This is a genomic window from Streptomyces sp. NBC_01551, from assembly GCF_026339935.1.
Lineage (GTDB): Bacteria > Actinomycetota > Actinomycetes > Streptomycetales > Streptomycetaceae > Streptomyces.
On record NZ_JAPEPX010000001.1, the window covers coordinates 4562501 to 4618484 of the forward strand.

Genomic DNA, 55984 nt, shown 5'->3' on the forward strand with positions numbered 1-55984 from the left:
CGAGTAGAGCGGGCGGTAGAGCTTCATGACCTCGCGAACCTTGTAGGCGACGCCTTCCCCGATCTCCTCCTCCTGGCCGCGGCGCTGGATCTCAGGGCTCTCGGGATCGCCCAGCAGGATGCGTGCGCGGACACCAGAGGCCGCTTTCAGTCGGAGTAGCTGGGGCCACCGCGGATTCTCGGCGAGGAACACGCCGGCGTGGACGAGTACGCCGATCTCTCGCTCTGCCCGGCCGAAGAGCTGCAACCACAGTTCCGGCGGGACGTACGAGCGGTGCGGATAGACCTTGAGGACCTCGGCGTCAGCCGCGTCTTTGCGCTGGCCGTCAGGTAGTCCGTTCGGCCAGAGGTACGCCTCGTCCTCACGCAGGTGAGCGGCTATTGCGAGGCGGTGGCGCCGGTATGGGGCGCGCCCCTGGGAGATCCACCGCTCCACCGTCTTGGGGTCCACGCCGACATGTTCGGCCATGGCTTCGACCGTGACGCCGTGCGTGAGCATCGCCGACCGTAACCGCTCGTTCGCCATCCCAGCTCCTAGGGACGTCCAGGGACGTACTCAACTCCCCGAACGCTATCCAGGACGTCCCAAGTCGTCCAGGGACGTGGTCACTTCGTCCCGGGCCTCGGCGGCAATCTGATGTCACGCCGAAGGGCGGCCCGAAACAGCGAAGGCCTTGACAGCCGTAGCTGGACGCATCATCGTGAGATACATGTTCAAGCATGTATCTCATGCTTGAACAGGGCGCTTCATGTGCCCTGACCTGCACTGCCTGCGTCGCGCGGCGGGACTCCCCAGCAAGGTCGCCCGCCGTCGTGGCCCTCCCTGCCCCTCCGATTTGTGGAGAGCACCTATGCGTACGTTCATCGGCGGCCAAGAGGCCGTCAGCGCGAACGACTTCGTGGAACTCGCCCTTGGCACCCCGGTTGAGCTGTGGCTCGGGGTGGAGGGCGAGAGCGAGGAGGAGCGTGCGGCCCGACTCGACGCGGCCCGCGACATCCTCGCCGAGAACTCCACCCTGCCGGACGACGTCAGCCGGGTCGCCGCCGAGGTGATCGAGGCTTACGCGCCGGAGCTGTTCAACGTCATCCCGATCGGCCGGCCCCCGGTTGGCGCGCGTCGCCGCGCCCGCTCCCGCAAGGGGGCAGCGGCATGAGCCATCTGACCCCCGAGCCGGAGGACCTCCTCGACCACACCGGCCAGCAGCGCCCGACTCAGGGCATGAACCTGGCCGAGGGCGAGATTCGGTCCGCCATGGCTTTCCACGAGGCCGGACACGCCGTCCTCGGCATCGCGTACGGGATGCACGCCGAGCGGGTCACCCTCTTCACCTGGCAGGACCCGCACCAGGGCAGGCTGGTGACCGGCTCGACGAGCTGGAACGCGAGCGGCATCCGCCCGTGGCGCTTCGCCGCCCAGTGCGCCGCCGGCGAGGCCGCACAGGTTCACTTCCTGCGCGAGCAGGGGCTGTGGACGCCGAAGCGCGCTGCCGCGTTAGAGGCAGTGCACGACCGCGAGCTCGCCATCGACGTTCTCGCTCAGTGGGGCTTCCTCCTCGGTCGTGACCACACCCCGGCCGGCGGGAAGTCCTGGGCCGCGGTGCAGGCCATCGCCGCCCGGTCCGTTGCCCTGCTCTGGCCGGGCATCACCGCGGTGGCTCACGCCCTGGAAGCGCACGACGAGCTGATCGGCGACGACGCCGCCCGCCTGGCGGGGCTGGCGAACCCTCCGGCCGCCGGGGGTGCGCGATGACCACCCTGACCATGGCGGAACGGTCGGCGGTACCGCCGCTGACCCGTCCGGAGCTGGGCCTTGCCGGTACCGGAGCTCTGGCCGCGGCCGGTGTCGGGGCATTGGGGCTGATCTCCTCGTTCGACGCGGTCTCGGCCGCAGCCGGGCGGTGGGGGTTCGGTGAGCCGTGGATGCTCCCGGTCGGCATCGACACCGCCATCCCGGTGTTCACGGTGGCCAACTTGCTGTTGATCCGGATGGACATGGCGTTGGTGTGGGTCCGGTTCGTGCCGTGGGCGCTCACGCTGATCACGTGTGGGCTGAACATCGCGGCCGGACAAGGGCTGTGGGCCAAGGTCGCGCACGGCACGATGCCTCTGCTGTGGGTGGTCTTCTCCGAGATCGGCGCCCACATCTACGCCGTCCGCATCGGCGCCGTCACCGGCCGCCGGATGGACAAGATCCGTGCCTCCCGCTGGCTGCTTGCCTTCCCTTCCACCTTCTCCCTGTGGCGCCGAATGACCCTGTGGGAGATCACCTCATACACCGATGCGCTCGGGCGGGAGAAGGAGCGCCAGCTCGCCCGCGCCGACCTGCGCGAGGAGTACGGGTGGCGGTGGCGATCGAAGACCCCGCGCCGCGAACGCGTCCTGCTCCGCCTGGGGGAGCTCGCCCCCGAGAGCGACGAGGCGGCGCCCGAGCCGCCCGCGTCACCCGTGCCGTCACCCGAGCCGGAGGAGCAGAGGGCGCCCCAAGCGCCGCGTAAGCGGACCGCCCGCCCTCGGGCCAAGGCCAGGAAGCCGCTTAGGACCGCTGAGGAGCTGTTGGCCGAGGCGCGCGAGATCACGGTGGCGTGGCCTGACAGCGCGATCAATGCCGAGGCGATCCGGACGCATCTTCACTGCTCGGCCGCCAGCTCCCGGGCTCTGCGGGACCAGCTCCTCACCGACCGCACCGCGGCCGATGCCCTGCCCCTGCCCGAGAACGAGACGACCGCCGAGGTGGCCGAGGAGGTCGCAGCATGAACACCCTGCTCACCACCCTGGCGGGAGCCTTACCCGTCGCCGCCGGCTGGTCCGGACACGTTCTCTGGCTGCGTCGGCGCCTGCACACCGCCCGCCGCGACCCACTCACCGGGCTGCTGACCCGGGACGGCTTCACCCGCCGCGCTTCCACCCTGCTCCGCGACGAGCGGGCGGTCGTGCTCCTGGCGGACGTGGACGACTTCAAGCGGATCAACGACCGGCACGGCCACGCCGCCGGTGACGCGCTGCTGAAGGCGACCGCGGACCGGCTGGCCCACTACGTCGGTGCGGCCGGGGTCGCCGGCCGCCTCGGTGGTGATGAGTTCGCTGCCGTCGTCCTCGACCCGCACGGCACCGCCGAAGACCTCTTCGCCGCCCTCCACGCCGTCCTTGCCCGCCCCGCGGATCCCCACCGTGCGGACGTCCGTACGACGGTCTCGCTCGGGTGGGTACGGGTAGCGGACTTCCCTGCCGATGGGCTCGCCGAACTCCTCGGCCGGGCTGATGAGGCGATGTACGCGGCCAAGCAGGCCCGCGCCGGCATCAAGCGCGCCGGCCTGGGGCGGCTGTTCGCCACGGTCGCCGGGCGCCGCTCCGGCCGACGCGGCGCCCGCACCGACACGACCGCGGCGGCGGCCTGATGGGCGCGCTCACGCTCTCCGAGTGCTTCGACCCGACCGGGGCGACGTACGGGATACCGACCTACCCATGGCGCTACGCCCCGGAGGGTCTGGCAACCCGGCGGCAACTGCGCGCCGAGGGGCTACGGCCGGGCGGCCAACCGGTCGCCGCACAGCTCCTGCGCCCGCGGTTCCGACGAGAGCCGCTGGTGGCCTACCTCTACCGGGTCGACCGGGCCAAGCCCGTCCGACCGATGACGTCCCGCAAGTGGGGCGCCCTCGCCCTGGCGATGCTGGCCCGCCGCACCTGCCCGACATGCCGCACCGACGCCGGATACGTCATCCCGCCCTCGCTCGGGGCGTGCGTGACGTGCGCCTACCCCGACGAACCGCGCGCCGCATAACTCGCCACAGCGGGACCCGGTCTCAACCGACCAAAGAAGCGGCCGGGTCCCGCAATCCCTCCCGAGAGAAGGACCCTCAGTGAAACACCCCGACGACGAGAACGAACTCTTCTCCCAACTCGAAGCCGACATGGCGGCCGACTTCGGCGCCGACGTGGTCGACCTCGACAAGGCGCGCTCCGCCCGCGCCGAGTCGCCCTACTCCGCCACCGGACCGGCCGCCGACTCGACCCCCTTGGGGTCGGGCGACCCGTCGGCCCGACGGTTGGTCGACGGCCCGGACGTCGCTGCGCCCGGCTACCTCGGCCGACTGGCCGGGGCCAAGCGGCGGGCGATCGTTCCCGCATGGCTGCGGTCGACGGCAGAGCTGAAGACGGCGGCCAGCTGGGTTGCCCGGCACTACGCCCACCTCGTCGGCTACCACGCATTGCGCGCCCCGGTCTACGCCGGGCGCTTCACGCTCCAAGCGCCGCGCGGGGCCGCTCGGTTCGCCAGCGGAACGCTGCGGTGGGTGGCCGACCGCGAGGGCGAGCCGGTCCGACTGGCCGCCGTCCGGCGCGAGGACGTCGGCGAGTACCTCAAGCTCTCCCGCCAGCGCGACGGCCGCGTACGCCTGCGCACCCTGGTCGCCGCCCTCGCCAGCCTGGTCGGGTTAGGGGCCGCGCTCGCCCTGTACGTGCTGGCTCCCGGCTGGCTCCAGGCTGTCTCCCTGGGCGCGCTGTTGCTCGCCCTCGGCGCGGCCGGCGGACAGGCCGACGCCCCGGTCGTCCACAGGGCTGTGGAGATGACCAAGGCACCCAAGCTCACCTCCGACATCGTCCTGCGCGCCCTCGGCGCCCTGGGCATCGCGCCGATCAGTCAGGCGCAGGCGAAGGGCCGGGACGGCTTCACCTTCACCGCTCCCATCACCCGCGACGGCCCCGGCTGGCGGGCCGAGGGGGACCTTCCGTACGGCGTGACCGTGACGGACGTGATCGAGCGCCGCGACAAGCTCGCCTCCGGCCTGCGCCGGCCGCTCGGGTGCGTCTGGCCCGAGGCCGTCCCCGACGAGCACACCGGCCACCTCGTTCTCTGGGTGGGCGACCAGGACATGACCAAGGCCACCAAGCCCAAGTGGCCCTTGCTCACCTCGGGCGTGGTGGACCTCTTCAAGCCCGTGGCCTACGGCACCGACCAGCGCGGTCGCTGGGTGGAAGTCACCTTGATGTTCATCGCCGGTGTGATCGGCGCGATCCCCCGCATGGGCAAGACCTTCCTCCTCCGTCTGCTCCTGCTGATCGCCGCGCTGGACCCGCGGGCGGAGCTGCACACCTACGACATGAAGGGCACTGGCGACCTTGACCCGGTCGGCAACGCCGTCTCCCACCGCCACGCCGCGGGCGACGACGACGAGTCCATCGCCTACACGCTCACCGACTTCCGCGCGCTGCGGGAGGAGCTGCGGCGGCGGGTGAAGGTGATCCGCTCCCTGCCGCGGGACATCTGCCCGGAGAACAAGGTCACCAGCGGTCTCGCCGACAAGCGGTCGCTGGGGCTGCACCCGATCGTGGTCGGGGTGGACGAGTGCCAGGTGCTGTTCGAGCACGCCGAGCACGGCAAGGAGTTCGAGGAGATCGCCACCGACCTGGTCAAGCGCGGACCGGCCACGGGGATCGTGCTGCTGCTGGCCACACAGCGGCCGGACGCGAAGTCCCTGCCCACCGGCATCTCGGCAAACGCCTCGGCCCGCTGGTGCCTGAAGGTCATGGGCCAGACCGAGAACGACATGGTCCTGGGCACCTCCTCCTACAAGCGCGGAGTGCGGGCCACGATGTTCGCCTGGGGCGACAAGGGCATCCACTACTTCATGGGCGAGGGTGCCGACGCCCGGATCGTGGCCTCCACCTACATCGACGCCCCCGGCGCCGAAGTGATCGCGGCCCGCGCCCGAACCGTCCGCGACAAGGCGGGACTCCTCACCGGCCACGCGCTCGGCGAGGCCCCCGAGACAGTGACGGGCCCCTCGTACGACCTCCTCGCCGACATCCTCGCCGTCGTCCCGGCGGCGGAGAAGCGGGTCTGGAACGAGCGGATCGCCTCCCGCCTCGCCGACCTGCGGCCCGAGGTCTACGGCGGTTGGAAGGGTGAGAACGTCACCAGCGCCCTCAAGCCCCACGGCATCAAGACCGTCGACGTCGCCGGTACCACCGACGAAGGACAGCGCACCACCCGCCGCGGCATCGTCCGCGCCGACCTCGCGAAGGCGATTGCGGAGCGTAGCGAAAATCCCGGTGCCGCGTAGCTCCGAACCCCTGCTACCAGTAGCAGGCCAACCTGCTACCGGTAGCACCCCCGCTAGCACCTCAAACCGCACCTGATCTGGTCGCTAGCGCATAGCAGTCCACCTGCGAAATCCCCTGAAACCAGCCTGGGAGGGCCCTTCATGACCCCTGCCCTGCTCGCTATCGCCTGCCTGCTCACCATCACTCTCGGTTATGGAAGCTTGTGCGCGGTCTCGCCACTCGGGACCTGCCGCAAGTGCCGCGGCTTCGGCTTCGCCATGACCACCGACCGCAAGGGCCGCCTCAAGCGGGGCAAGCACTGCCGCCGCTGCGACGGCCACGGCAAGCGCATCCGACTCGGCCGCTGGCTCTACAACCGCGCCGTCCGCATCCACCACGCCGGCACCCGTTGACCCACCCACGGAGGTACTCGAATGATCTTCACCATCTCCGCCGTCCTGCTGTTTGGCGCCGGGTCCTACTTCGCCGTCCGCACCAAGGCCGCCGGCGCCGGTGCCGCAATCGTCCTGTTCCTCTTCGGCTTCTTCGCCGCCGGCACCGGCGCGTACGAGCCCATCACGAACGTCGTGAAGTCCACCGCCCAGGCCCTCACCGACCTCGCCAACTAGGAAGGAGAACCCCGATGTACGAGCCGATCACCTACCAGCACTGGGCCATCAAACTCACCCCCAAGGCTGTCCCGGCGCTGGCCACCAGCACGGTCCTGATCCTGGGCCGGATCTGGAACGCCAACGGCGCCGAGCACAGCACCGGGAACGCCGCGCTCATGACCGTGCTCGCCCTCGGGGCGGCAGCGGCCGGCGGGCTCGCATCCGCGGGCCGTAGCGGTGACGCGGCGCTCGCGGGAACCGCGTTCGCACTCTCCGGTGGCCTCGCCCTCGCCGGGGTCGCGGGGTACGCGGACGGTCTGTCCCTGCCGCTGCTGCTGTGGGCCCTGGCCACCACCGTCGCCTACAGCCTGGCCAACCGGTACTGGCGCACCGACCGCCGCGAATCCCTCGCCCACGACCGGCACACCGCCGCACGTCGTGAGGAGCACGCCCACATCGAACGCGTCGAGATCCTGCGTGCCCACACGCAGATCGAGGTGGCCCGCGAGGCCTCCACGTACGCCACGGCCCTCGCCGAGGCCATGACTACCCGCGCGATGTTGCCCGGCTTCGACCCCGAGGCCCTCACCCGCGCCGGACTCCCGTCCGGCCCCACCAAGTAGTTACGCCGCGGCGGCGGGACTCCCCAGCAAGGTCGCCCGCCGCCGCGGCCCTCCCCGCCTATCCGAAGACAGACAGGAGACCCCAAGCATGACCTACCTCAAGCCCGTTGCGCACCTGGGCGATGACCGTCCCTTGCTGCTCGATCTGTTCTGCTGCGCCGGCGGCGCGGCCATGGGCTACCACCGAGCCGGCTTCACCGTCCACGGCGTTGACATCGCCAACCGTTCCCCGCGGTACCCGTTTGCGTTCCGGCAGGGTGACGCTCTCGCCGTCCTCGCCGAACTCATCGAGACCGGCGAAATCGCGGCGTACTCCCTCGTGCACGCCTCACCGCCCTGTCAGGGCAAGTGCACCCTGACCGTAGGCACCAACCAGGCCATGGGATGGGGCGGCGAGCACATCGACCTTGTCGCGCCGACCCGGGCGCTTCTGGACGCGGCTGGGGTGCCCTATGTGATCGAACAGCCCAACGGCAAGGCGGCCGTCCGCAAGGACATCAGCCTGTGCGGCGAAATGTTCGGCCTCGGCGTACTGCGGCACAGGAACTTCGAGCTCGGCGGTTGGAGCACCCTGCGGCCCGCACACCAGCCGCATCGGGGCCGGGTGAGGGGGTGGCGGCACGGGGAGTTCCACGACGGCCCGTACGTGGCCGCGTACGGTTCCGGTGGCGGCAAGGCCACCGTGCCGGAAATGCAGGCGGCCATGGGCATCGACTGGACCGATGTCCGCAAGGAACTGACCGAGGCCATTCCCCCGGCGTTCAGTGAGTGGCTCGGCCACGCCTTCCACACCCGCATCCTGACCGGGCAGGTGGCCGCATGACTGCATACGCCGCATGCCTGCACATCGCCCTCGACCTCGCCGAGCGCGGGGTGCCGGTGCTGCCGTTGAGTCGCGACAAGCGGCCCGTGGCCAACTGCCGCGCCTGCCGCGAGAACGCGTGCGGCGGCCGACCCGTCATGAAGACGCCCGGCCCCTGCCGGTGCGTGCGGCCCTGCCATGGGTGGGCCGCCGCCACCACCGACCCCGAGACCCTCACCTCCGGGGCGTGGGCTTCGGCGTGGCGGCAGGCGGGATCGATCGGCTACCACCCGGGCGCCGCCGGCCTGACCGTGGTGGACCTGGACAGCTCTGAGGCGGTCGCCTGGGCCCACAGCGCGCTCCCCGCCACGCGCGCAGTGTCCAGCACTCGCGGACAGCACTGGATCTACCTCGGTGCCATGGCCTCACACAACGCCGTGCGCCCCGGGGTGGACCTGAAGTCCTCCATGGCCTACGCCCGCTGGCTCGGGCCCGGCACCGGCACCATGGTCCGCCTGCCCGATGCCGTCCGCGCCTTGCTCGCGAGGGAAGAGACCACCCCCGCCCGGGGGCGGGTGGCCTCTTCCACCCCCGGCCCGACAACCTTCAGCCGGGACGTCGCCGGTGGCTGCTGGCACAACGAGACCTTCATCGGCGAGGGCTTGGCCCGAGGGCTCGCCCTGATCGCTGCCAAGCGCGAGTCCGGGGCCGGAGGTCAGACGTTCGGAGTCGCTCGATTCCTGGCAGCCCAGCACGCCAACTGCCCGGGCCCGTGCGCTCTTGGTTCGGTTCGGGAGCAGCTCGTGGCGGCCGCCGTCGCCGTGGGCGTACCCGAGCGCTACGCCGAGCGTGCCGTCGCCCGTGGCTTCGCCAACGTGGGGGCTGCTGCATGACCGCCAATCCGATCCCGCCGCTGCACCTCTACTCCGTACCGAGCGAGTCGCGCAAGGCAGATCAGGCGAGCCCGCCGAAGCGCGAGAGGCCGCGGACCGCGTGGACCGCCGATCAGCTCATGGCGACGGAGTTCCCCGAACCGAAGTGGGCCGTGCCTGGCATCCTCGCCGAAGGCGTCAGCCTCCTCGCCGGACCGCCCAAGGTCGGCAAGTCCTGGCTCTCCCTCGGCCTGGCGCTCTCCGTCGCGGCCGGCGGTCAAGCATTCGACTCTGTATCGGTCCTGGGCGGGCCTGTCCTCTACCTCGCTCTGGAAGACACTCCGCGGCGCCTCCAGTCCCGCATGGGCAAGCTCCTTGGCGGCCAGCCCGCACCCGCAGGTCTGACCTTGGTCACCGAATGCCCGCCGTTCCCCCAGGGCGGAGACGCGGCGATTGCCCAGTGGCTGGACCGGAACCCGGACGCTCGCATGGTCGTGATCGACGTCTTCGCCAAGATGCGGGGCCAGGCCCCACAAGGGATTTCCGCGTACGACGCGGACTACCACGCTGTCGGCTACGCCAAGCGGCTCGCGGATCACTACGGCATCGCCGTGGTCCTGGTCCACCACGTCCGCAAGGCGGGCTCCGAGGACTTCCTCACCGAGGTATCGGGCACCAACGGCATCGCGGGAGCCGCTGACGCCACGCTCGTCCTGAAGCGGGCCCGCGGCCAGGCGGACGGCATCCTGCACGTTACCGGCCGCGACGTGGACGAAGCCGAGTACGCCCTTCAGTTCCAGTCCGCCTCCGGCGCCTGGCACCTCCTCGACGGACCGGCCTCCGACCACCTCGTCGGCGACACCCGAGCCGTCATCCTCCGCCACGTCCGCGCCAACCCCGGCGCCCGCCCCAAGGACATCGCCGAAGCCCTGCCCCACCTTGATGCCGACACTGTCCGGCGCACCTGCTCCCGCATGGCCACCGACGGCCAGCTCACCAAGGACGCCGGCGGCAACTACTACCCGGACACCGCGACCCAGACCGAGGCCACCCCCGAGGTGTCCCAGCTGTCCGACTGTCCGGTTGACCCCTCTGATCTGCGAAAAGGACCTGGACAGTGAAACCAGGAGCTGTCCGGGGTGTCCGGTCCGACAACCGCCCTCGAAGGGACGTGGAAGTGAGTGCTCGTGTCACGGACGAGATGCTGACCATCGCGGAAATCATCGCCGACCTGAAGGTCCCCAGGGCGACGTTCTACCGGTGGCGCCAGCTCGGCAAGGCCCCGCGTTCGATCAAGCTGCCCAACGGTGACGTGCGCATCCGCCGGTCCCAGTACGAGCGGTGGCTTGCTGAGCAGGAGGACGCCGCGTGATCAACTGGAAGGCCGGCGGCGACTCGGGTGCCCGCGAGAGCGGGCGCCCGGGTGGTCTCTTCACCGAAGCACTCTCCACCGACGTACGGATCTGGAAAGTCACCACCGTCAAGAGCAAGAGGGCGCCGTACCAACTCCGCTGGACGGTCGCCGGCCAGGTGAAGACAGCCAGCTTCGCCACCACCGCCCTGGCGGACAGCCGACGTTCGCAGCTACGGCAGGCCATGAGCCGCGGTGAGGCGTTCGGTGTGGACTCCGGCCTTCCCGTCTCGGAACTACGGGCCGCGGCAGCCAAGGCCGCGGAAGCGGAGTCAGGGAGGAACGACCCGAATTGGTGGGCGTTCTCCCGCGAATACATGGCTACCCGATGGCGCACCGCGGCCGCCAAGACGCGGGAGGGGTTGGCGGACAGCCTCGCGGCCGTGGCGATAGCCATGGCAGGCGAAGGGCCGAAGCCCCCCTCGCCTGAGGACGTGCGCCTCGCCATGCGGTGGGCGGTTGTCCCCTCCCATGCGTACGAGGAAGCGCCATCCGCCCTCCTGGCGGCCTGCGACTGGCTGGCACGGGAATCGCTGCCCCTCTCGGCCCTGAAGGACTCCCGGGTGGTGCGGGATGTTCACTACCGGCTGGCCTTCAAGCTCGACGGCGGGCCGGCCGCCGCCGAGACGTATAAGCGCCGCCGGCGGGGCTTCAACACCGCCATGGAGTACGCGATCCAGGAGGGCTACCTCGACGCCAACCCGCTTGCGGGAGTCCGGCGTCCGTCCACTTCCCGCACAAGCGGTGTCGTGGATCCGCGCGTACTCGTCAACGAAGTGCAGGGCCGCCAGCTCCTCACAGCCGTCTCGTACGTAGGGTCCGTGCACCGGAACCGGGGGCGGCGGCTCGTGGCCTTCTTCGGATGCATGCTGCTCGGCGCCACGCGGCCGGCCGAAGCGGTGGGGCTCGCGCTCCCGCAGTGCCGACTTCCGGACTCGGGATGGGGGGAGTTGCTGCTAAAGGAGACCCGGCCGGTCTCCGGACGGAAGTGGACCGATTCGGGGGAGCGGCACGACAAGCGGGGCCTGAAATCCCGCGAGGTCACACAAGTGCGCCGGGTGCCGATCCCGCCCGTCCTGGTCTCCCTACTGCGTGATCACGTAGAAGAGTTCGGGACGGCTCGGGACGGGCGGCTCTTCTTCAACGAGCGGGGTGGGCTACTCGGAAGTTCGAGCTACTGGCGTGTCTGGCAGGAAGCCCGGGTGCTGGCTCTTCCTCCTGAAAAGGCCACCTCCCCGCTGGCACGCCGCCCGTACGACCTGCGGTCCACCTGCATCACGAACTGGCTCCGCGCCGGCCTCCCCGTCGCCGAGGTCGCCCGGCGGGCTGGGAACTCTCCAGAGGTGATCCACCGGAACTATGCCGGTTGCCTGGACGACAGCGAGGAAGAGAACAACAGGAAGATCGAACTGGCCATGGGCTGGTAGGCGTCGCCGCCCGAAGCCTTCTGGCCGAGGGGGCGGGTGAAGCCCTGCACTCAGCACTGCTGAGTGCAGGGCTTCACCCGTTCGGTGCGGAACTGGTTCACGGGCCCACCCAGTTATCCCCTCCCCCTTCTGGGGAACTCTGCCAATACGTCTGCTAGGTGAGCGGTTAATCCGTACCATCCATCTCATGCGGCAAGCAGAGAGCGAAACCTCACCCATTGCCCCGACAGCAGGTCTGCTGCCGCAGGGAGGGGAGTTCGATAGATGACAATTTCGTCACGCACCCAAAGCGGCACGTTGACTACCGATACTTTAATTGAGTACCGGCGTGAAATTGCCGACCTGCAGCAGAGAATCAGAAATCGACGCCTGCAAGTTGCTGGCCTGTACGGGACGCCGTCCGCCATTGTGGCCATCGTCGTAGCGTGGGCAGTCCTCAAGATCTCACTCTGGACGGACTTACCCACCCCGAAGGGGGTGGGTAACACGCTTGTCGGCGTCATTTTCCTGCTAGCAGTTGCTACTGCTGCTCAGTTCGCAATTGAGTTCAGTAGCTTATTCGATGTTTGGCGAGACGAGAAAACGTCCGTTCGGGAGCTCAAGCTCGACCTTGCGTTGGCCGAAGAGCGTCACATCCTTGAGGCTCGACGACACACTCCACCTCCGGTAGACAGGCAGGCGTCCTATCGAGAACGGCTTCCGGGAGAGGTCTTCCGATTGCGCGCGGAGTCGCGGCATTACCGGCGCATGCACCTTCTGATGCAGTGGCTGCTGTTTTTCGGTTCGGCATCTATTTCCGCAGTCGCCGCTTGGTTCGATCCGCCTCAGCCTGGAAAGGGTGTCCTGATCGCGCTAGGTTTCATGGTTACGGTTGTTACTGCTGCGGCGGGCTACTTCAAACCGCGTGAAAGGGCCTTCAACCTTCAGCAGACTGCGGACAATATTGAGCAACACGCGACGGCCCTCGATCTGGGAATCGCTCCTTACAATTCAATCGAAGAGGCGCAGAACCTAGAGCTGTTCGCCACGACTGTCGAAGGCCTGCGAGCCGAACAACGCATGCGGGAGCAGCAGTTGGATCAGCCTCAGCAGGGGCAGCAGCAGGTCATCTGAGCATGGCGCCGCTGAAGGAGGCCTCGCTTAAGTCCGCATGGACTCAGGCGAGGCTCTCTTACCAGGGCTCCTCTGCCAGCCCTGAACCAAAGTGAGCGCATGGCGTGGCTGGTCGGGGCATCTGTCCGCGATCGGCGTGAGCTGCTGGCCCCGGCGCGGCGCGGGCCTCGTCAGGCCCCGCAGCTCACGCGCTACTCACGCGTGGACGGCGCTACACAACGACAAAGGCCCGGACTCAGTGGGACTGAGTTCGGGCCTTCATGCTTGGCACTTCAGCTGGTCAGCGGCGTGATCGCGCTGTCTCTGCTGGAGTGCCCCCGGCAGGATTCGAACCTGCGCACACGGCTCCGGAGGCCGTTGCTCTATCCCCTGAGCTACGGGGGCGTGTCGTTCGCGTTGCGGCGACGGGTTGAACACTACCAGCTTCCGCGGGGTGATCAGGAACCGATTACGAGCCGGAGGGGAGTGGGTCGCCCGGAGGGGGTGGAAGTGGCAAAAACCCGGACGCGGGGGCGGGAGCGGACCTACTCTCGAGTTGTGCCAGGCGTCTCGGGCCGGGTGCTTGTTGTCGACGACAACAAGGTCATCCGGCAGCTGATCAAGGTCAATCTCGAGCTGGAGGGCTTCGAGGTCGTGACCGCGAACGATGGTGCCGAATGCCTGGACGTGGTCCATCGGGTGTGTCCGGATGTGATCACCCTTGATGTGGTCATGCCCCGGCTCGACGGGTTCGGGGCCGCCGCGCGGCTGAGGGCCGATCCGCGGACGCGGCATCTTCCGCTCGCCATCGTCAGTGCCTGTACGCAGCACGAGGTGGAGACCGGGATCGCCGCCGGGGTGGACGCGTTCCTCGCCAAGCCCTTCGAGCCCGCCGAGTTGGTGCGGGTGGTGCGGCGGCTGATCGAGCGTAAGGACCGGAGGGAGCGGAAAGGGGCTCCTGCCGGGCGGGGGAGAGGGTGACCCCGGCACCCGGCACCCGGCACCCGGCACCCGGGACCGTGGCCTCGGTGGTGACCCGGGTCGGTGACCCCGGGCCCGGGATGGTGGCCCCGGTGGTGACCCGGGTCGGTGACCCCGGGTCTAGGGATGGTGGCCTCGGTGGTGACCCGGGACCGTGGCCCCGGTGGTGACCCCGCGCGGTGGCCCCGGGGGTGATCCCGCACAGTGAGTCGGTGGTGTGAGGGCGTCGCTGTTCACATGGCGAAACCCTTCGCGTGACAGGCGGGTCTCTCCCCTAGGCTGGGTCCCGTGACCCCCGCTGACCTCTCCCGTACCGTCGTGCGCGCCCTGCGCCGCGCCGTCGAGGAGGGTGGCCTGCCGGCCGGAACGGGCGTTCCGGAGCGGGTCGTCGTCGATCGGACCCGGCCCGGTGGGGTGGGGGAGTACGCCACCGCCGTCGCCTTCCAGGTCGCCAAGAGTGCGGGGATCAAGCCCGCCGAGGCCGCTCGGGTGATCGCCGGGCTGCTGGTCGACGTCCCCGGTATCGAGCGCGTTGAGATCACCGGCGCCGGGTTCCTCAACTTCATCCTGGCCGAGCGGTCCGCCGCCGAGCTGGTGCGCGAGGTACGCGAACGCGGGAACCGCTACGGGTTCGCACCCGACGGGGAGATCCGGGCCCGGGTCGTGGCGGAGGCCGTCCAGCGGATCGTACGGAGCCAGGGGCAAGGGCAGGGCCAGGGGCAAGGGCAGCGGCAGGCCGGCGCCGGGCTTCGGGTCGCGCCCGTCGCGCGCCGGGACGGGGACGTCGTCGCCGCCTACGGGGCCGACGCCGCCGCCTGGGCGATGCTGACCGTGGCGCCGCACGAGACCCCCTCCTTCTCGCCCCGGCTGCTCGTCCAGGACGAGTCGGCCAACGAGTTCTTCCGCGTCCGGTACGCGTACGCGCGGAGCCGGGCCCTCACAGTCAACGCGGCCCGGCTGGGGTTCCGTGGCGAGCCCGGCGCCGTCGGAGAGGGAGACGGCGGCGGGGCGCTGCTGCGGGCCCTGCGCGATTACCCCCTCGTCCTCGAAGCCGCCGCGCACCACCGTGCGCCCGAGCGGCTCGTCAGGCATCTGGTCGAGCTGGCCGACGCCCTGCTCGACTTCCAGTACCGCGTCCTGCCCGCGGGGGACGAGAAACCCTCGGCCGCCCATCGTGCCCGGCTGGCTCTTGCCGAAGCCGCCGGGACGGTGCTGGCCGGCGGCCTGGCCCTCCTCGGCATAGACGCTCCTGACTGCCTGTGATCTGCGAAGAGAGATTCCGATGAGCCGTTCCGCGCACCCCGCCGGGCCCCGCCACGCCGACGTCCTGCCCGAGGGCCACTACTCCCCGCCGCCCGCCGACCTGAACGCGCTCGACGAGAAGGTCTGGTCGCGGACCGTCCGCCGGGGCGAGGGCGGTGTGGTGAGCGTGGGCGGCGTGCCGGTGACCGAGCTCGCCGAGGAGTTCGGGACGCCCGCCTACTTCCTCGACGAGGAGGACTTCCGGGCCCGCTGCCGCGCTTGGGCGCACGCCTTCGGCCCCGACGCCGACGTCTTCTACGCCGGGAAGGCCTTCCTCTCCAAGGCCATCGTGAAGTGGCTCAAGGAGGAAGGCCTCAATCTGGACGTGTGCTCGGGCGGGGAGCTGACCACCGCCCTCGCCGCCGGGATGCCCGCCGAGCGCATCGCCTTCCACGGCAACAACAAGTCCGTCGCCGAGATCACCCGCGCGGTCGAGGCGGGCGTCGGGCGCATCGTGCTCGACTCCTTCCAGGAGATCGCCCGCGTCGCGCACATCGCCCGCGAGAAGGGCGTGCGCCAGCCCGTGCAGATCCGGGTGACCGTCGGCGTCGAGGCGCACACGCACGAGTTCATCGCCACCGCGCACGAGGACCAGAAGTTCGGCATCGCCGTCGCCGACGGATCCGCCGCCGAGGCCGTACGCCGCGCGCTCGGGCACGACAGCCTGGAACTGCTCGGCGTCCACTCCCACATCGGCTCGCAGATCTTCGACATGGCCGGGTTCGAGGTCTCCGCCAAGCGCGTCGTACGGCTGCTCGCCGCCGTGCGCGACGAACACGGCGTCGAGCTGCCCGAGATCGACCTGGGCGGCGGCCTCGGCATCGCCTACACCTCCGCCGACGACCCGCGCGAGCCCCACGAGATCGCCAAGGCCCTGCACGAGATCGTCGCCCGCGAGTGCGAGGCCGCCGGCCTGCGCGCCCCGCGCATCTCCGTCGAGCCCGGCCGCGCCATCGTCGGCCCCACCGCCTTCACCCTGTACGAGGTCGGCACGATCAAGCCGCTCGAAGGCCTGCGCACGTACGTCTCCGTCGACGGCGGCATGTCCGACAACATCCGTACGGCCCTCTACGACGCCGAGTACGCGATCACGCTCGTCTCCCGCACCTCCGACGCCGAGCCGATGCTCGTCCGCGTCGTCGGCAAGCACTGCGAGAGCGGCGACATCGTGGTGAAGGATGCGTTCCTCCCCGCGGACCTGGCGCCCGGTGACCTCGTGGCGGTGCCCGCGACCGGCGCGTACTGCCGCTCGATGGCCAGCAACTACAACCACGCGCTCCGTCCGCCCGTCGTCGCGGTGCAGGGCGGGGCGGGCCGCGTGATCGTCCGGCGCGAGACGGAGGAAGATCTCCTGCGCCTCGACCTCGGATGATTCCCTTATTTCCGGGGGAAGCCTCCGAACCCCCAAAATGGACGTCTCACTCAATGGACCGAGGGTGGAAACTGCTGTCCATTGAGTGAGACTGGGTGACACCCGGTGCGCAAAACGTGCACCGGGAGCGATGGAAGATCGAAAGGCGTAGGTCGAATGATGCGTACGCGTCCGCTGAAGGTGGCGCTGCTGGGCTGTGGAGTGGTCGGCTCAGAGGTGGCGCGCATCATGACGACGCACGCCGACGACCTCACGCAGAGGATCGGCGCGCCCGTCGAGCTCGCCGGCGTTGCCGTGCGCCGCCCCTCCAAGGTGCGCGAGGGCATCGACCCCGCGCTGATCACCACCGACGCGACCGCCCTCCTCAAACGCGGCGACATCGACATCGCCATCGAGGTCATCGGCGGCATCGAGCCGGCCCGCACCCTGATCACCACCGCCTTCGAGAACGGCATCTCCGTCGTCTCGGCGAACAAGGCGCTGCTCGCCCAGGACGGCGCCGCGCTGCACGCCGCCGCCGAGGCGAAGGGGCTGGACCTCTACTACGAGGCCGCCGTCGCCGGCGCCATCCCGCTGGTCCGCCCGATGCGCGAGTCCCTCGCGGGCGACAAGATCAACCGGGTGATGGGCATCGTCAACGGCACGACGAACTTCATCCTCGACAAGATGGACTCGACGGGCGCCGGCTACCAGGAGGCGCTCGACGAGGCCACCGCCCTCGGATACGCCGAGGCCGACCCGACCGCCGACGTCGAGGGCTACGACGCCGCCGCCAAGGCCGCGATCCTGGCCGGCATCGCCTTCCACACGCGGGTCCGCCTCGACGACGTCTACCGCGAGGGCATGACCGAGGTCAGCGCCGCCGACTTCGCCTCCGCCAAGCGGATGGGCTGCACCATCAAGCTCCTCGCCATCCTGGAGCGCGCCGCCGACGGCGAGTCGGTCACCGCCCGCGTGCACCCGGCGATGATTCCGCTGACCCACCCGCTCGCCTCCGTCCGCGAGGCGTACAACGCCGTCTTCGTCGAGGCGGAAGCCGCCGGGCGGCTCATGTTCTACGGCCCGGGCGCGGGCGGTTCGCCGACCGCCTCCGCGGTCCTCGGCGACCTCGTCGCCGTCTGCCGCAACAAGCTCGCCGAGGCAACGGGGCCCGGCGAGTCGGCGTACACCCAGCTGCCGGTCAGCCCGATGGGCGACGTCGTCACCCGGTACCACATCAGCCTCGATGTGGCCGACAAGCCGGGCGTCCTCGCCCAGGTGGCGACCACGTTCGCGGAGCACGGCGTGTCGATCGACACCGTCCGCCAGCAGGGCAAGGACGGCGAGGCCTCCCTCGTCGTCGTCACTCACCGCGCGCCCGACGCCGCCCTCTCCGGGACCGTCGACGCGCTGCGGAAGCTGGACACCGTCCGCGGTGTCGCCAGCATCATGCGTGTTGAAGGGGAGTAAAGGACCCATGAGCAGCAATCGCACCCACCAGTGGCGCGGCATCATCGAGGAGTACCGGGACCGGCTGCCGGTGACGGACACGACTCCGGTGGTCACGCTCCGTGAGGGCGGTACTCCCCTCGTCCCGGCCCAGGTGCTCTCCGAGCGCACCGGCTGCGAGGTGCACCTCAAGGTCGAGGGCGCGAACCCCACCGGGTCCTTCAAGGACCGCGGCATGACCATGGCGATCACCAAGGCCAAGGAGGACGGCGCCAAGGCCGTCATCTGCGCCTCCACCGGCAACACCTCGGCCTCCGCCGCCGCTTACGCGGTGCGCGCCGGCATGGTCTGCGCGGTGCTCGTGCCGCGCGGCAAGATCGCGCTCGGCAAGATGGGCCAGGCCCTGGTCCACGGCGCCAAGATCCTGCAGGTGGACGGCAACTTCGACGACTGCCTCGACCTCGCCCGCGCGCTGTCGGACAACTACCCGGTCGCGCTGGTCAATTCCGTCAACCCGGTCCGCATCGAGGGTCAGAAGACGGCCGCGTTCGAGATCGTCGACGCGCTCGGCGACGCCCCCGACATCCACGTGCTGCCCGTCGGCAACGCCGGCAACATCACCGCGTACTGGAAGGGCTTCAAGGAGTACAAGGCCGATGGCCTGGCCTCCCGTACGCCCCGCGTGTGGGGCTTCCAGGCCTCCGGTTCCGCGCCCATCGTGCGCGGCGAGGTCGTCAAGGAGCCGCACACCATCGCCACCGCGATCCGGATCGGCAACCCGGCCTCCTGGGACTACGCACTGGCCGCGCGGGACGAGTCGGGAGGGTTCATCGACGAGGTGACGGACCGGCAGATCCTGGCCGCCTACCGCCTGTTGGCCGCGCAGGAGGGCGTGTTCGTCGAGCCCGCCTCGGCCGCGTCCGTCGCCGGCCTGCTCAAGGCCGCCGAGCTCGGCCTGGTCGACCCGGGCCAGAAGATCGTGTGCACCGTCACGGGCAACGGTCTGAAGGACCCCGACTGGGCCGTCGCCGGCGCTCCGCAGCCGGTCACCGTGCCCGTGGACGCCGAGGCCGCCGCGAACCGTCTCGGCCTGGTCTGACGCGGTTCGTTCGTTGCCGGGTTCCGGCAGGCGCGGACAACCGTCCGCACGCCTTCGGAATCCGGCAACTCGCCCCGTACGGCACCAAAAGTCCACCAGAAGTCAAGGCAGGGCGGCGGAATCCACCGGGAGACGCCGACACGCATCGTGCGCCTCCTGTGCGCCCTATGTCGCGAGAGAACCTTCCTTCGATAGGCTGTACTTACATCCGCCACCGCGCACATGACCGCGGTGCTGCCCCGAGGGCCTTCGGGTGTCGTACGTTCTCCAGTACATTCGCAGCGAAGATCCCGCCCAGTCACCCGATCTCGCACAGTCACGAGGAGTGTCATCAACCGATGGCAGGTCCAGCGTTCCGCGCCGCCGCCGTACGGGTGCGCGTCCCCGCCAGCAGTGCCAACCTCGGCCCCGGCTTCGATGCCCTCGGCCTGGCCCTGGGGCTCTACGACGACGTGGTCGTCCGGGTGGCCGACTCCGGCCTGAACATCGACATCGCGGGCGAGGGCGCCGACACCCTGCCGCGGGACGAGAGCCACCTCCTCGTACGTTCCATGCGTACCGCCTTCGACCTGCTGGGCGGGCAGCCGCGCGGCCTTGAGGTCGTCTGCGCCAACCGCATCCCGCACGGCCGCGGCCTCGGCTCCTCCTCCGCCGCCATCTGCGCCGGAATCGTCGCCGCCCGTGCCGTGACCATAGGTGGCGAGGCCAAGCTCGACGACGCGGCGCTGCTGGAGCTCGCCACCGAGATCGAGGGCCACCCCGACAACGTCGCCGCCTGTCTGCTCGGCGGCTTCACCCTGGCGTGGATGGACGGCGGAAGCGCCAAGGCCATCAGGATGGAGCCCTCGGATTCCATCGTTCCGGTGGTCTTCGTCCCCTCCAAGCCCGTCCTCACCGAGACCGCGCGCGGCCTGCTGCCGCGCACCGTCCCGCACGTGGACGCGGCCGTCAACGCGGGTCGCGCGGCCCTGCTCGTCGAAGCCCTGACCAGGCGTCCCGAGCTGCTGCTCCCCGCGACCGAAGACCGGCTCCACCAGGAGTACCGGTCCCCGGCGATGCCCGAGAGCGTGGCACTCGTCAACCGGCTGCGGGCGGACGGCATCCCCGCGGTCATCTCCGGCGCGGGCCCCACGGTCCTCGCGCTGGCCGACAACGGTGCGGCCGACAAGGTCGCGCGGCTCGCGGGCGAGGGGTGGGCGGCCAACCGGCTGGCCCTCGACGCCGCGGGCGCGAGTGTCCTTCCGCTGGGCACCCAGGGCGGCTAGTCCGCCGGACGTGCTCTGAAAGCGGGCGGCCAGGGCAGGCCGCCCGCCCGGAAGGCGCGATTGCCGGTGATTGAGAGGGGGAATATCTTTTGGATCCGGTAGTGTTAATCTCAAGTGCGCATCCGAAGCCGCCATGGCTCGGTGCTCAGTGTCCCCATACGGGACCACCTTTCTTCCGGGAGCCTCCCCGACTGCTTTGATCGCTGCCAGCAGTTTCGAGCACGCTCCGGAATCGGCGTGACATTCCCACGCTTTCAGCTCGGGGGCTTCTCGCCGGAACCACCCATGCACGTTTCTCTCCGCCGTATCTCTTTCGGCGGACCACCGCCCCGGCACGGTCCACACACCTAGGACTGTTGTCGGACAGCACAACCGGTCGCCGAGCCAGACAGGCCGACGTCCGCTCCAGGGAAGGACCCTTCGTGAGCGACACCACCGATCTGATGGGCGCTGCCGACACCAACGTCGACACCAGTGCCCCCGCCGCGAGCGCCGCCCCCAAGCGTCGCCGCTCCGGCACCGGCCTCGAGGGCATGGTCCTGGCCGAGCTGCAGCAGGTCGCGTCGGGCCTCGGAATCAGGGGCACCGCGCGGATGCGCAAGAGCCAGCTGATCGAGGTCATCAAGGAGGCGCAGGCGGGTGGCGGCAGTGCCCCCAAGGCCGCCGCCTCCGCGGACACCGCCGAGGCCAAGCCGAAGCGCCGCGCCACCAGCAAGGCCCGTACGGGTGAGGTCGCCGCCGAGGCGCCCGCCGAGAAGACCGCCGCGCCGGCGCAGATCGAGATCCCCGGCCAGCCGGCCAGCGACGACGCCCCCGTCGGCGAGCGCCGCCGCCGTCGGGCCACGGCCCCCTCCGGCAGCCCGGAGTCCTCGGCCCCCGCCGCCGTGCAGGTCGAGCAGAAGACCGAGACCGTGCCGGCCGCCGCCGCGCCGGCCGAGACCAAGGCCGAGGCCGCCACCGCCGTCTCCGCCCCGCAGGGCCAGGAGGCCGGCGAGGGCCGCGGCCGCCGGGACCGCCGCGACCGCGGTGACCGTGCCGAGCGCGGCGACCGTCAGGGCCGCCGTGACCGCGGTGCCAAGGCCGACGACCAGGGCCAGGGTGCCCAGGGTCAGGGCGGCCAGGGCCAGGGCCAGGCCGGTCAGGGCCAGCAGCAGGGTGGCCAGGGTCAGGGCGGTCGTCAGGACCGTGCCGACCGTGCCGACCGCCAGCAGCAGGGCGGCCGTCAGGGCCAGCAGGGCCGTCAGGACCGCCAGGACAACGGCCCGCAGGACGACTTCGACGGCGAGGACGGCCGTCGCGGCCGTCGCGGCCGCTACCGCGACCGCCGAGGCCGTCGCGGGCGCGACGAGTTCGCCCCGAACGAGCCGCAGGTCGCCGACGACGACGTCCTGATCCCCGTCGCGGGCATCCTCGACATCCTCGACAACTACGCGTTCATCCGGACCTCGGGCTACCTGCCCGGCCCGAACGACGTGTACGTCTCCCTCGCCCAGGTCCGCAAGGCCGGTCTGCGCAAGGGCGACCACACCACCGGTGCCGTGCGCCAGCCCAAGGACGGCGAGCGCCGCGAGAAGTTCAACGCGCTCGTGCGCCTGGACTCGGTGAACGGCATGGCGCCCGAATCCGGCCGCGGCCGCCCGGAGTTCCAGAAGCTGACCCCGCTGTACCCCCAGGACCGGCTCCGTCTGGAGACCGACCCGGGCGTGCTGACGACCCGCATCATCGACCTCGTGTCGCCGATCGGCAAGGGCCAGCGAGGCCTGATCGTGGCCCCGCCGAAGACCGGCAAGACCATGATCATGCAGGCGATCGCCAACGCGATCACCACCAACAACCCCGAGTGCCACCTGATGGTCGTCCTGGTCGACGAGCGTCCGGAAGAGGTCACCGACATGCAGCGGTCGGTCAAGGGCGAGGTCATCTCCTCGACCTTCGACCGCCCGGCCGAGGACCACACCACCGTCGCCGAGCTGGCCATCGAGCGCGCCAAGCGTCTCGTCGAGCTGGGTCACGACGTGGTCGTCCTGCTGGACTCCATCACCCGCCTGGGCCGCGCGTACAACCTCGCGGCGCCCGCCTCCGGCCGCATCCTGTCCGGTGGTGTCGACTCGACCGCGCTGTACCCGCCGAAGCGCTTCTTCGGTGCCGCGCGCAACATCGAGGACGGCGGCTCGCTGACCATCCTGGCCACCGCGCTGGTCGACACCGGCTCGCGCATGGACGAGGTGATCTTCGAGGAGTTCAAGGGCACCGGCAACATGGAGCTCAAGCTCGACCGGAAGCTCGCCGACAAGCGCATCTTCCCGGCCGTCGACGTCGACCCGTCGGGCACCCGCAAGGAGGAGATCCTCCTCAACGCGGAGGAGCTCGCCATCGTCTGGAAGCTGCGCCGGGTGCTGCACGCGCTCGACTCGCAGCAGGCGATCGAGCTGCTGCTCGACAAGATGAAGCAGACGAAGTCGAACGCCGAGTTCCTGATGCAGATCGCGAAGACGACTCCGGCGGGCAAGAACGACGACTGATCCGTCGCCGCACCGCACCACCGAGACCGCCCCCACCGCAGCCGCGGCGGGGGCGGTCTCGCGTTTCCCGGACCCCTGCCCACAGCCCTGTCCGGATCCCTGCCCACACCTCCGTCCGGATCCCCGTCCGCACCCCCGCCCACGTGCGAGCTGTGACACATTCCGGGCCCGCGGCAGTCCTCGTACGCCCGCCCGCGCGGCCCCGGGAACCCGCAGGTGGACGGGGGGATCACGCGGTGCCACGGCCACGTGTGCGGCTCCTCGGCCCCGCCCGGCGGGGCGTCGGCCGGGTGGGGCCGTGGAACCCTGGAGGCTCTCAGGCCGTCTGTGTCTGCGGACAGCGGGGTGGAAAGAGGGCCGAACCGGCCGGGAACCCGGACTCAGGACTGAGGAGAGCATGAGCCAGGACACCACGGGCCAGGGGGGCCACCGCACCGCCGGACGGCGCCGGCGCAAACCGGCGGCGCGTCGCAGGGCACTGACCGTCGCCGCGTGGAGCGCGGCCGGTGTGGTCCTCGTCGGCGGGGCCGGGCTCGGGTACTTCTACTTCAAGTTCAACGGGAACCTGAAGACCGTCGACATCGACTCGGCGCTCGGCACCGACCGGCCGCAGAACGTGGACAACGGCTCGATGGACATCCTCGTCCTCGGCTCGGACTCCCGCGGCGGCGCCAACGCCGAGTACGGCAAGGACGACGGCGGCTCCGCCCGCTCCGACACCGCGATGATCATCCACCTGTACGAGGGGCACGAGAAGGCCAGCGTGGTCTCCATACCGCGCGACACGATGGTCAACCGTCCGTCCTGTCCCACCCCCGGCGGCAAGACCGATCCCGGCAGCACGCGGTCCATGTTCAACGAGTCGTTCACCATCGGCGGGGCCGCCTGCGCGGTCAAGACCGTCGAGAAGATGTCGGGGATCCGCATGGACCACTACATCGAGGTCGACTTCACCGGCTTCAAGAAGATCATCGACAAGCTCGGCGGCGTCGAGGTCACCACCACCAAGCCGATCAAGGACGGTGCCAGCCACCTCGACCTGGCGGCCGGCACCAACAAACTCAACGGAGAGCAGGCCCTCGGCCTCGTCCGCACCCGCAAGAGCGTCGGCGACGGCAGCGACCTGGGTCGAATACAGCTCCAGCAGGCCTTCATCAAGGCCCTGATCAAGCAGGTCAAGGGCATCGGGGTGTTCGACAACCCCAAGCGGCTGCTCGACGTCGCCGACACCGCCACCAAGGCGATCACCACCGACAAGTCCCTCGGCGACGTGAAATCCCTCATGGGCTTCGCCCAGGGCCTCCAGGGCATCGACGCCCAGGACATGCAGATGATCACCCTTCCGGTGGCCGGGGACCCGCGTGACGTCAACCGCGTGGTCCCGCTCACCAAGGAGTCCAAGATGGTCTGGGACTCCCTCCTGGCCGACAAGCCGATCCCCGCCGAGGCCACCGAGAACTCGGCCGGCGACAAGGGCACGGCCGGCTCGATCGTCCAGTAGGCCCAGGTCAGGGGCGCCTCGGGAGCGGCCGGAATAGATGCCGGCCCGCTGCCGTTGAGTCAGGCGTCCTCAGAATTTTGACAGGCGGCCCGGTCCTGGCAGACTGGTCTGTCGGCCCCGGTTCACGCAGTGCGCAATTCGGCTCCTGCGACCCGGCGCCCTCCCGAATCTAGGAGACACCTTGAAGCGCGATGTTCACCCCGAGTACGTCGAGACCCAGGTCAGCTGCACCTGCGGCGCGTCGTTCACCACTCGTAGCACCCTGACCGAAGGCACCATCCGTGCCGAGGTCTGCTCCGAGTGCCACCCGTTCTACACGGGCAAGCAGAAGATCCTCGACACCGGTGGCCGTGTCGCCCGCTTCGAGGCCCGCTTCGGCAAGGCTGCGCAGAAGTAGCGCGCTTCCGGCGCCGGATCCCGGCTGTGCCCTGTCCATACGGGGGCAGCCGGACCGGCGCCTTTGTCGTCCCGCAGCCCTTTTTCGTACTTTTCACCCCAGGAGCCCCCGATGTTCGAGGCGGTCGAGGAACTGATCGGCGAGCACGCCGATCTTGAGAAGAAGCTCGCCGACCCTTCGGTCCACTCGGATCAGGCCAACGCGCGCAAGCTCAACAAGCGCTACGCGGAGCTGACCCCGATCGTCGCGACCTTCCGTGCCTGGAAGCAGTCCGCCGAGGACATCGAGACGGCCAAGGAGTTCGCGGCCGACGACCCCGACTTCGCGGCCGAGGTCAAGGAACTGAGCGCGCAGCGCGAGGAGCTCACCGAGAAGCTCCGCCTGCTGCTCGTTCCGCGCGACCCCAGCGACGACAAGGACGTGCTCCTGGAGGTCAAGGCCGGCGCGGGCGGCGACGAGTCCGCCCTGTTCGCGGGCGACCTGCTGCGCATGTACCTGCGCTACGCCGAGCGCGTGGGCTGGAAGACCGAGATCATCGACGCCACCGAGTCCGAGCTCGGCGGCTACAAGGACGTCCAGGTCTCCGTCCGCACCAAGGGCGGCAACGGTGCGACCGAGCCCGGCCAGGGCGTCTGGGCCCGCCTGAAGTACGAGGGCGGCGTGCACCGCGTCCAGCGCGTTCCGGCCACCGAGTCGCAGGGCCGCATCCACACCTCCGCCGCCGGCGTGCTCGTCACCCCGGAGGCCGAGGAGGTCGAGGTCGAGATCAACATGAACGACCTCCGCATCGACGTGTACCGCTCCTCCGGCCCCGGCGGCCAGTCCGTCAACACCACCGACTCGGCCGTGCGCATCACGCACATCCCGACCGGTGTGGTCGCCTCCTGCCAGAACGAGAAGAGCCAGCTCCAGAACAAGGAGCAGGCCATGCGCATCCTGCGCTCGCGCCTGCTGGCCGCCGCCCAGGAAGCCGCCGAGCAGGAGGCCTCCGACGTGCGCCGCAGCCAGGTGCGCAGCGTGGACCGCTCCGAGAAGATCCGTACGTACAACTACCCGGAAAACCGGATCTCGGACCACCGGACCGGCTTCAAGGCGTACAACTTGGACCAGGTGCTCGACGGGGACCTCGACCCGGTCATCCAGGCTTGCGTCGACACCGACTCCGCCGCCAAGCTCGCGGCCGCGCACTGACCCTCGCTCCACCCCCCGTACGACAGCAGCCCGGAGGACCAGCGTGAACTTGCTGCTTGCCGAGGTGGCCCAAGCCACCCAGCGGCTGGCCGCCGCCGGCGTGCCCTCACCGCGCTTCGACGCGGAGGAGCTCGCCGCCTTCGTGCACGGCGTCAAACGGGGGGAACTGCACCACGTCAAGGACACGGACTTCGACGCCCGCTACTGGGAGGCCGTCGCCCGCCGCGAGGCGCGCGAGCCGCTCCAGCACATCACCGGCCGCGCCTTCTTCCGGTACCTGGAACTCCAGGTCGGGCCCGGGGTGTTCGTGCCCCGGCCCGAGACCGAGTCCGTCGTGGACTGGGCCATACACGCGGTCCGGGCGATGGACGTCGTCGAGCCGATGATCGTGGACCTGTGCACCGGCTCGGGCGCCATCGCGCTGGCCATGGCGCAGGAGGTGCCGCGCTCGCGCGTGCACGCCGTCGAGCTGTCCGAGGAAGCGCTGCGGTGGACCCGCAAGAACGCCGAGGGCTCGCGGGTCACCGTCCACCAGGGTGACGCGCTCAGCGCGCTGCCCGAGCTGGACGGCCAGGTCGACCTCGTCATCTCGAACCCGCCGTACATCCCGCTCACCGAGTGGGAGTACGTCGCCCCCGAGGCCCGCGACCACGATCCGGAGATGGCGCTCTTCTCCGGCGAGGACGGCCTCGACACCATCCGCGGCATCGAGCGCACCGCGCACCGGCTGCTGCGGCCCGGCGGCATCGTCGTCATCGAGCACGCCGACACCCAGGGCGGCCAGGTGCCGTGGATCTTCGCCGAGGAACGCGGCTGGGCCGACGCGGCCGACCACCCGGACCTCAACAACCGCCCGCGCTTCGCGACCGCCCGCAAGGCCCTGCCGTGACGGGCACGACCTTTCCCGCCACCCCCCTGCTGCACGAGGAGTCCCGCTGATGGCCCGGCGATACGACTGCAACGACGCGACGGACCGCAAGACGGGACTGCGCGAAGCCGCGTCCGCCGTGCGCCGCGGCGAGCTCGTCGTGCTGCCCACCGACACCCTGTACGGGATCGGCGCGGACGCCTTCAGCGCGGAGGCGGTCGGTGACCTGCTCGCCGCCAAGGGCCGGGGCCGCAACATGCCCACCCCTGTCCTCATCGGCTCCCCGAACACCCTGCACGGCCTGGTCACGGACTTCTCCGAGCAGGCGTGGGAGCTCGTCGACGCGTTCTGGCCGGGCGCGCTGACGCTCGTCGCCAAGCACCAGCCGTCGCTGGCGTGGGACCTGGGCGAGACCCGCGGGACCGTGGCCGTACGGATGCCGCTGCACCCCGTCGCGATCGAGCTGCTGACCGAGGTCGGGCCGATGGCGGTGTCCTCGGCGAACCTGACCGGGCACCCGGCGCCGGAGGACTGCGACGCGGCGCGCGAGATGCTGGGCGACTCGGTGTCCGTGTACCTGGACGGCGGGCCGACTCCGGGGATCCAGCCGTCCTCGATCGTCGACGTCACCGGGAAGGTTCCCGTCCTGCTGCGTGAGGGGGCGCTGACCGCCGAGCAGCTGCGGGAGGTCGTACCCGACCTCGAGGTGGCCCCGTGAGCCCTGAGGGGCGTGGCATAGCAAGCGGGCATTCCCTGGCCCCGGCCGGGGGAGCGACCTTCCGCATCCTCCACGTCAGCACCGGCAACGTGTGCCGCTCGCCCATCACCGAGCGGCTGACGCGGCATGCGCTCTCGCACCGGCTGGGCGGCCTCGTGACCGGGGACCTCATCGTCGAGAGCGCCGGCACGTGGGGGCACGAGGGAGCGCCCATGGAGGCGAACGCGGCGGCCGTGCTGGCCGACTTCGGCGCGGACGCGTCGGGGTTCACCGGGCGCGAGCTGCTGGACGAGCACGTCATACGCGCGGACCTGGTCCTCACGGCGACCCGTGACCACCGGGCGCAGGTCATCTCGATGGGCCATTCGGCGGGCCTGCGCACCTTCACGCTGAAGGAGTTCACCCGGCTGGTACGGGCGATAGATCCGGCCACGCTGCCGCCGCTGGACGACGGGATGGCCGAGCGGGCGCGCGCGCTGGTGCGGGCCGCCGCCGCGCTGCGCGGCTGGCTGCTGGCGCCGTCCCCCGACGCCGACGAGGTGTACGACCCGTACGGCGCCCCGATCACCTTCTTCCGCTCGATCGGCGACGAGATCAACCAGGCGCTGGACCCCGTCGTCACGGCCCTGACGGGCGTCACCGCGCCGCACTGAGGCTGCGGGCGCACCGCTCGGCCGAAGGGCCGGGAGGGCCCCCGGGAGCGCCGTGCGAGGCCGTTCTGCGGTGCCTTGCGCCGTACAGGGGCCGACCGGGCCCGGCCGAGGGGCGTGAGAGGCACCCGGGGAATAGGGTGGCGATACCGGTTCACCCCTCGGGAGTCGCGCCATGAGCGTCATCACCCAGCCGACGGACCTGCTGCGACAGCAGGACCCGCAGATGGCCGACGTGCTCGCGGGGGAGGCTCGCAGGCAGGCGGACACGCTCCAGCTGATCGCCGCCGAGAACTTCACCTCGCCCGCCGTGCTCGCGGCCCTCGGCTCCGCGCTCGCCAACAAGTACGCCGAGGGCTACCCCGGCGCCCGCCACCACGGCGGCTGCGAGTACGCGGACCTGGCCGAACGGACCGCCGTCGAGCGCGCCAGGGCGCTGTTCGGCGTCGAGCACGCCAATGTGCAGCCCCACTCCGGATCATCCGCCGTGCTGGCCGCCTACGCCGCGTTGCTGCGCCCCGGGGACACCGTCCTCGCGATGGGCCTCCCCTACGGCGGGCACCTCACCCACGGGTCGCCCGCCAATTTCTCCGGGCGCTGGTTCGACTTCGTCGGGTACGGGGTCGACGCCGAGACGGGCCTGATCGACTACGAGCAGGTGCAGGACCTCGCCCGCGCGCACCGCCCCAAGGCGATCGTCTGTGGCTCGATCTGCTACCCCCGCCACCCCGAGTACTCCGTGTTCCGCGAGATCGCCGACGAGGTCGGCGCGTACCTGATCGCCGACGCCGCGCACCCGATCGGGCTCGTCGCGGGCGGCGCGGCCCCCAGCCCCGTCCCGTACGCCGACATCGTCTGCGCGACCACGCACAAGGTGCTGCGCGGCCCGCGCGGCGGGATGATCCTGTGCGGCGCCGAGTTCGCGGAGCGCATCGACCGGGCGGTGTTCCCCTTCACCCAGGGCGGCGCCCAGATGCACACCATCGCCGCCAAGGCCGTCGCCTTCGGCGAGGCCGCCGGGCCGGCGTTCACCACGTACGCCCACCGGGTCGTCGCGAACGCGCGGGTGCTGGCCGACGAGCTGGAGGCACACGGCTTCCTGCTCACGACCGGCGGCACCGACACCCACCTGATCAGCGCCGACCCGGCCCCGCTGGGCCTGGACGGGCCGACCGCGCGCGGCCGGCTGGCCGCCGCCGGGATCGTCCTCGACACCTGCGCCCTGCCGTACGGGGACCAGCGCGGCATCCGTCTCGGGACGGCGGCGGTGACCACCCAGGGGATGGGGGAGCGGGAGATGGTCCGGATCGCCGAGCTGTTCACCGCGGCCCTGGCCGGGGGCGACGGCGGCGACGCGGCGGCCGGGACCCGGGCGGATGTCGGCGAGCTCACGGTGGAATTTCCCCCGTACGGGGTTTAAAGAGGGCAAGCAGGACGTAGTGCAACCGCGCTACCGGCCCCTCGCGTCCTCGGAGCGGGGGACATCGCAGCTAATGTGTGGGGCTGAGATGGCCGGCGATACATCTGGGGCAGCCCGTGCGTGAATATCTGCTGACGCTTTGCGTCACGGTCGCGGTGACCTACCTGCTCACCGGGCCCGTGCGGAAGTTCGCGATCGCCGTCGGGGCGATGCCCGCGATCCGGGCCCGTGACGTGCACCGCGAGCCGACACCGCGGCTCGGCGGCATCGCCATGTTCGGCGGCCTGTGCGCCGGCCTGCTGGTCGCCGACCACCTGCAGAACCTCAACGGCGTCTTCGAGCTCTCGAACGAACCGCGGGCGCTGCTCTCCGGGGCGGCGCTGATCTGGCTGGTGGGCGTCCTCGACGACAAGTTCGAGATCGACGCCCTGATCAAGCTCGGCGCACAGATGATCTCCGCCGGTGTGATGGTCATGCAGGGTCTGACGATCCTGTGGATCCCGGTCCCCTTCATCGGCACGGTCGCGCTGACCCAGTGGCAGGGCAACCTGCTCACCGTGGCCCTCGTGGTGATCACCATCAACGCGGTGAACTTCGTGGACGGCCTCGACGGCCTGGCCGCCGGCATGGTCTGCATCGCCTCCTGCGCGTTCTTCCTCTACGCGTACCGGATCTGGTTCGGCTACGGGATCGAGGCGGCCGCCCCGGCGACCCTCTTCGCGGCGATCCTGATGGGCATGTGCCTCGGCTTCCTGCCGCACAACATGCACCCCGCCCGCATCTTCATGGGCGACTCCGGCTCGATGCTCATCGGACTGGTGCTGGCCGCCGGCGCGATCTCCATGACCGGCCAGGTGGACCCGGACGCGATGGCCCTGTTCGCGGGTGGTGAGCGCAACGCGACGCACGCGATGCTGCCGGTCTTCATGCCGCTGCTGCTGCCGCTGACGATCATCGCCATCCCGATGGCGGACCTGATCCTGGCCGTCGTCCGGCGCACCTGGAACGGCCAGTCCCCGTTCGCCGCCGACCGCGGGCACCTGCACCACCGCCTGCTGGAGCTCGGCCACTCGCACAGCCGCGCGGTGCTGATCATGTACTTCTGGTCGGGCCTGATCGCCTACGGCGCGGTGGCCTACTCAGTGCACTCCACCTCGATGTGGATCGTGCTCGGCATCGCCGCCCTGAGCGCCGTCGGCCTGATCCTGCTGCTCCTGCCGCGCTTCACCCCGCGCGTCCCGCGCTGGGCGCAGGGCGTCGTCCCGCCGCGCTACCGGTACTCGGCCCGGCGGGCGGAGGCCGCCGCCGAGGCGGCCGCACGCGAGGCCACGGGCACCGAGCCGACCCCGGCCCGCCCGGTGGTGGCGGGCGTCTCCGGCGTCAACGGAGCGACCGCCGTGGGCCCCCGCTCGCGCTTCCCCGACCGGCGGAAGGCCGAATCCACCCGCTGACGAGCGGCGGTGGACGACAGGTGGCGGAACCGAGAATTTCAGGGGCCGATCAGATCGGCCGATGACCCGGCGTGGGCCCCGGCGAGAGCCGGGGCCCACGGTCGTGTGCGGTCAAGTCCGCGCGTCAACCGTCCCCGATCGAGCGCGCTTACCCTGGTGCGCATTTAGGACGCGAAGTCCCAATACCAGACAAGACGGCTCGCTGTCGCGCACACACGGGCGCGTTCACTCTCATGTGTGACAGTCAGCACACGGACCAGGTAAAGCTCTCATCAAATAGTTTGTGATACCGTTCACTAAACCCGGCGACAGAGCCGAAGGACCGTAGTGCGACGGTCCCTTGGCCCGAGGCGATCTCTCGGACCGGGCTTACGCTCGTCCCGTACGAGTCCCGTACGAGTCCGTGCCCCCACCACCACGCGGAGCAACCCGCCATGCGGTCAGATGACGTCCGATCCCTCCTGCACATCGCCGTACCCACAGCTGTAGCCGGCGCACTCGCGACGGTCATCAGCGCGTTGGTCGTCGGCGGCAAGGGAGCGATCGGTGCCGTCGTCGCGACGCTGCTGGTGATCGTGCTCATGGGGGCCGGCCTGATCGGTATGCAACGCACGGCGAAATCGCTCCCGCATCTCTTCCAGGCAATGGGGCTCATGCTCTACGCCGCAGAGATTCTGGCGCTCTTCATCTTCCTCGCCGCGTTCAAGAACACCGATCTGTTCCACCCCAAGGCCTTCGCGATCACGCTCGTCGCCACCACCCTCGTGTGGACCGGCGCACAGACGCGTGCTCACATGAAGGCCAAGATCCTTTACGTCGAACCGGACTCGTCGAAGGGCGACAAGCCCGGGAACTCGGGTCCGAAGTCGTGAAGGGTAGGGCCGGGATAAGTGCGCGTTCGGGATCCTGCTATCGTCCGGTGCCAACTACTGCGGCACTGCGGGCGCGGGCATCTGAGCTGACGCCTGTCCCATCGCGAGGCTCGATGCCTGACTGCCGCCCCACCATCCGTAACACCAGTCCAGTGCCGAACCGCGGCTGCGCGCCGCGCCGACACAACGAGGTTGCCGTACCTATGCGCCACGCTGAAGGAGCCCGCGGTGAGTGCTGCTGACATGACGCTCGCCTTCGATATCAATTGTCATTTCGAAGACGGCACTGGCTGCGGCTTCCCGGGCCCGACCTTGTACTCGTTCCTGTTCAAGCCGATCTTCGGTGACGCGGACAGCAACCTGTACTTCAACAAGACGATGCTGCTGGCCCTGCTGGGCTCCGTCATCATCGTCGGCTTCTTCTGGGCTGCGTTCCGGAAGCCGAAGGTCGTCCCGGGCAAGCTGCAGATGGTCGCCGAGGCGGGCTACGACTTCGTGCGCCGCGGCATCGTCTACGAGACGCTTGGTAAGAAGGAAGGCGAGAAGTACGTCCCCTTCATGGTCGCGACGTTCTTCTTCGTCTGGATCATGAACCTGTGGTCGATCATTCCGCTCGCCCAGTTCCCGGTGACCGCCGTCATCGCGTACCCGGCCGGGCTCGCCGCGATCATCTACGTGATGTGGATGTCGGTGACCTTCAAGCGTCACGGCTTCGTCGGCGGCTTCAAGAACCTGACGGGCTACGACAAGTCCCTCGGCCCGATCCTGCCGATGGTCATGGTCATCGAGTTCTTCTCGAACGTCATCGTCCGGCCCTTCACCCACGCGGTCCGACTGTTCGCGAACATGTTCGCCGGTCACACCCTGCTGCTGCTGTTCACCATCGCCAGCTGGTACCTGCTGAACGGGATCGGCATCGCGTACGCGGGCGTCTCGTTCGTCATGGTCATCGTGATGACCGCGTTCGAGCTCTTCATCCAGGCTGTCCAGGCGTACGTCTTCGTCCTCCTGGCCTGCAGCTTCCTGCAGGGCGCGCTCGCCGAGCACCACTGAGCTCAGCCTGCCCCTGCAACCCCCCCGAATCGTCCGGTGGCCAACCCCCACCGGTCCATGAAAGAGAAGGAAGAACTGGCATGTCCCAGACCCTTGCTGCCGTCGAAGGTTCCCTCAGCTCCGTCGGTTACGGCCTGGCGGCCATCGGCCCCGGCGTCGGCGTCGGCATCATCTTCGGTAACGGCACGCAGGCTCTCGCCCGTCAGCCCGAGGCTGCCGGTCTGATCCGCGCCAACCAGATCCTCGGCTTCGCCTTCTGTGAGGCGCTCGCCCTCATCGGTCTGGTCATGCCGTTCGTCTACTAAGACGAACCCAACGACTAGTCCGAACCGACGAAAGGCACTGATGTGAACCTCCTGGTTCTCGCGGCCGAGGAGCCGGGTAACCCCCTCGTTCCGCCGATCCCCGAGCTCGTCATCGGTCTTCTCGCCTTCGTCATCGTCTTCGGTTTCCTCGCCAAGAAGCTCCTCCCGAACATCAACAAGGTTCTGGAAGAGCGTCGCGAGCAGATCGAGGGCGGTATCACGAAGGCCGAGGATGCTCAGGCCGAGGCTCAGAGCGTCCTGGAGCAGTACAAGGCCCAGCTCGCCGAAGCCCGGCACGACGCCGCGCGCCTGCGCCAGGAAGCGCTGGAGCAGGGCACTGCGCTCAAGGAAGAACTGCGCGCAGAGGGCCAGCGGCAGCGTGAGGAGATCATCGCTGCCGGCCACGCCCAGATCGAGGCCGACCGCAAGGCCGCCTCTCAGGCGCTGCGTCAGGACGTGGGCAAGCTCGCCACCGACCTGGCCGGAAAGCTCGTCGGCGAGTCCCTTGAGGACCACGCCCGGCAGAGCCGCACGATCGACCGCTTCCTCAGCGAACTCGAGGAGAAGGCCGAGGCGGCCCGATGAACGGAGCGAGCCGCGAGGCGCTGGCCTCCGCGCGCGAGCGTCTCGACGCGCTGACGGACAACACGTCCGTCGACGCGGCGAAGCTCGCCGGTGAGCTGGCTGCCGTCACCGCGCTGCTCGACCGTGAGGTCTCGCTGCGTCGGGTCATCACGGACCCGGCGCAGTCCGGCGAGGCCAAGGCCGAGCTGGTCGGTCGACTGCTGGCGGGCCAGGTGGGCGGCGAAGCCCTCGACCTGGTGTCCGGCATGGCCCGGTCCCGCTGGTCGCAGTCCCGTGACCTGGTGGACTCGCTTGAGGAGCTGGCGAACACCGCCGACCTCACGGCGGCCCAGCAGGCCGGCGCGCTCGACGACGTCGAGGACGAGCTGTTCCGGTTCGGCCGGATCGTCGCCTCGAACACCGGGCTGCGCTCCGCGCTGACCGACCGGGCGGCCACCGTCTCCGCCAAGAGCGAGCTGCTGCGCAGCCTGCTCGGCGGCAAGGCGAGCGCCGTCACCGAGCGTCTGGTCACGCGTCTCGTCGCCCACCCGCGTGGACGTAGCCTGGAAGCGGGACTCGAGTCCCTTTCCGTGCTCGCCGCGGAGCGCCGCAACCGCATGGTCGCCACCGTGACCACCGCGGTTCCGCTCAGCGACGTGCAGAAGCAGCGTCTCGGCGCGGTGCTGGCCAAGCTGTACGGCCGCGAGATGCACCTGAACCTCGACGTGGACCCCGAGGTCCTCGGCGGGATCTCGGTGCGAGTCGGCGACGAGGTCATCGACGGCACCATCGCGGACCGCCTCGCAGAGGCGTCCCGCCGCATGGCCGGCTGACCAGCCACCAATAGAACAACGCATTCCTAGCGGCCCGGTTGGGCCGTGCAGAACTTGCAGAAGATTCCTGGGGGTCGCCCCCAGACCCCTAAGAAGCTTCAGGCCCAACAAGGAGAGCAGGGAACCCAGATGGCGGAGCTCACGATCCGGCCGGAGGAGATCCGGGACGCACTGGAGAACTTTGTCCAGTCGTACCAGCCGGACGCGGCCTCGCGCGAGGAGGTCGGAACGGTCAGCGTTGCCGGCGACGGCATCGCGAAGGTGGAGGGCCTGCCCTCCGCCATGGCGAACGAGCTGCTGAAGTTCGAGGACGGCACCCTCGGTCTCGCCCTCAACCTCGAGGAGCGCGAGATCGGTGCGGTCGTCCTCGGCGAGTTCAGCGGTATCGAGGAGGGCCAGCCGGTGCAGCGCACCGGTGAGGTGCTCTCCGTCGGCGTCGGCGAGGGCTACCTCGGCCGCGTTGTCGACCCGCTCGGCAACCCGATCGACGGTCTCGGCGAGATCGCGACCGAGGGCCGCCGCGCCCTCGAGCTGCAGGCCCCGGGCGTCATGGTCCGCAAGTCGGTCCACGAGCCCATGCAGACCGGCTACAAGGCCATCGACGCGATGGTCCCCGTCGGCCGTGGCCAGCGTCAGCTGATCATTGGCGACCGTCAGACCGGCAAGACCGCGCTGGCCGTCGACACGATCATCAACCAGCGCGACAACTGGCGCTCGGGCGACGTGAACAAGCAGGTCCGCTGCATCTACGTCGCCATCGGCCAGAAGGGCTCGACCATCGCGTCCGTTCGCGGCGCCCTGGAAGACGCCGGTGCGCTCGAGTACACGACGATCGTCGCCGCCCCGGCGTCCGACCCGGCCGGCTTCAAGTACCTGGCGCCGTACACCGGTTCCGCCATCGGCCAGCACTGGATGTACGCAGGCAAGCACGTCCTGATCATCTTCGACGACCTGTCGAAGCAGGCCGACGCCTACCGCGCCGTGTCGCTGCTGCTGCGCCGCCCGCCGGGCCGTGAGGCCTACCCGGGTGACGTCTTCTACCTGCACTCCCGTCTGCTGGAGCGCTGCGCGAAGCTGTCCGACGACATGGGTGCCGGTTCGATGACCGGTCTGCCGATCGTCGAGACCAAGGCGAACGACGTGTCGGCGTTCATCCCGACCAACGTCATCTCCATCACCGACGGCCAGTGCTTCCTGGAGTCCGACCTGTTCAACGCGGGCCAGCGCCCGGCGCTGAACGTCGGTATCTCGGTCTCCCGCGTCGGTGGCTCCGCCCAGCACAAGGCCATGAAGCAGGTTTCCGGCCGTCTGCGCCTGGACCTCGCCCAGTACCGTGAGCTGGAGGCGTTCGCCGCCTTCGGTTCCGACCTGGACGCCGCTTCGAAGGCTTCGCTGGAGCGCGGCAAGCGCCTGGTCGAGCTGCTGAAGCAGGGCCAGTACCAGCCGATGCCCGTCGAGGAGCAGGTCGTCTCCGTCTGGGCCGGCACCACCGGCAAGATGGACGACGTCCCTGTCAACGACATCCGTCGCTTCGAGTCGGAGCTGCTGGAGCACCTGCGCCGCGAGCGCAAGGACCTCCTCACCTCCATCGCCGACGGCGGCAAGATGTCGGACGACACGCTGACGTCGATCGCTGACGCCATCGCTTCCTTCAAGCGCCAGTTCGAGACCTCGGACGGCAAGCTCCTGGGCGAGGACGCACCGGCCGTCAACGTCTCCAAGTGACGACGGAAGGGACCTGACTCATGGGAGCGCAGCTCCGGGTCTACAAGCGTCGCATCCGTGCCATCACGGCGACCAAGAAGATCACCAAGGCGATGGAGATGATCGCCGCCTCGCGCATCGTCAAGGCGCAGCGCAAGGTGGCGGCATCGATGCCGTACGCGACCGAGCTCACCCGTGCGGTGACCGCGGTGGCGACCGGCTCGAACACCAAGCACGCCCTTACCACCGAGGTAGAGGCGCCGACCCGTGCCGCGGTCCTGCTCATCACGAGCGACCGCGGTCTGGCCGGCGGCTACTCCTCGAACGCCATCAAGCAGGCGGAGCGGCTCACCGAGCGGCTGCGCGCTGAGGGCAAGGACGTCGACACCTACATCGTCGGCCGCAAGGGTCTGGCTTACTACGGCTTCCGCGAGCGCAAGGTCGCGGATTCGTGGACCGGCTTCACCGACAGCCCGGCCTACGCCGACGCCAAGCGCGTCGCCGGGCCGCTGATCGAGGCCATCCAGACGGAGACGGCCGAGGGTGGCGTCGACGAGCTGCACATCGTCTACACGGAATTCGTGTCGATGATGACGCAGAACCCGGTCGACGGCCGGATGCTGCCGCTCAGCCTTGAGAAGGCTGCGGAGGAGACCGGTACGAAGGGCGAGATCCTTCCGCTGTTCGACTTCGAGCCGTCGGCGGAGGACGTCCTCGACGCCCTGCTGCCGCGCTACGTCGAGAGCCGCATCTACAACGCACTGCTGCAGTCGGCCGCTTCCGAGCACGCCGCCCGCCGCCGTGCGATGAAGTCGGCGACCGACAACGCCGGGGATCTCATCAAGAGCCTCTCCCGGCTTGCCAACGCGGCCCGCCAGGCCGAAATCACCCAGGAAATCAGCGAGATCGTCGGTGGCGCGAGCGCCATGGCTGACGCGACCGCGGGGAGTGACAAGTAATGACGACCACTGTTGAGACGGCCGCCGCCACGGGCCGCGTCGCCCGGGTCATCGGCCCGGTCGTCGACGTGGAGTTCCCCGTCGACGCCATGCCCGAGATCTACAACGCCCTCAAGGTCCAGGTCGCCGACCCGGCCGAGGACGGCAAGCTCAAGACCCTGACCCTCGAGGTCGCGCAGCACCTGGGTGACGGCCTCGTCCGTACCATCTCGATGCAGCCGACCGACGGTCTGGTCCGCCAGGCCCCGGTGACCGACACGGGCGAGGGCATCACCGTCCCCGTCGGTGACTTCACCAAGGGCAAGGTGTTCAACACCCTCGGTGAGGTGCTGAACTACCCGGAGGAGAACGCCAACGTCACCGAGCGCTGGCCGATCCACCGCAAGGCGCCTCGCTTCGACGAGCTCGAGTCGAAGACCGAGATGTTCGAGACCGGCGTCAAGGTCATCGACCTTCTCACCCCGTACGTCAAGGGTGGAAAGATCGGTCTGTTCGGTGGTGCCGGTGTCGGCAAGACCGTTCTGATCCAGGAAATGATCTACCGCGTCGCCAACAACCACGACGGTGTGTCGGTGTTCGCGGGCGTCGGTGAGCGTACCCGTGAGGGCAACGACCTCATCGAGGAAATGGCCGACTCGGGCGTCATCGACAAGACGGCGCTTGTCTTCGGCCAGATGGACGAGCCCCCGGGCACCCGTCTGCGCGTCGCGCTCGCCGGTCTGACCATGGCGGAGTACTTCCGCGATGTGCAGAAGCAGGACGTGCTGTTCTTCATCGACAACATCTTCCGGTACACCCAGGCGGGTTCCGAGGTGTCGACCCTGCTCGGCCGCATGCCCTCCGCGGTGGGTTACCAGCCGAACCTGGCCGACGAGATGGGTCTCCTCCAGGAGCGCATCACCTCGACCCGTGGTCACTCGATCACCTCGATGCAGGCGATCTACGTCCCCGCGGACGACCTGACCGACCCGGCGCCGGCGACCACCTTCGCCCACCTCGACGCGACGACGGTTCTCTCCCGTCCGATCTCCGAGAAGGGCATCTACCCGGCCGTGGACCCGCTGGACTCGACGTCCCGCATCCTCGACCCGCGGTACATCGCGGCGGACCACTACGCCACGGCGATGCGCGTCAAGGGGATCCTCCAGAAGTACAAGGACCTCCAGGACATCATCGCGATCCTCGGTATCGACGAGCTGGGCGAGGAGGACAAGCTCGTTGTCCACCGTGCCCGTCGTGTCGAGCGCTTCCTGTCGCAGAACACGCACGTCGCCAAGCAGTTCACCGGCGTCGACGGTTCGGACGTCCCGCTCGACGAGTCGATCACCGCGTTCAACGCGATCTGCGACGGTGACTACGACCACTTCCCCGAGCAGGCGTTCTTCCTGTGCGGTGGCATCGAGGACCTGAAGGCGAACGCCAAGGAGCTGGGCGTCTCCTGATCCGGCGCGCTCCGCGAGGAGCGCATCCGGTCGCAGGCCGCCAGCGAACGCTGACAGTGTCTGCGTACGGAGAGGGGCGGGTGTGTCCCGTCCCTCTCCCCACGCCCATTAGAATTTGACCCAACACCCGGCCGACCCGCCGGGTGGTGACCCGAGGAGCCACCTTGGCTGCTGAGCTGCACGTCGAGCTGGTCGCGGCGGACCGCAATGTCTGGTCCGGCGAGGCCACCCTTGTTGTCGCCCGCACCACGTCCGGCGACATCGGCGTCATGCCCGGTCACCAGCCGCTTCTCGGTGTGCTGGAATCGGGCCCGGTGACCATCCGCACCAGCGAGGGCAACACTGTCGTCGCCGCGGTGCACGGCGGTTTCATCTCGTTCGCGGACAACAAGCTGTCCCTGCTGGCCGAGATCGCCGAGCTCGCGGACGAGATTGACGTCCAGCGGGCGGAGCGGGCACTGGAGCGCGCGAAGTCGGAGGCCGATGCGGCCGCCGAGCGTCGCGCCGATGTCCGTCTGCGCGCGGTAACGGGGCACTGAGCCCCTTACCGAAGAGTGTGCGTCCTCAGCCGCGGTCCGTTCCGGAATTTTCCGGACCGGGTCGCGGCTGAGGCGATGCAGGTGCTTTTTTGGTATGTAGCTTTCGATGAGCGAGGAGGTCGGTGAAGATGCTCCTCGCTCTGCTTGTGAGCGGCCTGGTCGTAGCCCTGGTGGTGATCGGGCTCTTTGTGTTCGGTCTGCGCCGCAGGCTCATCCAGCGGTCCGGCGGCACCTTCGACTGCAGCCTGCGCTGGGGCGTGTCGGAGAAGCCCGACGTCTCCGGCAAGGGCTGGGTGTACGGGGTGGCCCGCTACAGCGGTGACCGCATCGAGTGGTTCCGCGTGTTCAGCTACGCGCCGCGGCCGCGCCGGCTGCTGGAGCGCTCCTCCATCGAGGTGGTCTCCCGCCGCGCCCCCGAGGGCGAGGAGGAGCTGGCGCTGCTGTCCGACGCCGTCGTGCTCGGCTGTCTCCACCGGGGGACGCGCCTGGAGCTGGCGATGAGCGAGGACGCGCTGACCGGGTTCCTGGCGTGGCTGGAGGCGGCGCCTCCCGGCCAGCGGGTGAACGTGGCCTGAGCGGCCCGACCGGCCTGATCGCCTGAAGACGTGAGGAAGCCGGGGAGACGGGGGGCGGACCCCGTCTCCCCGGCTTCGTCGTTCACCGGGTCCGGTGTGTGGGGGTTACTGGAGACCGGTGTGGATCGCGCCCGCGAGTTCGCCGTTGGCAGTGTCGCCGCTGAACTCCCAGAAGAAGGCGCCCCTCAGGCCCTGCTGCTTCGTCCAGGCCATCTTCCCGGCGACCGTGGCGGGGGTGTCGTAGCTCCACCAGTTGCTGCCGCACTTGGCGTAGGCCGTGCCGGCGATGGTGCCGGTGCTCGGGCAGCTGTTCTTGAGCACCTTGTAGTCCTCGATGCCCTGCTCGTACGTGCCGGGGGCCGGACCGGTGGCCGTGCCGCCGGGGGTCGCCTGGGTGACGCCGGTCCAGCCGCGCCCGTAGAAGCCGATACCGAGGTTGAGCTTCGAGCCGGCGATGCCCTTGCCCTTGAGCTTGGTGATGGCGGCCTCGGAGTTGAAGCCGTCCTGCGGGATGCCGGAGTAGGCGGTGAGCGGGGAGTGCGGGGCGGTCGGGCCCTGCGCCGCCCAGGCGCCGAAGAAGTCGTACGTCATGACGTTGTAGAAGTCGACGTACTGGGCCGCGCCCGCGTAGTCGGCCGCGTCCAGCTTTCCGCCGTTCGAGCCGTCGGCGGAGATGGCGGCGGTGACCAGGTTGCCCGCGCCGAACTTGGCGCGCATGGCCTGCATCATGTTCTTGAGGGAGGCCGCGCCGCTGGTGTCGCAGGACAGGCCGCAGGCGTTCGGGTACTCCCAGTCCAGGTCGATCCCGTCGAACACGTCGGCCCAGCGCGGGTCCTCGACCAGGTCGTAGCAGGACTGGGCGAAGGCGGTGGGGTTCTGCGCGGCCTGGCCGAAGCCGCCGGACCAGGTCCAGCCGCCGAAGGACCACAGGACCTTGATGTTCGGGTACTGCTTCTTCAGCTTGCGCAGCTGGTTGAAGTTGCCGCGTAGCGGCTGGTCCCAGGTGTCGGCGACGCCGTCGACGCTCTGGTCGGCGGTGTAGGCCTTGTCGTAGTCGGCGTAGGAGTCGCCGATGGTGCACTTGCCGTTCTGGACGTTGCCGAAGGCGTAGTTGATGTGGGTGATCTTCCCGGCGGAGCCGGAGGTGACGAGGTTCTTCACGTGGTAGTTGCGCTGGTAGACGCCCCAGTTGGTGAAGTAGCCGAGCTTGACCTTGCCGCCCGGGTCAGGCGGGACGGTGCCGCCGGGGGTGGTGACCGAGAGGGAGCCCGAGGAGGGCCCGGTCTGGTCGACGGTGTCACGGGCGGTGACGGTGTAGGTGTACGCCGTGCCCTTGGTCAGGCCCGAGTCGCCGTAGCTGGTGCCGGTGACCGTCGTGAGCTTGGTGCCGCCCCGGTAGACGTCGTAGTTCTTGACGCCCTTGTCGTCGGTGGCCGCGGACCAGTTCAGGGTCAGCGCGTTCTCGGTGACGTTGCTCGCGGTGGGGGTGCCGGGTGCGGAGGGCGGGTTGTCGCCGGGCTGGCTGCCGCCGTCACAGGAGGCCCCGTTGATCTTGCAGCCGCCGGGGGCGCCGGGGCCGGCGCCGTTGAAGCCGAAGCTGATGCTGGCACCGGGGGACAGGGTGCCGTTCCAGCCGACGTTCTTGCCGGTCCAGTGGGTGCCGGAGCTGGTGACGGTGGCGTCCCAGGCCGAGGTCACAGTGGTGCCGGCCGGGTAGTCCCACTCGACGGTCCAGCTGCTGATCGTGGTGGTGCCGGTGTTCTTCACCGTCCACTTGCCCTCGAAGCCGGAGCCCCAGTCGGAGACCTTCGTGTACGTCGCCGTCGCGGAGGCCGCGGCCTCGGCGGGGCCGGCGAGGGCCACCAGCCCGGCGATCGGCAGGGCGAAGGCGGCCAGGGTCGCGGCCACCCTTCTGAACAGTCGAACGCGTTGCGGGGGTGCTGTGCTCAAGGGTGCTCCTCCGTAGGTCCGTCGCGGTCGTGGGGACGACCGTGACATGGGGGTGGGACCTGCGCCGCCCGTGAGCACGCTTGTCATGGCACGCTCACCACAGTTTCCGGTGAGAGTAGAAAGGTCTGGACCAAGCGTCAAGAGGTCCAGACCTCATGGGTTCGGGGCGGCTTCAGCCCTACTCCTGGAGGCCCAACTCCTGTGCCAGTACGGCCGCTTGGACCCGGCTGCGCAGCTCCAGCTTCCCCAGCAGCCTGCTGACGTGCGTCTTCACCGTGGCCTCCGCCATCTCCAGACGCCCCGCGATCTCCGCGTTCGACAACCCTTCGCCCAGGCAGCCCAGCACCTCCCGCTCCCGCCGGGTCAGGGACGCCACCGCCGCCGCCGTCTCCGGCGGGGTCGGCGGCCGTACCGCCCGCGGCGCCGCGAACTCCGCGATCAGCCGCCGGGTCACCGCCGGGGCGATCAGGCCCTCCCCGCGCGCGACCGTCCGTACCGCCGCGATCAGCTCCGCCGCGTCCGCGTTCTTCAGCAGGAAGCCCGCCGCGCCGGCGCGCAGCGCCCCGAACACGTACTCGTCCAGGTCGAAGGTGGTCAGCACCAGGACGTCCGCCAGGCCCTCCGCGACCACCTGGCGGGTGGCCGAGACCCCGTCGAGCCTCGGCATCTGCACGTCCATGAGGACCAAGTCCGGCCGCAACTCCCGGGCCAGGCGCACCGCCTCCTCGCCGTCCGCCGCCTCGCCGACCACCTCGATGTCGCCCGCGCTGCGCAGGATCAGCACCAGGCCCGCCCGTACCGCGCTCTGGTCCTCGGCCACCAGGACCCTGACGCCCCGCCCGTTCATCCGGACACCGCCCTCTCCTCGGCGGGCAGCGAGGCCCGCACCTGCCAAACCGTTCCCGCCGCGCCCGCCGCGAACTCCCCGCCCAGCAGCTCGGCGCGCTCGCGCATGCCGATCAGGCCCGCCCCGGAGCCGGGCGCGCGGGGGCCCGGCCGGTCCCCGTACGGCGAGTCCACCCGTACGGTCAGCAGCCCCCCGGCGCGTGCCACCTCGACCCGGACCGCGCCCGGCGCGGCGTGCTTGAGGGCGTTGGTCAGCGACTCCTGGACGATGCGGTACGCCGCCAGCTCCACCGGCGCCGGCAGCGGCTCCCCGGGCGGCCTGCGGTCGTCCAGTACGAAGTCCAGGCCGCTGGCGCAGCCGTTGGTACGGGCCTGGGCGATCAGGCTGTCGAGCCCGTCCAGCGAGGGCACGGCCCCGGCCTCCGGCCCGGCCCCGGCCTCCCTCAGCAGTCCGATCAGACGGCGCATTTCGGCCAGCCCCTGCACGCTGTTCTCGCGGATCACCCCGAGCGCCTCGCGGCTGGTGGCGGGGGAGTCGATGGACAGCGCGGCGGTGGAGTGGATCGCGATGGCCGACAGGTGGTTCGCCACCATGTCGTGCAGCTCCCGCGCCATCCGGGCGCGCTCGGCGGCCACTGCCTGGGCCCGGTCCATCTCGGCCAGCAGCGTGGTCTGCTCGGCGCGCAGCCGGGCGGCGTCGGCGGCCTCGCGGTGATTGCGCAGGGTGGCGCCGGTCAGGGCCGGGCCGAAGGTCACGATGCCGGTGATCACGCCGATCAGCAGTGACTGCGGGGTGCGCAGCCAGGCCACGGCCGCGATCGTGACGGCGACGGTGAGCAGGCCCGTGGCGACTGGGAGTACGCGGGCCAGCGCGGGTTTGCCGTAGACGACGGCCGCGTACATCAGGTCGGTGAAGATCACGACGGTGGCCAGATTTCCCACCGTGAACTGGTCGGCGATCAGGCAGGCGGCGCCGACGGGCAGCGTCACGGCGGGCGCGGTGCGGCGCAGCAGCTCCATCGACCCGATGACCGTGAGCGGGACCAGGGCGGCCCAGTCGGGGAGGGAGTCCCGGGCGCCGTTGTTGTGGACGCCCAGGGACCACAGCAGCGCGCCCGCGAGCACGCTGAACACGGCGAGCAGGACGTCGTCGCGGTGGGGGCGCAGGCTCTCGCGGATCACGGTCCCATCCAACACCGTGGGGCGCGGCGCGGCCTCGACGCCGGGGCGGAGGCCGCGGGGCGCCGCAGTACATCGAAGGGTGCAGTCACGGTTCGTCACCGGTGACGACGATCCGGCCGGAATCGGACGGGACGCTGGACGAGGAAGTCAGAGAACCGACCGATACCGAGTGAACGGAGAGACCCGTGCTCGTCGCCCTGATCCTGATCTGTGAGATCGCCTTCTGGGTGCTGCTGGCCGGCGGACTCGCCCTGCGCTACCTCGCGAAGATGCCGAGGCTGGGCGCGGCGGTCCTGCTGTGCGAGCCGCTGCTGGAGCTGGTGCTGCTGGTGGTCACGACCCTGGACCTCAAGAACGGCGGGGAGCCGAGCTGGAAGCACGGCCTCGCCGCCCTGTACATCGGCTACACCGTGGGTTTCGGCCACTACACCGTGAAGTGGCTCGACGCTCACGCCGCGTACCGCTTCGCCGGCGGGCCGAAGCCGGCCGGCGCCGGGTACGGCAAGGCGCGGGCCGTCCACGAATGGAAGCTGTGGGGCCGGACCGTGCTCGCGGCGGCGGTCGCGACGGGGCTGCTCCAGGCCGCGATCTGGTACGTCGGCGACGCGGCCGACACGGGCTCGCTCCAGTCCTGGCAGTACGCCGCGCTGCGGGTGGTCGCCATCCACGCCGTCATCGCCGCGACGTACTCGATCTGGCCGCGCAAGGCCCCGGCGGGCGCGGACGCGCAGGACCGCGCCGACGAGCCGGTGAAGCGGTAGCGGACCCGGTGCTCGCCCAGTGCTGTGGCCGGAAAGGTTCACCGGGTCGCGGCGCCCCGGCAAGCCTTTCCGGCCACAGCACTAGCGCTCGCCGCCCGGCACCCAGAGCACGTCCCCGACCTCCTTGTTGGCCGTACGCGCCAGGATGAACAGGAGGTCGGAGAGCCGGTTCAGGTAGGTCGCGGTCAGCGGGTTCATCACCTCGCCGTGCACCTCCAGCGCCGCCCACGTCGAGCGCTCGGCCCGCCGGACCACCGTGCAGGCCTGGTGCAGCAGGGCGGCGCCGGGCGTTCCGCCGGGGAGGATGAAGCTGCGCAGCTTCTCCAGCTCCTCGTTGAAGCGGTCGCAGTCCGCCTCCAGCTTGTCCACGTAGAACTGCTCGACGCGCAGCGGCGGGTACTCCGGCTCCTCGACCACCGGGGTGCACAGGTCCGCGCCGACGTCGAACAGGTCGTTCTGCACCCGGACCAGGACCTTGACGACATCGGCCGGCAGCGAGCCGAGCGCGATCGCCGTCCCGATGGCCGCGTTCGCCTCGTTGGCGTCGGCGTAGGCGGAGATCCGCAGGTCGGTCTTGGCCGTACGGCTCATGTCGCCGAGCGCGGTCGTGCCCTTGTCGCCGGTGCGGGTGTAGATGCGCGTGAGGTTCACCATGCGGCCAGAGTAGTGAGGCCCGCCGGGAAATCGCACGCGGTGCCGCCTCCGTCGCGCTGGACGAGTTCCGGGACGATCCGCACCATCCGGGCGAGTCGTGGCCCGTCGAGGAGGACGCACAGGTGCGAGACCGCGCCTCGGGCACGCCGAGACGGCGGCGCGCGAGGCGGCGCGACTGCGGGCGATCGAGGCGGGGTTGACGGACGCGGACGGCTGAGCCGTACCAGTGTGATGTCCGTCATCTGAGACGTGACGCGTGTTACTTCAGGGTCACACTGCCGTCCCCGGGCGCTAGTCTCCGGCCGAGAGGCTACGAGACTGGGCCGTTTTGAAGAACGTGGGGTGTGCAGTGGCTGGGAAGCTCGCCGTCATCGGTGCCGGACTGATGGGTTCCGGGATCGCGCAGGTCTCCGCTCAGGCGGGTTGGGACGTCGTGCTGCGCGATGTCACCGACGCCGCGCTGACCCGGGGTACGGACGGAATCAAGGCCTCGTACGACAAGTTCGTCTCCAAGGGCAAGATGACGGCCGAGGACGCGGAGGCCGCGCTCGCCCGCATCTCCACGACCACCGACCTCGACGCGGTCGCCGACGTCGACATCGTCGTCGAGGCCGTCTTCGAGAAGCTCGAGGTCAAGCACGAGATCTTCCGCACGCTCGACAAGCTCGTCCGCGAGGACGCGATCCTGGCGTCCAACACCTCCGCCATCCCGATCACCAAGATCGCGGCCGTGACGGAGCGTCCGGAGCGGGTCGTCGGCGCGCACTTCTTCTCGCCCGTCCCGATGATGCAGCTGTGCGAGCTGGTGCGCGGCTACAAGACGAGCGACGAAACCCTCGCCACCACGCGGGCGTTCGCCGAGTCCGTCGGCAAGACCTGCATCGTCGTCAACCGCGACGTCGCCGGCTTCGTGACGACCCGTCTGATCTCCGCGCTGGTCGTCGAGGCCGCGAAGCTGTACGAATCGGGCGTCGCCTCCGCCGAGGACATCGACATCGCCTGCAAGCTGGGCTTCGGCCACGCGATGGGGCCGCTGGCCACCGCCGACCTCACCGGCGTCGACATCCTGCTGCACGCCACCAGCAACATCTACACCGAGTCGCAGGACGAGAAGTTCGCGCCGCCGGAGCTCATGCGCCGCATGGTCGACGCGGGCGACATCGGCCGCAAGAGCGGCCAGGGCTTCTACAAGCACTGAGCACCAGTTCGAACGCCCGCACCCCATGGGGTGAATTAGGTATCGGTTCGCTCACGGTCGGCAACTTCACCGCCCCGGAGGCAGTCAGTTGCAGTGAGAGTTGCCGACCACGGACCAATCGGACCATACGTACGCGGGACTGCCGGGAGTACACATGCACATCAGGGGCGACCACGCCGAACTCGCTGTCGGGGGCCGCCTCGACGTGCGCAGCGCGGCGGACGCCCGTACGGCCCTGCACACCGCCCTCGACGACGGGCGCGGCGACCTCGTGCTGGACCTGACCGGGCTCGACTCCTGGGACGCCACCGGTCTCGGCGTGATCATGGGCGCCCACCGCAGGGCCGGCCGGTCCGGCCGGCGCCTCGTCCTGCGCGGGGTGCCGCCCCAGATGCAGCGGCTCCTCGTCGCCACCCGCCTGCACCGGATCCTCTCGATCGAGGGCGGGCTGGAAGCGGAGTCCCTGCCGCGCGTGTGATCACCGTGTGTGGCCTTGACAGCAGAAACGTAACGGAACGGCCGTTGAGGCCCCCCTGCGGTACCGGCGCGACCGGGCACCGTCTAGGGTCGGGCGGAAAACCGGACCAGTAGCGACTGCGGCGTGTGCGAGCGACGGCCGGGCGGGACGACGGCGGCGACGCGATCGGCGCGATCGGGAGACTGGGTCATGGAGCGTGCACAGGGACAGGCCGATCCGGCGGAACCCCATGCGGGGCCCGCGCGGGTGGTCACGCTGACGGCCGGTGACTTCGCCCTGACGGTGAACCCCGTCGACGGCAGCGAGATCGAGCCGGTTCGCCCCGGCGCGCAGCCCGGCCGGCCCGTCAAGCGCGGCCCGGCCTCCCGCGCCGCGCGCGACACGGCCGCCCGGCCGCCCGTACTCCCCGGAGCCACCGCCTCCACCCGGCTGCTGCCGGCGCGCGAGGAGGAGCGGGAGCGTCTCGTACGCCTCCTCTCGCACGGGCGTTCCGTCCGCCTCACCGGCCCCTCCGGTTCCGGCCGTTCCGTGCTGCTCGACGCGGTCGCCGCCGACTGCGCGGACGTCGCGCCCGACGGGGTCGTACGGCTCTCGGGGTACGGGCAGCAGCAGCCGGGCGAGCTGCTCCACGCGCTGTACGCCGCCGTGTACGAGGCGCCGGACGGTCGGCCCGTACGGCCCGACCGGGAGGAACTGCTCGCCCGGGTGCGGGAGATAGGGGCCGTCGTCCTCCTCGACGACCTGGAGATGGGTGGGAGCGCCCTCGACGAGCTGCTGCGCGCCACCCCCGAATGCGCCTACCTGCTGGCCGCCACCCCGGACACCAAGGCGCCCTCCGACGACTCGCACCTGGAGGAGGTCTTCCTCACGGGCCTCGGGCGGGCCGACTCCGTCGAGTTCCTGGAGGCGGGCGTCGGCCGGGCGCTGACCGAGGAGGAGATCGCCTGGGCGGGGGACCTGCGCTTCGCCTCGGAGGGGTTGCCGCTGCGCTTCGTACAGGCGGCGGCGCTGCTGCGGCAGCGCGACGAGCTCAACGGCTCCTCGGCCGACGATGACGACGACGAGCCCGGGGTGTTCGAGGAGCGCCCGCGGGACGCGGCGTTCGTACCGCTGCCCACGCTCGCCGAGGGCGCGGCCCCGGCGGAGCTGCTGGCCTCGCGGGTGAGCGAGTCGGCGCGGGCGGTCCTGCGGATCGCGTGCGCGCTGGGCGGGGAGCTGCCGCACCACGCGCACCTGCCGGCGCTGGTGGGGGACACCCACGCCGACGCGGCGGTGGCGGAGCTGCTGGGCTGCGGGCTGCTGACGCCGGTCGGGACGCGGTACCGGCTGGCCGCGGGGGTCGCGCGGCAGCTGGAGGAGGTCGGCTACGGGGACCCGGCCGCCGAGGAGGCCCGTACGGCCGCCCGGCACTACGCCTGGTGGACCGGGCACGCCTCGGTGACGCCGGAGCGGGTCGCGGCGGAGGCGGACGCGGTGCTGGCGGCGCTGGTCGGCGCGGACGTGGTCGCGGCGGTGCTACTGGCGCGGACGGCGGCCCCGGCGTTCGCGGCGTCGCTGCACTGGGAGGCGTGGGAGCGGGTGCTGCGGTCCGGGGCGGAGGCCGCGCGGAAGGCGGGCGAGGTCGCGGAGCAGGCGTACTTCCACCACGAGCTGGGCGTACTCGCGCTGTGCGAGGGGCGGCTGGACCGGGCGCGGGCGGAGCTGGAGGCGTCGATCGGGCTGAAGGGGGCGCTGGCCGACAAGCGGGGGACCGTGGCGGGGCGGCGGGCGCTGGCGCTCGTCACCGACCGCGAGGCGGCGGGCGCGGGGGCGGCTTCGCCGCCGTTGCGGTTGGCTCCGCCGGTCGCTCCGCCGGTCGCTCCGCCGGTCGCTCCGCCGGTCGCTCCGCCGGTCGCTCCGCCGGGGGGTGCGTCGGGCGCTGCTGCGTCGGGTGCCCAGGCCGGCCCGGGTGTCCGGGCTCTTCCCGCCGGGGCGGGTGCCCTGGCGGGCCCGGGTGACGTGGGTGCGTCGGGCGCTGCCGCGTCGGGTGTTCAGGCCGGCCCGGGTCTTCAGGCCCTTTCCGCCGGCCCGGGTGGCCTGGCGGGCCCTGGTGGCCTGGGTGCTCCCGGGCTTCCCGCCGGCTCGGGTGCTCCGGGTGGTCCGGCCGGCCCGGGTGGTGTGAAGGGGGCGGAGGCCGTGACGGCCGTGACGGCCGTGGTTCCGGGGGTGCGGCGGGGTGCGCCGGCGAACCTGGCGGAGGTGTTCTCGGAGCCGTTCCCGCTGTCGCTGAAGCCGTCTCCGGCGCCGGCGCTGGCACCGCCGGTCCCCGAGCCGGGGGCGGGGTCCCGGAAGCGGTCGGTGCTGCTGGCGGCGGCCGGGGCGCTGACGGTGGCCGCGCTGGGCACGGTGGTGGCGCTGGCGATGGGCTCCGGGGACGAGGAGACACCGGCGGGGCCGGGGCCGAAGGTGTCGGCGACGACGCCGGACGTTCCGGCGGCGGGTACGGACACGGGTACTTCCGCCGAGCCGGGAGGGAACGATTCTGCCGCGGAGCCGGGGACGGCGGCGGAGGCCGAACCCGGGGACGACGCGGAGCCGGGGGCGTCGACGTCGGGGGAGGGGGCGGCCGCTCCCGCGCCGGGGGTCAGCCGGGGGCCGAGCGCGAAGCCGTCGGGTGGGGGCGGGCCGACTCGGAAGCCGCCGGTGACTCCGCCGAAGACTTCGCCGGTTGCGTCGCCTCCGCAGACGTCGGAGTCCCCGAAGCCGACTCCGACGCAGACCGTCACGCCGACGACCCCGGCCCCGACGACATCGGCCCCGACACCGACCGAGCCCGGGACCGGCACGTAGCCCCTGCGGCGCCGCTGCCGGGGGCGCCGCCCCCGAACCCCCGCGCCTCAAACGCCGGCGGGGCTGGAGTGGGCGGGGCCGGATTTGCCGGGGTGGCGGCGCTGTCGGGGGCCGGCCCCGAGCCCCCGTGCCTTCAAACGCTCGCGCCGCTGGAGCGGGCGGCGCCGGAATCGCCGGCGGGGCTGGAGTGGCCGGGGGCCGGCCCCGAGGCCCCGTGCCTCAAACGCCGGCCGGGCCGGTGAGGCTGAAAATGGGTGGCGGCTGGGGGCGGTGGAGCGGGGTGGTCAGAACAGGCGGAGCTTGTCGTCCTCGATGCCGCGGAGGGCGTTGTAGTCCAGGATGACGCAGTCCATGCCGCGGTCCGTCGCCAGGACGCGGGCCTGGGGCTTGATCTCCTGGGCCGCGAAGACGCCCCGGACCGGGGCCAGGTGCGGGTCGCGGTTGAGGAGTTCCAGGTAGCGGGTCAGCTGCTCGACGCCGTCGATCTCCCCGCGCCGCTTGATCTCCACCGCCACCGTCGCGCCGGAGGCGTCCCGGCACAGGATGTCCACCGGGCCGATCGCCGTCATGTACTCGCGGCGGATCAGCGTGTAGCCCTCGCCCAGCGTGTCGATGCGGTCCGCGAGGAGCTCCTGGAGGTGTGCCTCGACGCCGTCCTTGATGAGGCCCGGGTCGATGCCCAGCTCGTGGGAGGAGTCGTGGAGGACTTCCTCCATGGTGATGATGAGCTTCTCACCCGCCTTGTTGACCACCGTCCACACGCCGGCCTCGTCTCCGCTCCCCTCCTTGAGGGTGCACGGCGGCGACATCCAGTTGAGCGGTTTGTACGCCCGGTCGTCCGCGTGGATCGAGACACTGCCGTCGGCCTTCACGAGGATCAGACGGGGTGCCGAGGGCAGATGGGCGGTGAGCCGACCCGCGTAGTCGACGGAGCAGCGGGCAATGACGAGACGCATGGTCGGCAACGCTACTCGACCGACGGGCCTCCACGCGATTCGCCCCTGAAAGCCCCGTTCGCCGATGGCGCGTTGTATGCGCATTCTCCTGGTGCGGTACCCCCGGGGCGCCTACCGTGGTTAGCGGGAGGTTGCCGAGCGTGCACACTGCGTCGCGGCCTCCCTCCCTGCCCGTAAGACTCCGGCAACCCAGACGGCCGGGGTCACGAGAGGAGAACCCATGTCGCTCGACGTCTCACCGGCCCTACTCGAACAGGCCGAGCGAGGCGAGGTCGACGAAGCCGCCTTCGTCGACTGCGTCCGGACCTCCCTGCCTTACGCATGGGAGATGATCAGCTCGCTGGTGGCCCAGCTCAAGGTGGACGGCGGACAGTTCGCCGACAACCAGACGCCGCCGCCGGACGAGCAGGCGCGCGGCCAGCTGCTGCGCGCTCTCGCCAGTGACGCGATACGCGGGGCGCTGCAGCGGCACTTCGGAGTGCGCCTTGCCTTCCAGAACTGTCACCGGGTGGCGGTGTTCCCGCTGGACTCCTCGGTTGACGACCGGCTGGCGAAGTTCACCTCGATCCGCGGCCAGCTGCTCAACCAGTCGCCCGAACTGCGGGACTGCTAGTCGTACAGGCACAGGTACAGGTACTTCGCTGCCGCTCCGTATCGCGGGAGGTGCGTGTCTGATACCGGAGCGGCAGCCCGGCGCCGGCCTCAGCCGAGGCGGGGGAGGACCTCGGCGCCGAGGCGCCGTACGTTCTCCTCCGTCGCGGCGAGATCGCCCGATCCCTCCGTGAGCAGGGCGAACCTGGTGATGCCGGTACGTTCGGACGTCGCCGCCAGCCGGTCCGCCGCGAGCCGCGGCGTGCCGACGGGGTGCAGCCGGCACAGCAGCTCCGTGTACGCGACCGGGTCGCGCATCGCGCGCTCCCGGCCGTCCACCGTCACATGGGCGTCCAGGCCCACCTTGAACCAGCCCGGCATCGCCTTCAGCAGGGTCTCGCGGGCGTCCGCCGACCGGTCCGCCAGCTGGCAGACGCCCGCCGACACGTGCCCCGGATCGCGCACCAGGTCCGCCGGGTGGCCCGCCGCGAGGGCGGTCCGCCGCCACAGCGCGACCATGCCGGCCTTGTCCTCGTCCCCGCAGTGCATGCCCAGCAGCATCGGCAGCCCCCGCTCGGCTGCCAGTCGTACCGAGCTCGGCGACGTGCACGCGACGATCACTTCCGGCCCAGTCCCGTCACCGTCCAGCGCCTCCGCCGGACGCGGTACGACGGCCACCTCGCGGAACCCGTGCCGCTCGCCGGCGGCCGCCACGCGGGGCTCGGTCAGCCAGCGCCGCAGCAGGTCCAGATCCTCCGGGAAGCCGTTCTCGTACGAGTCGAGGCCGCCCCCGAACACCTCCAGGTCCACCCACGGCCCGCCGCGCCCGACGCCGAGGCTGAAGCGGCCGCCGGAGGTCAGGTGCAGCAGCGCCGCCTGCTCGCCGAGGGCCACCGGATGCGTGTTCGGCAGCACGGTCACCGCAGTGCCGACCCGCAGCCGCCGGGTCCGGCCGAGCAGCAGGGCCGCCAGGGTCACCGCCGAGGGGCAGACCCCGTACGGGACGAAGTGGTGCTCGGCCAGCCAGACCGCGTCCAGTCCGGCCTCCTCGGCCACCTCCGCGGTCCGTACCGCCCGGTGCAGCGGCTCCCCTTGTCCCTGACCCGGGAACTGGGCCGCCAGTACAAACGCTCCTACGCGCATCGCCCTTAGCCTCCTCGTGGCTGACGCGGCCTCCCCCAGGTGGACCGGTTTCCTTACTGGCAACAACGTCTGACACGTGCCAAAGGCACGGCCTGACAGGAAAGTTATTGAGATTGTCGGGCCAGTCCGTTCATTGCCCCGGTCTCTGTCAGCCACCCTGCGGGTACCCGGGCTCGCTGCGCGTAGTCTGGGAGAAAGTCACTTCCGTACGCGCCTTCGTGAGGTATACGTGTCACCGCGCCACAACCGCCCCAGGGGCGGCGGGAATCCAGCCGACCGTTCCGAGTCCGGCTCCGGTCCGGGCCCGGGGCAGGGCGCGGGGGGCATGGACCGGTACGGGCTGGAGCGGACCGAGGAGTACCAGGGCGAGCAGTGGAAGGTCCGGCACGTCGCGGGCGCCAGCGCGGCCGGCAAGCGCTACCGCTGCCCGGGCTGCGACCAGGAGATCCCTTCGGGCACCCCGCACCTGGTGGCCTGGCCCGAGTACGGCGGCGTGGACGACCGGCGGCACTGGCACAAGGCCTGCTGGAACGCGAAGGACCGCCGCACCTCGCGGGTGCAGCGGTCCAGGAACGCGCCGAAGTACTGAGAAGGACGTCCGGGGTCGGCCTACACGTCCCGGCGGCCCACCACCACGTACGAGGCCGCCACCGCGGCGCCGGTCAGCACCAGGATCAGCGTCATCTGCGCCGCGTCGCCCGGCACCGCGCCGAACTCGTCGTTGCCCTTGGCCGCCCCGGTCATGCCGAACAGCTGCATCAGCGCCACCGGGGCGTTGTACTGGAGGAGGGCGTTCCCGATCGCCTTCCCGGCCTCCCAGATGCTGAGCACCGCCCCTATCACCGGCGGCAGCGTGACGAGGCCGATCATCGCGGCGATCGCCCCGGCCGAGTGCCGCAGCAGCGCTCCCAGCGCCAGCGCGAGCACCCCGAGCAGCGTGACGTAGAGGCTGCCGAGCAGCGCGCCCGTCCACTCGGAGGCGCTGTGCGGCCCGGATCCGGGTCCGCTGTGCACGATGGTGGCCGCGAGCGTGACCACGAAGACCGAGGCCGAGGTGGCCAGGAACGCGGTGAACGAGAAGACGATGTACTTCGCGGTGAGCACCCGGTGCCGCTCGGGGGCGGCGGTGAAGGTGGTGCGGATCAGCCCGGTGCCGTGCTCCGAGGTCATGGTCAGCACCCCGAGCACCATCACCGACAGCTGCCCGATCAGCAGGCCGAAGATCGCCGGGGTGGTGAAGGGGATGCTGGAGTAGTCGATGTTGTCGGTCTGGACGACGAAGAGCAGCCCGATGCCGACGACGGTCACCACCAGCAGGCTCAGCGTCCACACCGTGGAGCGGACCGAGGTCAGCTTGGTCCACTCCGAGGCCAGGGCGTGCCCCAGGTGCGGCCGGGTGGTGGGCAGCGGGGAGCTGTAGCCCGGCTGCCGGTCCGCGGTCGTCGTGGGGCCGCTCGTCGCGGGGCCGGTCTTCGCGGGGCCGGTCATCGGGAGTCCTCGGGCTGGGTCGGGGTGGTGTTCTTCGCGGCTCCGGCGAGCTCGCCGGGATCGCTCGGCATCAGGAAGGGCGCTCCGCCCGCTCCGGGCGGGGGAGGCGCGAAGAACCCCGATTTGGGCACCTCGGGGGCGGCCGGCCCGTCCTCCCACTCCGGGACGGTCAGCGGCTCCGGCTCCCACAGCTCCGCCCGCGGGTCGTCGGTGGAGGTGTACTCGACGGAGGACTGGGTCATCCGCATGTACGCCTCCTCCAGCGAGGCCCGGTGCGGGGACAGCTCCCACAGCCGTACGCCGGCCTGGTGCGCCAGGTCGGAGATGGCGGGCAGCTCCAGCCCGGTCACCCGCAGCGCCCCGTCGGGCTCCTGGAGCACCCGGCCGCCCGCCTTGGTCAGGGCGGTACCCAGGGTGTTCCGGCCGTCAGCGTCGGTCTCGGCCGCGCGCACCCGGGCGAATCCGGCCGAGTTGTGCGTGATGAAGTCCTGGGTGCCCATGTCGGCCAGCAGCCGGCCCCGGCCGATCACGATGAGGTGGTCGGCGGTCAGCGCCATCTCGCTCATCAGGTGCGAGGAGACGAAGACGGTCCGGCCCTCGGCGGCGAGCTGCTTCATGAGGTTGCGGACCCAGAGGATGCCCTCAGGGTCGAGGCCGTTGACCGGCTCGTCGAAGAGCAGCACCTGCGGGTCGCCGAGGAGGGCGGTGGCGATGCCGAGCCGCTGGCCCATGCCGAGCGAGAAGCCCTTCGTACGCTGGCGGGCCACGTCCTGGAGGCCGACGACGCCCAGGACCTCGTCGACCCGCTTCTCGGGGATCCCGGAGAGCTGGGCGACCGACAGGAGGTGGGTGCGGGCCCGCCGGCCGCCGTGCACGGCCTTGGCGTCGAGCAGGGCCCCGACGTGCCGCTGGGCGTTCGGAAGGTCCCGGAACGGCGCGCCGTTGATCGTGACATGACCGGAGGTGGGCCGGTCGAGCCCGACGATCATGCGCATGGTGGTGGACTTCCCGGAGCCGTTGGGCCCCAGGAATCCGGTGACGTGACCAGGCCTGACCTGGAAGGACAGCTGGTCGACGGCGGTCTTGGCGCCGAAGCGCTTGGTCAGGCCGACTGCCTCGATCATGGTTCTGCCCCTTACCAGGCCGGGACGACTCTCGCCCGCGTAAGGATTAAGAGGATAACGACTCCCGTGCGGTTCCATCCGGGAGCGATCCCTGAGCTTCCCCTGAGACCGTCCCGGGGATCTCCCGTAGTACGCCGGACGTCCGCCTCAAGGCGGACGCGCCCGCCGCCCGGTCCGTCAGGCGTCCCGGTTCTTGAGGACCAGGTAGCCCCCGAGTACGGAAGCCGCCACCCACAGGACCATGATCCCGAGGCCGCCCCACGGGCCGTACGGCGTCTCGCCTCTGTCCATCGCCCCGGGAACCACCTGCATGATCTTGGAGCCGGCCTGGTCGGGGAGGTACTGGGCGACCTTGCGGGTGGCGGACACCCCGTTGAGGATCCTGGAGATCAGCAGGAAGAACGGGACCAGGATGCAGATCGCCAGCACCGAGCTGCGCAGCATCGTGGCCACGCCCATCGAGAACAGCGCGATCAGCGCCATGTAGAGCCCTGCGCCGATCACGGCGCGCAGGACGCCCTCCTCGCCGATGTCGATGCTGCGCTCGCCCAGGACGGCCTGTCCCAGGAAGAAGGACAGGAAGCTGGTCGCGAGGCCCACGGCCAGCGCCAGCGCGGTGGCGACGGTGAGCTTGCCGAAGAGCAGCTGCGCGCGCTGCGGTACGGCGGCGAGCGAGGTGCGGATCATGCCGGTGCTGTACTCGGTGCCGACCACCAGCACGCCGAAGATGATCATCGCCAGCTGGCCGAGGGTCATGCCGGCGAAACTCGCCAGGGTCGGATCGAAGGTGAGCTGCTGCTGCTTCGGCAAGTCGTCGAAGGTGGCGTTGAAGAGCGCGCAGAGCCCGGAGCTGACCCCGACGGTGACGACCAGGGCGGCGACCAGGGTCCAGGTCGT

56 protein-coding genes and 1 tRNA gene (2 of these 57 cut by a window edge) are annotated in these 55984 nt (G+C 70.5%); 46 read left to right on the forward strand and 11 right to left on the reverse strand.

The window, feature by feature from the left end; all coding sequences use genetic code 11:
• On the reverse strand, positions 1-525 hold the 5' portion of the coding sequence (locus tag OG982_RS20810) for an XRE family transcriptional regulator (protein WP_266949057.1). Its footprint begins 222 nt before the window's first position; the window shows 525 of its 747 coding nt (coding positions 1-525); it begins with the start codon at positions 523-525; its stop codon lies beyond the left edge, outside the window.
• 325 nt (positions 526-850) lie between these two features.
• On the opposite strand from OG982_RS20810, the gene OG982_RS20815 reads away from it, so the two are divergent.
• The 15 genes from OG982_RS20815 (at position 851) to OG982_RS20885 (ending at position 12897) form a co-directional block, all read left to right on the forward strand.
• Positions 851-1153, forward strand: coding sequence for a hypothetical protein (locus tag OG982_RS20815; protein WP_266949059.1), 303 nt, complete (start codon positions 851-853; stop codon positions 1151-1153).
• Positions 1150-1749: a hypothetical protein gene (locus tag OG982_RS20820; protein ID WP_266949061.1), complete on the forward strand. Its 600-nt coding sequence runs from the start codon at positions 1150-1152 to the stop codon at positions 1747-1749. Before OG982_RS20815 ends, OG982_RS20820 begins: the two co-directional genes overlap by 4 nt.
• Positions 1746-2753 (forward strand): DUF2637 domain-containing protein, encoded by a 1008-nt coding sequence (locus OG982_RS20825; RefSeq protein ID WP_266949062.1) that lies wholly within the window; start codon positions 1746-1748, stop codon positions 2751-2753. Before OG982_RS20820 ends, OG982_RS20825 begins: the two co-directional genes overlap by 4 nt.
• The gene (locus tag OG982_RS20830; RefSeq protein WP_266949063.1) at positions 2750-3394 is read left to right on the forward strand and encodes a GGDEF domain-containing protein; all 645 of its coding nucleotides are present in this window, start codon (positions 2750-2752) and stop codon (positions 3392-3394) included. The genes OG982_RS20825 and OG982_RS20830 overlap by 4 nt, the downstream gene beginning before the upstream one ends.
• Positions 3394-3777 carry an RRQRL motif-containing zinc-binding protein gene (locus OG982_RS20835; RefSeq protein WP_266949065.1) on the forward strand — a complete coding sequence of 128 codons (384 nt, stop codon included), beginning with the start codon at positions 3394-3396 and terminating at the stop codon, positions 3775-3777. The genes OG982_RS20830 and OG982_RS20835 overlap by 1 nt, the downstream gene beginning before the upstream one ends.
• A 79-nt stretch (positions 3778-3856) precedes the next feature.
• Positions 3857-6058: a cell division protein FtsK gene (locus tag OG982_RS20840; RefSeq protein WP_266949067.1), complete on the forward strand. Its 2202-nt coding sequence runs from the start codon at positions 3857-3859 to the stop codon at positions 6056-6058.
• A 141-nt stretch (positions 6059-6199) separates the two neighbouring features.
• Positions 6200-6451: a hypothetical protein gene (locus tag OG982_RS20845; protein WP_266949068.1), complete on the forward strand. Its 252-nt coding sequence runs from the start codon at positions 6200-6202 to the stop codon at positions 6449-6451.
• Between the two features lie 21 nt (positions 6452-6472).
• Complete coding sequence (locus OG982_RS20850; RefSeq protein WP_266949070.1) at positions 6473-6667, forward strand: hypothetical protein; 195 nt, start codon at positions 6473-6475, stop codon at positions 6665-6667.
• Between the two features lie 14 nt (positions 6668-6681).
• The gene (locus tag OG982_RS20855; RefSeq protein ID WP_266949071.1) at positions 6682-7272 is read left to right on the forward strand and encodes a hypothetical protein; all 591 of its coding nucleotides are present in this window, start codon (positions 6682-6684) and stop codon (positions 7270-7272) included.
• Positions 7273-7360: 88 nt separating this feature from the next.
• Positions 7361-8095 (forward strand): DNA methylase, encoded by a 735-nt coding sequence (locus OG982_RS20860; RefSeq protein ID WP_266949073.1) that lies wholly within the window; start codon positions 7361-7363, stop codon positions 8093-8095.
• Positions 8092-8967 (forward strand): bifunctional DNA primase/polymerase, encoded by an 876-nt coding sequence (locus tag OG982_RS20865; protein WP_266949074.1) that lies wholly within the window; start codon positions 8092-8094, stop codon positions 8965-8967. The genes OG982_RS20860 and OG982_RS20865 overlap by 4 nt, the downstream gene beginning before the upstream one ends.
• Positions 8964-10067, forward strand: a complete 1104-nt coding sequence (locus OG982_RS20870) for an AAA family ATPase (protein ID WP_266949076.1) — start codon at positions 8964-8966, stop codon at positions 10065-10067. The genes OG982_RS20865 and OG982_RS20870 overlap by 4 nt, the downstream gene beginning before the upstream one ends.
• A 56-nt stretch (positions 10068-10123) precedes the next feature.
• Positions 10124-10318, forward strand: coding sequence for an AlpA family transcriptional regulator (locus OG982_RS20875; RefSeq protein WP_266949077.1), 195 nt, complete (start codon positions 10124-10126; stop codon positions 10316-10318).
• Positions 10315-11784 (forward strand): site-specific integrase, encoded by a 1470-nt coding sequence (locus OG982_RS20880; protein ID WP_266949078.1) that lies wholly within the window; start codon positions 10315-10317, stop codon positions 11782-11784. The genes OG982_RS20875 and OG982_RS20880 overlap by 4 nt, the downstream gene beginning before the upstream one ends.
• 264 nt (positions 11785-12048) lie before the next feature.
• The gene (locus OG982_RS20885) at positions 12049-12897 is read left to right on the forward strand and encodes an SLATT domain-containing protein (RefSeq protein WP_266949079.1); all 849 of its coding nucleotides are present in this window, start codon (positions 12049-12051) and stop codon (positions 12895-12897) included.
• A gap of 312 nt (positions 12898-13209) precedes the next feature.
• Here OG982_RS20885 and OG982_RS20890 read toward each other — a convergent pair.
• Positions 13210-13281, reverse strand: a tRNA-Arg gene (locus OG982_RS20890).
• 99 nt (positions 13282-13380) lie between these two features.
• Here OG982_RS20890 and OG982_RS20895 point away from each other — a divergent pair.
• The 25 genes from OG982_RS20895 (at position 13381) to OG982_RS21015 (ending at position 39887) form a co-directional block, all read left to right on the forward strand.
• Entirely contained in the window at positions 13381-13857 is a 477-nt protein-coding gene (locus OG982_RS20895; protein ID WP_266784526.1) for a response regulator, read from the forward strand.
• Positions 13858-14145: 288 nt separating this feature from the next.
• A complete protein-coding gene (gene nrtL / locus OG982_RS20900; RefSeq protein WP_266949080.1) occupies positions 14146-15120 on the forward strand; it encodes an ArgS-related anticodon-binding protein NrtL in 975 nt (324 codons plus the stop codon).
• A 19-nt stretch (positions 15121-15139) separates the two neighbouring features.
• Positions 15140-16531, forward strand: a complete 1392-nt coding sequence (gene lysA, locus OG982_RS20905) for a diaminopimelate decarboxylase (protein ID WP_266949081.1) — start codon at positions 15140-15142, stop codon at positions 16529-16531.
• A gap of 159 nt (positions 16532-16690) precedes the next feature.
• The gene (locus tag OG982_RS20910) at positions 16691-17980 is read left to right on the forward strand and encodes a homoserine dehydrogenase (RefSeq protein WP_266791816.1); all 1290 of its coding nucleotides are present in this window, start codon (positions 16691-16693) and stop codon (positions 17978-17980) included.
• A 7-nt stretch (positions 17981-17987) separates the two neighbouring features.
• Positions 17988-19058: a threonine synthase gene (gene thrC, locus OG982_RS20915; RefSeq protein ID WP_266949083.1), complete on the forward strand. Its 1071-nt coding sequence runs from the start codon at positions 17988-17990 to the stop codon at positions 19056-19058.
• Positions 19059-19396: 338 nt separating this feature from the next.
• Positions 19397-20323, forward strand: a complete 927-nt coding sequence (gene thrB, locus OG982_RS20920; RefSeq protein ID WP_266784518.1) for a homoserine kinase — start codon at positions 19397-19399, stop codon at positions 20321-20323.
• Between the two features lie 422 nt (positions 20324-20745).
• Positions 20746-22845, forward strand: coding sequence for a transcription termination factor Rho (gene rho / locus OG982_RS20925; RefSeq protein ID WP_266784516.1), 2100 nt, complete (start codon positions 20746-20748; stop codon positions 22843-22845).
• Positions 22846-23242: 397 nt separating this feature from the next.
• Entirely contained in the window at positions 23243-24346 is a 1104-nt protein-coding gene (locus OG982_RS20930; protein WP_266784514.1) for an LCP family protein, read from the forward strand.
• 181 nt (positions 24347-24527) lie between these two features.
• The gene (gene rpmE, locus OG982_RS20935) at positions 24528-24743 is read left to right on the forward strand and encodes a 50S ribosomal protein L31 (RefSeq protein ID WP_214954960.1); all 216 of its coding nucleotides are present in this window, start codon (positions 24528-24530) and stop codon (positions 24741-24743) included.
• A gap of 111 nt (positions 24744-24854) precedes the next feature.
• Complete coding sequence (gene prfA, locus OG982_RS20940; RefSeq protein WP_266784510.1) at positions 24855-25934, forward strand: peptide chain release factor 1; 1080 nt, start codon at positions 24855-24857, stop codon at positions 25932-25934.
• 43 nt (positions 25935-25977) lie between these two features.
• On the forward strand, positions 25978-26823 hold the full coding sequence (gene prmC, locus OG982_RS20945) for a peptide chain release factor N(5)-glutamine methyltransferase (protein ID WP_266784508.1): 846 nt from the start codon (positions 25978-25980) through the stop codon (positions 26821-26823).
• A 49-nt stretch (positions 26824-26872) separates the two neighbouring features.
• A complete protein-coding gene (locus OG982_RS20950) occupies positions 26873-27520 on the forward strand; it encodes an L-threonylcarbamoyladenylate synthase (protein ID WP_030153769.1) in 648 nt (215 codons plus the stop codon).
• Positions 27517-28173, forward strand: a complete 657-nt coding sequence (locus OG982_RS20955) for a protein-tyrosine-phosphatase (protein WP_266784505.1) — start codon at positions 27517-27519, stop codon at positions 28171-28173. The genes OG982_RS20950 and OG982_RS20955 overlap by 4 nt, the downstream gene beginning before the upstream one ends.
• A 172-nt stretch (positions 28174-28345) precedes the next feature.
• Positions 28346-29590, forward strand: a complete 1245-nt coding sequence (gene glyA, locus OG982_RS20960) for a serine hydroxymethyltransferase (RefSeq protein ID WP_266784503.1) — start codon at positions 28346-28348, stop codon at positions 29588-29590.
• Positions 29591-29706: 116 nt separating this feature from the next.
• On the forward strand, positions 29707-31041 hold the full coding sequence (locus OG982_RS20965) for an MraY family glycosyltransferase (RefSeq protein ID WP_266784501.1): 1335 nt from the start codon (positions 29707-29709) through the stop codon (positions 31039-31041).
• A 434-nt stretch (positions 31042-31475) separates the two neighbouring features.
• Positions 31476-31913 (forward strand): hypothetical protein, encoded by a 438-nt coding sequence (locus OG982_RS20970; RefSeq protein ID WP_266784499.1) that lies wholly within the window; start codon positions 31476-31478, stop codon positions 31911-31913.
• 243 nt (positions 31914-32156) lie between these two features.
• Positions 32157-32966 (forward strand): F0F1 ATP synthase subunit A, encoded by an 810-nt coding sequence (atpB, locus tag OG982_RS20975; RefSeq protein WP_266791814.1) that lies wholly within the window; start codon positions 32157-32159, stop codon positions 32964-32966.
• A gap of 80 nt (positions 32967-33046) precedes the next feature.
• A complete protein-coding gene (atpE, locus tag OG982_RS20980) occupies positions 33047-33271 on the forward strand; it encodes an ATP synthase F0 subunit C (RefSeq protein WP_030545783.1) in 225 nt (74 codons plus the stop codon).
• Between the two features lie 42 nt (positions 33272-33313).
• The gene (locus tag OG982_RS20985; protein WP_266784494.1) at positions 33314-33856 is read left to right on the forward strand and encodes a F0F1 ATP synthase subunit B; all 543 of its coding nucleotides are present in this window, start codon (positions 33314-33316) and stop codon (positions 33854-33856) included.
• The gene (locus OG982_RS20990; protein WP_266784492.1) at positions 33853-34668 is read left to right on the forward strand and encodes a F0F1 ATP synthase subunit delta; all 816 of its coding nucleotides are present in this window, start codon (positions 33853-33855) and stop codon (positions 34666-34668) included. The genes OG982_RS20985 and OG982_RS20990 overlap by 4 nt, the downstream gene beginning before the upstream one ends.
• A gap of 129 nt (positions 34669-34797) precedes the next feature.
• A complete protein-coding gene (gene atpA, locus OG982_RS20995; protein ID WP_266784490.1) occupies positions 34798-36393 on the forward strand; it encodes a F0F1 ATP synthase subunit alpha in 1596 nt (531 codons plus the stop codon).
• 20 nt (positions 36394-36413) lie between these two features.
• Positions 36414-37331 (forward strand): F0F1 ATP synthase subunit gamma, encoded by a 918-nt coding sequence (locus tag OG982_RS21000; protein ID WP_266784488.1) that lies wholly within the window; start codon positions 36414-36416, stop codon positions 37329-37331.
• Positions 37331-38773, forward strand: a complete 1443-nt coding sequence (gene atpD, locus OG982_RS21005; RefSeq protein ID WP_266784486.1) for a F0F1 ATP synthase subunit beta — start codon at positions 37331-37333, stop codon at positions 38771-38773. Before OG982_RS21000 ends, atpD begins: the two co-directional genes overlap by 1 nt.
• A gap of 164 nt (positions 38774-38937) precedes the next feature.
• Positions 38938-39312, forward strand: coding sequence for a F0F1 ATP synthase subunit epsilon (locus OG982_RS21010; RefSeq protein WP_008738187.1), 375 nt, complete (start codon positions 38938-38940; stop codon positions 39310-39312).
• 128 nt (positions 39313-39440) lie between these two features.
• Entirely contained in the window at positions 39441-39887 is a 447-nt protein-coding gene (locus tag OG982_RS21015; protein WP_266784484.1) for a DUF2550 domain-containing protein, read from the forward strand.
• A 105-nt stretch (positions 39888-39992) separates the two neighbouring features.
• Here OG982_RS21015 and OG982_RS21020 read toward each other — a convergent pair whose 3' ends face one another.
• The 3 genes from OG982_RS21020 to OG982_RS21030 all read right to left on the reverse strand — a co-directional run bounded on the left by OG982_RS21020 (position 39993) and on the right by OG982_RS21030 (position 43865).
• Positions 39993-41885 (reverse strand): glycoside hydrolase family 18 chitinase, encoded by a 1893-nt coding sequence (locus OG982_RS21020; RefSeq protein WP_266784482.1) that lies wholly within the window; start codon positions 41883-41885, stop codon positions 39993-39995.
• Between the two features lie 130 nt (positions 41886-42015).
• On the reverse strand, positions 42016-42684 hold the full coding sequence (locus tag OG982_RS21025; protein ID WP_266949085.1) for a response regulator transcription factor: 669 nt from the start codon (positions 42682-42684) through the stop codon (positions 42016-42018).
• The gene (locus tag OG982_RS21030; RefSeq protein WP_266949087.1) at positions 42681-43865 is read right to left on the reverse strand and encodes a sensor histidine kinase; all 1185 of its coding nucleotides are present in this window, start codon (positions 43863-43865) and stop codon (positions 42681-42683) included. Before OG982_RS21030 ends, OG982_RS21025 begins: the two co-directional genes overlap by 4 nt.
• A gap of 185 nt (positions 43866-44050) precedes the next feature.
• Here OG982_RS21030 and OG982_RS21035 point away from each other — a divergent pair, with 185 nt between their 5' ends.
• Positions 44051-44626: a hypothetical protein gene (locus tag OG982_RS21035; RefSeq protein ID WP_266784476.1), complete on the forward strand. Its 576-nt coding sequence runs from the start codon at positions 44051-44053 to the stop codon at positions 44624-44626.
• An 81-nt stretch (positions 44627-44707) separates the two neighbouring features.
• Here the strand turns inward: OG982_RS21035 and OG982_RS21040 are convergent, their stop codons facing one another.
• Entirely contained in the window at positions 44708-45280 is a 573-nt protein-coding gene (locus OG982_RS21040; RefSeq protein WP_266784474.1) for a cob(I)yrinic acid a,c-diamide adenosyltransferase, read from the reverse strand.
• A gap of 349 nt (positions 45281-45629) precedes the next feature.
• Between OG982_RS21040 and OG982_RS21045 the strand changes: the two genes are divergently transcribed.
• The 3 genes from OG982_RS21045 (at position 45630) to OG982_RS21055 (ending at position 49785) form a co-directional block, all read left to right on the forward strand.
• Entirely contained in the window at positions 45630-46478 is an 849-nt protein-coding gene (locus OG982_RS21045; RefSeq protein WP_266784472.1) for a 3-hydroxyacyl-CoA dehydrogenase family protein, read from the forward strand.
• Between the two features lie 154 nt (positions 46479-46632).
• Positions 46633-46956: an STAS domain-containing protein gene (locus OG982_RS21050; RefSeq protein WP_266784470.1), complete on the forward strand. Its 324-nt coding sequence runs from the start codon at positions 46633-46635 to the stop codon at positions 46954-46956.
• Between the two features lie 189 nt (positions 46957-47145).
• Positions 47146-49785, forward strand: a complete 2640-nt coding sequence (locus OG982_RS21055) for an ATP-binding protein (RefSeq protein WP_266949088.1) — start codon at positions 47146-47148, stop codon at positions 49783-49785.
• Between the two features lie 284 nt (positions 49786-50069).
• Here the strand turns inward: OG982_RS21055 and nucS are convergent, their stop codons facing one another.
• Complete coding sequence (gene nucS, locus OG982_RS21060; protein WP_266784466.1) at positions 50070-50741, reverse strand: endonuclease NucS; 672 nt, start codon at positions 50739-50741, stop codon at positions 50070-50072.
• 220 nt (positions 50742-50961) lie between these two features.
• On the opposite strand from nucS, the gene OG982_RS21065 reads away from it, so the two are divergent.
• Entirely contained in the window at positions 50962-51354 is a 393-nt protein-coding gene (locus tag OG982_RS21065; RefSeq protein ID WP_069921977.1) for an SCO5389 family protein, read from the forward strand.
• A gap of 89 nt (positions 51355-51443) precedes the next feature.
• Here the strand turns inward: OG982_RS21065 and OG982_RS21070 are convergent, their stop codons facing one another.
• Positions 51444-52475 carry an LLM class flavin-dependent oxidoreductase gene (locus OG982_RS21070; RefSeq protein WP_266784464.1) on the reverse strand — a complete coding sequence of 344 codons (1032 nt, stop codon included), beginning with the start codon at positions 52473-52475 and terminating at the stop codon, positions 51444-51446.
• Positions 52476-52704: 229 nt separating this feature from the next.
• Between OG982_RS21070 and OG982_RS21075 the strand changes: the two genes are divergently transcribed.
• On the forward strand, positions 52705-53064 hold the full coding sequence (locus OG982_RS21075) for an ATP/GTP-binding protein (protein WP_266784462.1): 360 nt from the start codon (positions 52705-52707) through the stop codon (positions 53062-53064).
• Positions 53065-53084: 20 nt separating this feature from the next.
• On the opposite strand, the gene OG982_RS21080 is transcribed toward OG982_RS21075, so the two are convergent.
• From OG982_RS21080 to OG982_RS21090, 3 genes are all read right to left on the reverse strand, one after another.
• Positions 53085-53963 carry an ABC transporter permease gene (locus tag OG982_RS21080; RefSeq protein WP_266784460.1) on the reverse strand — a complete coding sequence of 293 codons (879 nt, stop codon included), beginning with the start codon at positions 53961-53963 and terminating at the stop codon, positions 53085-53087.
• Positions 53960-55087, reverse strand: coding sequence for an ABC transporter ATP-binding protein (locus OG982_RS21085; protein WP_266784458.1), 1128 nt, complete (start codon positions 55085-55087; stop codon positions 53960-53962). The genes OG982_RS21080 and OG982_RS21085 overlap by 4 nt, the downstream gene beginning before the upstream one ends.
• 177 nt (positions 55088-55264) lie before the next feature.
• On the reverse strand, positions 55265-55984 hold the 3' portion of the coding sequence (locus OG982_RS21090; protein ID WP_266784456.1) for an ABC transporter permease subunit. The gene runs 60 nt beyond the window's last position; 720 of the gene's 780 nt are visible here — the last part of the coding sequence; its start codon lies off the right edge, out of view — the gene reads right to left on this strand; it ends in the stop codon at positions 55265-55267.

What these genes read in the sequence shown, in the direction of transcription:
- OG982_RS20815 (WP_266949059.1), top strand. Translation starts at nt 851, where the DNA reads ATGCGTACGTTCATCGGCGGCCAAGAGGCCGTCAGCGCGAACGACTTC.
- OG982_RS20820 (WP_266949061.1), top strand. Translation starts at nt 1,150, where the DNA reads ATGAGCCATCTGACCCCCGAGCCGGAGGACCTCCTCGACCACACCGGC.
- OG982_RS20825 (WP_266949062.1), top strand. Translation starts at nt 1,746, where the DNA reads ATGACCACCCTGACCATGGCGGAACGGTCGGCGGTACCGCCGCTGACC.
- OG982_RS20830 (WP_266949063.1), top strand. Translation starts at nt 2,750, where the DNA reads ATGAACACCCTGCTCACCACCCTGGCGGGAGCCTTACCCGTCGCCGCC.
- OG982_RS20835 (WP_266949065.1), top strand. Translation starts at nt 3,394, where the DNA reads ATGGGCGCGCTCACGCTCTCCGAGTGCTTCGACCCGACCGGGGCGACG.
- OG982_RS20845 (WP_266949068.1), top strand. Translation starts at nt 6,200, where the DNA reads ATGACCCCTGCCCTGCTCGCTATCGCCTGCCTGCTCACCATCACTCTC.
- OG982_RS20850 (WP_266949070.1), top strand. Translation starts at nt 6,473, where the DNA reads ATGATCTTCACCATCTCCGCCGTCCTGCTGTTTGGCGCCGGGTCCTAC.
- OG982_RS20855 (WP_266949071.1), top strand. Translation starts at nt 6,682, where the DNA reads ATGTACGAGCCGATCACCTACCAGCACTGGGCCATCAAACTCACCCCC.
- OG982_RS20860 (WP_266949073.1), top strand. Translation starts at nt 7,361, where the DNA reads ATGACCTACCTCAAGCCCGTTGCGCACCTGGGCGATGACCGTCCCTTG.
- OG982_RS20865 (WP_266949074.1), top strand. Translation starts at nt 8,092, where the DNA reads ATGACTGCATACGCCGCATGCCTGCACATCGCCCTCGACCTCGCCGAG.
- OG982_RS20870 (WP_266949076.1), top strand. Translation starts at nt 8,964, where the DNA reads ATGACCGCCAATCCGATCCCGCCGCTGCACCTCTACTCCGTACCGAGC.
- OG982_RS20885 (WP_266949079.1), top strand. Translation starts at nt 12,049, where the DNA reads ATGACAATTTCGTCACGCACCCAAAGCGGCACGTTGACTACCGATACT.
- lysA (WP_266949081.1), top strand. Translation starts at nt 15,140, where the DNA reads ATGAGCCGTTCCGCGCACCCCGCCGGGCCCCGCCACGCCGACGTCCTG.
- OG982_RS20910 (WP_266791816.1), top strand. Translation starts at nt 16,691, where the DNA reads ATGCGTACGCGTCCGCTGAAGGTGGCGCTGCTGGGCTGTGGAGTGGTC.
- thrC (WP_266949083.1), top strand. Translation starts at nt 17,988, where the DNA reads ATGAGCAGCAATCGCACCCACCAGTGGCGCGGCATCATCGAGGAGTAC.
- thrB (WP_266784518.1), top strand. Translation starts at nt 19,397, where the DNA reads ATGGCAGGTCCAGCGTTCCGCGCCGCCGCCGTACGGGTGCGCGTCCCC.
- OG982_RS20930 (WP_266784514.1), top strand. Translation starts at nt 23,243, where the DNA reads ATGAGCCAGGACACCACGGGCCAGGGGGGCCACCGCACCGCCGGACGG.
- prfA (WP_266784510.1), top strand. Translation starts at nt 24,855, where the DNA reads ATGTTCGAGGCGGTCGAGGAACTGATCGGCGAGCACGCCGATCTTGAG.
- OG982_RS20950 (WP_030153769.1), top strand. Translation starts at nt 26,873, where the DNA reads ATGGCCCGGCGATACGACTGCAACGACGCGACGGACCGCAAGACGGGA.
- glyA (WP_266784503.1), top strand. Translation starts at nt 28,346, where the DNA reads ATGAGCGTCATCACCCAGCCGACGGACCTGCTGCGACAGCAGGACCCG.
- OG982_RS20970 (WP_266784499.1), top strand. Translation starts at nt 31,476, where the DNA reads ATGCGGTCAGATGACGTCCGATCCCTCCTGCACATCGCCGTACCCACA.
- atpB (WP_266791814.1), top strand. Translation starts at nt 32,157, where the DNA reads ATGACGCTCGCCTTCGATATCAATTGTCATTTCGAAGACGGCACTGGC.
- atpE (WP_030545783.1), top strand. Translation starts at nt 33,047, where the DNA reads ATGTCCCAGACCCTTGCTGCCGTCGAAGGTTCCCTCAGCTCCGTCGGT.
- OG982_RS20990 (WP_266784492.1), top strand. Translation starts at nt 33,853, where the DNA reads ATGAACGGAGCGAGCCGCGAGGCGCTGGCCTCCGCGCGCGAGCGTCTC.
- atpA (WP_266784490.1), top strand. Translation starts at nt 34,798, where the DNA reads ATGGCGGAGCTCACGATCCGGCCGGAGGAGATCCGGGACGCACTGGAG.
- OG982_RS21000 (WP_266784488.1), top strand. Translation starts at nt 36,414, where the DNA reads ATGGGAGCGCAGCTCCGGGTCTACAAGCGTCGCATCCGTGCCATCACG.
- atpD (WP_266784486.1), top strand. Translation starts at nt 37,331, where the DNA reads ATGACGACCACTGTTGAGACGGCCGCCGCCACGGGCCGCGTCGCCCGG.
- OG982_RS21015 (WP_266784484.1), top strand. Translation starts at nt 39,441, where the DNA reads ATGCTCCTCGCTCTGCTTGTGAGCGGCCTGGTCGTAGCCCTGGTGGTG.
- OG982_RS21020 (WP_266784482.1), bottom strand. Translation starts at nt 41,885, where the DNA reads ATGTCACGGTCGTCCCCACGACCGCGACGGACCTACGGAGGAGCACCC.
- OG982_RS21025 (WP_266949085.1), bottom strand. Translation starts at nt 42,684, where the DNA reads ATGAACGGGCGGGGCGTCAGGGTCCTGGTGGCCGAGGACCAGAGCGCG.
- OG982_RS21040 (WP_266784474.1), bottom strand. Translation starts at nt 45,280, where the DNA reads ATGGTGAACCTCACGCGCATCTACACCCGCACCGGCGACAAGGGCACG.
- OG982_RS21050 (WP_266784470.1), top strand. Translation starts at nt 46,633, where the DNA reads ATGCACATCAGGGGCGACCACGCCGAACTCGCTGTCGGGGGCCGCCTC.
- OG982_RS21055 (WP_266949088.1), top strand. Translation starts at nt 47,146, where the DNA reads ATGGAGCGTGCACAGGGACAGGCCGATCCGGCGGAACCCCATGCGGGG.
- nucS (WP_266784466.1), bottom strand. Translation starts at nt 50,741, where the DNA reads ATGCGTCTCGTCATTGCCCGCTGCTCCGTCGACTACGCGGGTCGGCTC.
- OG982_RS21065 (WP_069921977.1), top strand. Translation starts at nt 50,962, where the DNA reads ATGTCGCTCGACGTCTCACCGGCCCTACTCGAACAGGCCGAGCGAGGC.
- OG982_RS21070 (WP_266784464.1), bottom strand. Translation starts at nt 52,475, where the DNA reads ATGCGCGTAGGAGCGTTTGTACTGGCGGCCCAGTTCCCGGGTCAGGGA.
- OG982_RS21080 (WP_266784460.1), bottom strand. Translation starts at nt 53,963, where the DNA reads ATGACCGGCCCCGCGAAGACCGGCCCCGCGACGAGCGGCCCCACGACG.
- OG982_RS21085 (WP_266784458.1), bottom strand. Translation starts at nt 55,087, where the DNA reads ATGATCGAGGCAGTCGGCCTGACCAAGCGCTTCGGCGCCAAGACCGCC.